Genomic DNA, 53,239 nt, shown 5'->3' with positions numbered 1-53,239 from the left:
AGTTTCATCTCATTCACCTCCTAGTATTATTTTACCAAAAGGCGAATAGGTTTACAATATTTAATTATATTTACATAGATTTATCCGTTCGTGGTATGAGAGGGACATTGGAATTGAAACCATTTAATACGATTCCTCATTCGTTCCCAGCGTGAAGGATATTCTATCGATAAATTTATCCAGATATTTATTGATTTATATAAAATTTGGTAACAGTTTAATTTCCCATTGAATACAAACGAGGTCAATCGAAGCAGATTGATGCGGACCGTCTGCAACTTTGCTGTCAGGCCATGTGTCTAAGTGAAATGTTGAGTGTCCCTATAGAAGAAGGGGCATTGTATTACCATGAAACACATCGGCGTGAACGCGTTTTATTGACAGAAAATTTGCGTAAGGAAGTCAAAGAAATGCTGGATCAAATGCACCATTATCTTCAAACTGGTTATGTCCCTAAAGTACGTCCCAGGAAAGGTTGTTCGAGTTGTTCATTAAAGGAACTTTGTTTGCCTGTAATTTGCAAAAAGAAGTCAGTTGATTCATACTATAATGCTGTATTCGAGGATGATTTGCTATGAGAAAGTTATTCAACACATTATATGTGATGACTCCGGAAACATATTTGGCTTTAGAAAATGAAAATGTTTTGGTACTGCTGGATGATCAGGTAAAAGGCAGGATTCCGCTTCATACGTTGGAACAAATCATATACTTTGGTTATAAAGGAGCATCACCAGCCTTGCTTGGAGAATGCGCCAAAAGGAATATAGGCTTATGCTTTTACCGTCAAAGCGGCAGATTTCTGGCCAGAGTGGTGGGAGTAACTCAGGGAAATGTTTTGCTGCGGAAAGAACAATACCGGTGTTCAGACAGCGAGGATAGGAGCTGTGAAATTGCCAGATACTTTATTGTTGGCAAGATATTTAATGCACGAAGCGTGCTGGAACGGGCAAAGCGCGATCATCCATTGAGCGTGGATACGCAGTCGTTGCAGGAAGTAAGTGCTGCCTTATGGCAGCTGGCCAAGAAGGCCAGGGAATGTCAGGATTTGAAGCACCTCCGTGGTTATGAGGGGGAAGCTGCAAGCTTGTATTTTTCGGTATTTGATCATCTTATCTTGCAGAATAAAAAGGTTTTTTCCTTCGAACAGCGGATAAAACGTCCTCCCAGAGATCCGGTCAATGCATTGCTTTCTTTCGGATATACCCTCTTAGCGAATGATTGTGCGTCAGCTTTGGAGTCGGTAGGATTGGATGCTTATGTCGGCTTCCTGCATCGCGATTGCCCGGGACGAATGTCTCTGGCTTTAGACTTGATGGAAGAGTTGCGCAGCATTTATGCTGACCGGTTTGTTCTGACCTTGATCAATAATCGCAAAATCAATGTGAATGCGTTTGATCAACAGGAAAATGGTGCTGTATTGTTGAATGAACAAGGACGTAAAGTTTTTCTTACCGATTGGCAGAACAGGAAAAAAGATGCGATACGTCACCCGTTTTTAGACGAAAAGATACCGTGGGGGCTGGTTCCTTTCGTTCAAGCGCAATTGCTGGCCAAGGTATTACGTGGCGATCTGGATATGTATCCGGCATTTTTGTGGAAATGAGATGAGAACATGCTGGTTTTAGTGACATATGATGTGAGTACGCAGGATAATGCGGGGAAACGAAGACTTCATCAGGTAGCGAAACGATGTGAGCAGTACGGGCAGCGCGTCCAGAATTCTGTATTTGAGTGCCTGTTGCAGCCGGATGAACTCGTTTTGCTGAAGCATCAATTATTGAAAATCATGGATCCGGAACAAGACAGCATTCGCTTCTATAATTTGGGTGCAAAATATCAATCGAAGATTGACCATTATGGTGCAAAGCATACTTATGATCCGGAGGAGGTCCTGATGTTGTAGGCAGGTGTCCTGAGAAAATACTGGAAAGCGGCGGGGATGCTGTAGGTTTCGGCGAGTTCCTGCGGGGAGGCCCAGACGAGCGGCGTGTTGTCTTCGGCTACGATGCCAGAGTCCGGGTTTTTGAGCAGGACCTCAAAGCCGCGCATCTGCCATTCGACATGGGAGAAGATGTGGCGGGCGTCTGGCAGGCGGTGGATTTCCTGTACGGAGAGGCCGTGTGCGTCTAAATGCGCCTGGACTTCTTCTGCCGTGAGATGTCCTTTTAGATGCGGGAGTTCCCATAGTCCGGCCAGCAGGCCCTTGGCCGGGCGTTTCTGCAGGGCAATCGCTTTTCCGGTGCGCAGCAGCAGCACCGTCAGGTTTTCCTGGCGGCGCTGCTTTTTGTTTTGCTTGACCGGCAGTTCCTGCTCACAGCCTTCGTCGTGTGCGAGGCAGAGCGGGGCGAGCGGGCAGCGGGCGCAGTGCGGAGCTCCATGGGGCAGGCAGATGGTGGCGCCAAGGTCCATGAAGGCCTGATTGAGGTCGCCGGCATCTTTTCCCGTGGGATAATGGGGAGCGAGGGCATCTTCTACGGCGCGTTTCACGGCGGGCTTTGCAATGTCCTCACGGCAGCCGAGCACGCGCATGACGACGCGCAGGATGTTGCCGTCGACTGCGGGCAGGGGCAGGCCGAAGGCGATGGAGCCGATGGCGCTGGCCGTGTAGCGGCCGATGCCGGGGAGATCCAGTAAATCATTGAAATCCCCTGGCATCTCGCCGTGGAAGGTATCCGTGAGGACGATGGCGGCCTTCTTGAGATTGCGGGCTCTGCTGTAGTAGCCGAGTCCCTGCCAGAGCTTCATGAGCGTCTCGTCGTCACAGGCGGCGAGAGATGCGATATCCGGGAGGGCCGCAAGGAAGCGCTGGTAGTAGGGGATGACCGCAGAGGCTCTCGTCTGCTGGAGCATGATTTCGGACAGCCAGGTGTGATAGGGCGTCGGCTCTTCGCGCCAGGGGAGCTCGCGTGCTGCCGACTGTCCCTGGTACCAGGTGAGCAGGGGGCGTGGCAGCTGGCTGAGAATATCCGGATGAGGGAGTTTTATGGTTGCTTTCATGGTCTGTATCGTTTCCTTTTTATTATGGTTTCATGCAGTCGCCTGTGGATTCTTTTCCATCGTTGACTGATACTATCCATTGTAGCATGGAAGTGTCTTTGTGAAAAAGACGATAATACCGATACAAATAAATGTAAACAGGAATCTTGTTTTATCCTGTATAGAAAGACAATGGTATAGAAAATAATGGTATGCCGGGGGATTATGTCTACTATGTAAAGATGAAGCGGTTTTATTCAAATCAAAAAACAGAATAAAATTTACAAAAACATGTTGACAAAATCGTCCCGTAGAGTAATAATGTATACATATTTACAGCGTTACACATTGAAAGGCAAGTGAGTTGCATCGGAAATGCGATGATGTGACAGCAACGCTTTCTTAGAAGGGGATGAATCTATGAAACATGTCTTGTCGGTCTTTGTCGAGAACCAGACGGGTGTGCTGGTGCGTGTTGTAAGTATGTTTTCCAGACGCGAATTCAACATCGACAGTTTGTCTGTTGGTGTGACGGAAGCGCCGGAGTTTTCCCGCATCACGATGGTGGTGCACGGAGATGAGAATCTGATTGAGCAGATGATCAAGCAGCTCGAGAAGATGCCGGTTGTGCGTGCCGTACAGCGGCTGGATGAGAAAAATGCTGTGTGCCGCGGGATGACGCTCATCAAGGTCAAGGCGGATGATCAGAGCCGTCTCGATGTCTTGAAGATGGCGGAACTCTTCCGGGCTCATGTGGTGGATGTCGAGTCCAACACACTGGTCTTTGAGATTACGGGCAGCGATGACAAAGTGACGGCTTTCCTGAGACTCGTGAAGCCTTACGGGATTGCCGAAGTCATACGCACCGGCCTCATAGCGCTGGAACGCGGGGAACATACAATCTATGAACATTGTGAGGAGAGAGAGTATTATGGCAAAAACTTACTATGATCAGGATGCAAATTGGGAACTCATGAATGGCAAGACGATCGCAATCCTCGGCTATGGCAGCCAGGGTCATGCACATGCTCTGAACCTGAAGGACAGCGGTGCAAACGTCATTGTCGGCCTCTATGAAGGCTCCAAGTCCAAGAAGGTCGCAGAAGAGCACGGCCTGAAGGTTTACACGGTCGCTGAAGCAGTCAAGCAGGCTGATATCACGACGGTCCTGATCCCGGATGAGAAGCAGGCTGATGTTTACAAGACGGAAATCGGACCGAACCTCAAGCCGGGCAGCGCTCTCGTCTTCGCACATGGCTTCAACATCCATTATCAGCAGATCATCCCGCCGGCTGATGTCGATGTCTTCATGGTTGCTCCGAAAGGCCCGGGCCATCTCGTTCGCCGTACGTTCACGGAAGGTTCCGGTGTTCCGGCTGTCTTCGCTGTTTACCAGGATGCTTCGGGCAAGTGCTTCGACCTCGCTCTTGCTTATGCAAAGGGCCTTGGCGCTCTGCGTTCCGGTGCTCTTGAGACGACGTTCCGTGATGAGACGGAAGAAGACCTCTTCGGTGAACAGGCTGTCCTCTGCGGCGGCGTTTGCCAGCTGATGCAGACGGGCTTCGATGTCCTCGTTGAGGCAGGTTATCCGCCAGAGATGGCATACTTCGAGTGCTTCCATGAGATGAAGCTCATCGTTGACCTCTGCTATGAGGGCGGCTTCACGAAGATGCGCAAATCCATCTCCGATACGGCTGAATATGGCGATTACATGGTTGGCCCGCGCATCATCACGGAAGACACGAAGAAAGAGATGAAGAAAGTCCTCAAAGAGATCCAGGACGGCACGTTCGCTCGCAACTGGCTGCTTGAGAACAAGTCGGCTGGCCGTGCAAACTTCCTCATGGAGCGCCGCCTCCATGCTGAGCATCCGATCGAGAAGGTCGGTAAAGAACTGCGTGCTATGATGCCGTGGCTCAAAGATGGCGCAGATCTTTCCAAAGACTGATTCGCCGTCAGGCAACTGAACAGGAAATGAACGCTTCCCCGGCGAATACTGCGTCGGGGAAGTTTTTTCCAATCACTGGACATCATTGGATCATATAGATTAGGAGGGCATACTATGGGTATGACTATGAGCGAGAAGATCCTCGCGAAACACGCCGGCCTTGATTCCGTGAAAGCCGGTCAGCTCGTCACGTGTGAGCTCGATATGGTACTCGCGAACGATATCACGGCGCCGCCATCCATTGCGAAATTCGAGGAGATTGGCCGCCCTGTCTTTGACAATACGAAAATCGCACTCGTGCCGGATCATTTCCAGCCGGCCAAGGACATCAAGTCGGCAGAGCTTGCCAAGACAGTCCGCGATTTTGCTCATAAACACAAGATTGTCAATTACTTTGAACAGGGCCGCGTGGGCATTGAGCACGTCATCCTGCCGGAAAAAGGCATTGTGGCTCCGGGCATGCTGACGATTGGCGCGGATTCCCATACCTGCACGTACGGTGCCGTCAACGGTTTTGCGACGGGCGTCGGCTCGACAGATCTCGGCGCTGCCATGGCGACGGGCAAGGCCTGGTTCAAGGTGCCGGAGGCCATCAAGGTTAATCTGACGGGTGAGAAACCGGCGAATATCAACGGCAAGGACGTCATTCTGACGCTCATCGGCATGATCGGCGTGGATGGTGCACTTTATAAATCCCTGGAGTTTGCCGGCCCGGGCGTCAAGGCCCTGACGATGACGGACCGCCTGACGATTTCCAACATGGCCATTGAAGCCGGCGGCAAGGCCGGTATCTTCCCGTTTGATGAAATCACGAAAGCGTATGTCGATGGCCGCGTCAAGAAACCATATGAGCCGGTGGCCGCTGACGACGATGCCGAGTACTGCCGCGAGGTCGACATCAATCTGTCCGAGCTCAAGCCAGTTGTCGCGTTCCCGCATCTGCCGGGCAACACGAAACGCGTCGAGGACATCAAGGAGCCCATCGAGATCGATCAGGTCATCATCGGTTCCTGCACAAACGGCCGTCTTGAGGATATGGAAATCGCTGCATCCATCCTCAAGGGTCATAAGATTGCGGACCGCGTGCGCTGCATCGTCATCCCGGGCAGCCCCGCCGTTTACAAGGAATCCATGAAACGCGGCTACATCGATGCCTTCATCGATGCCGGCTGTGCCGTTTCGACGCCGACCTGCGGCCCGTGCCTCGGCGGCTACATGGGCATCATGGCTGCGGGGGAGCGTTGCGTTTCGACGACGAACCGCAATTTCCGCGGCCGCATGGGTCATGTCGACAGTGAAGTTTACCTCGCCGGCCCGCATGTTGCAGCCGCGAGTGCAATCTTAGGACGCATCGCAACACCGGAGGAGGTACAGTAACATGAAATTAGAAGGAAAAGTATGGCGCTACGGCGATAATGTCGATACGGATGTCATCATCCCGGCTCGTTACCTCAATACGTTTGACCCGAAAGAGCTTGCCAAGCACTGCATGGTCGACATCGATGAAAGCTTTGCACCCAATGTCAAGGAAGGCGACATCATGGTCGGCGGCCGCAATTTCGGCTGCGGCTCTTCGCGTGAGCATGCGCCGGTTGCCATCAAGGCTTCAGGCATCCCAGTCGTCATCGCTGCAAGCTTTGCGCGTATCTTCTACCGCAACGGTATCAATATCGGTCTGCCGCTGCTCGAAATCGGCGATCAGGTGGAGAAGATCAAGGCTGGCGATCAGCTGCGCGTGGATACGGCTACAGGCACGATCGAAGATCTGACGACGGGCGATGTGTTCCATGCACATCCGCTGCCGGGATTCGTGCAGGATATTGCCAAAGCCGGCGGCCTGATCAATTACATCAAGGGCCAGAAGGACTGAGCATGCATCAGCCTGTCTGACGTGCCTGGAAATCGCAGGCATGTCGGATGGGCTGTGTTTGGCGTTTTGTCAGAGTAGAGAGGGAATCAGCTATGTCATATAAAATCACGGTGATACCGGGCGATGGTATCGGCAAGGAAATCACGGATTCTGCTGTGGAAGTCCTCAAGAAAGTGGATGAAAAATTTGGCCTGGGGCTTTCGTACACGTACAAGGATGCCGGCGGCACAGCTTACGATAAATTCGGCACGCCGCTGCCGGAAGATACGATCGAGGCCTGCAAGGCATCGGATGGCGTACTCTTCGGTGCGGTCGGCGGCGACAAGTGGGACAACGTCGATCCGGCACTGCGCCCGGAGAAAGCTATCCTCGGCCTGCGCAAGAACCTCGGCCTCTACGCCAATCTGCGCCCGGTCAAGGTAGCAGATGCTCTTGTGGAATATTCCCCGCTGAAGCCGGAACTCGTGCGCGGCGTTGACCTCGTCATCGTGCGCGAGCTCATTGGCGGTATTTATTTCGGTGACAAATGCGAGTCGGAGCAGCACAACGGCGCAGAACGCGCCTGGGATCTTGAGAATTATTCGGTTCCCGAAGTCGAGCGCATTTCGAAGCTCGCATTTGAGACGGCAAAGCTGCGCCGCGGCAAGGTCACGTCGGTCGACAAGGCCAACGTGCTCGCGACGTCGCGCCTCTGGCGTCGCACGGTAGCCAAGATGGCCGGGAACTATCCGGATGTCGAGCTCAACAACCTTTATGTGGACAATTGCTCCATGCAGCTGGCCATCCATCCGACGCAGTTCGATGTCATTGTCACGGGCAATTTGTTTGGTGATATTCTTTCGGATGAGGCGGCTGTCATCGGCGGCTCCATCGGCATGATGCCGTCGGCCTCCATCGGCACGAGCACGAGCCTTTATGAGCCAATCCATGGCAGCGCGCCGGACATCGCCGGCAAGGGCATTGCCAATCCGATGGGTACGATCCTCTCGGCTGCCATGCTGCTGCGCTATTCGCTGCATGAGGAAGAGGCGGCCAAGGCCATCGAGGTGGCCGTGGACAAGGCCCTGGCCGATGGCTACCGCACGCCGGATCTCTGGAAGGAAGGCTTCAAGAAGGCCAATACGGAAGAGATCACGAAGGTCATCTGCGCGCGCATCTGACCGCTCGGTAAGGTCAGAATGCCCAGGAGGATATGCGAAGAGAGTCAAGGGCCGCAAGAGCGGCGGAAGGGGGACGACCGATGAAGGGAGCACAGGCTGTGGCTCACTGTCTCAAGGAGCAGGGAGTCGATACGGTTTTTGGTTATCCGGGCGGCATGATCCTGCCCCTTTACGATGTATTTTACAAGAATCCCGAGTTCCGGGAGATCCTTGTCACCCATGAACAGAATGCGGCACATGCTGCTGATGGCTATGCGCGGGCTTCGGGTAAGGTCGGTGTCTGCATCGCGACTTCAGGTCCCGGTGCGACGAACCTCGTCACGGGGCTGGCGACGGCGTTCATGGATTCCATTCCTGTCGTGGCCATCACGGGGCAGGTCGATACCACGCTTCTGGGGCGTGATGCATTCCAGGAGACGGATATTCTCGATGTTACCATGCCCATCACGAAGCATAATTTCAAGGTCAAGGATCCGAAACTCCTCGTGCCGACTGTGCGCAAGGCGTTTGCTCTGGCACGCCATGGCCGCCCGGGGCCGGTCCTCGTCGATGTGCCGCGCGATCTGTTCTTTGCCGAGGTGGCGTATGAGCCGCAGCAGCCGGAACCGGAGCATCACGGTCAGCCGAATGCGGATTTCCGCATCTGTGCGGCTGAGGCGGCGGCGGAGATTGTCAAGGCCAGACAGCCCGTGGCCATCGTTGGCGGCGGCGTCATATCGGCCGGTGCGACGAAGGAAGTCATTGCCTTCATCGAGAAGTATCATCTGCCCGTTGCCCATACGCTGATGGGCCTTGGCGCCATCCCGCATTCTCATCCGCAGTCGCTGGGCTTTGCCGGCATGCACGGCGAGAAGGCGGCCAATCATGCGATCGCGGCGGCTGATCTCGTCATTGCCATCGGCAGCCGCTTCGGCGACCGCCAGACGGGCAATCTCGACAAGTACACACAGAATACGAAATTCATTCACATCGACATCGATCCTGCTGAGATTGATAAGAATATCGGCAATTCACTGGGACTTGCCGGTGACATGAAGACCATTCTCGGCCTTTTGATGGAGCATGAGCCGAATTCGGCCCTGACGGACTGGTGGACGCAGATCCACAAGTGGCAGGAAGCGTACGAGTACGATTACCAGCAGAGCCGTCTGACCGTTCCCTGGGCCATGCATCAGGTTGCGATGCGCACGAAGGGGAAACCTTATGCCTTTGCGACGGATGTCGGCCAGCATCAGATGTGGGCGGCCCTGCATCTGCGCATCGAGGAGCCGCGTACCTGGCTGACTTCCGGCGGACTCGGCACGATGGGCTTCGGCCTGCCGGCGGCCATGGGCGCACAGCTCTATTATGGCGGGGACCGGCGGGTCATCCATGTGGCCGGCGACGGCGGCATCAAGATGACGGGCAATGAGTTCTACACCATCGCGCGCCTGAACCTGCCTGTCATTTCCCTGATCGTCAACAACCGGAGTCTCGGCATGATCCGCCAGCTCCAGAAGGTCATGTACAAGGAACGCTACATTGCCTGCGAGCTCGATTATCCGATGGATTACGTCAAGTATGCGGAATGCTTCGGCATCCATGCAGAGGCCGTATCGACGCAGGATGAATTTGCTGAGGCGCTCAAAGATGCCCTGGCCGATACGAAACATCCGCGCGTCATCGTTCTCAACGTATGGCGCAGTTTCGTCGAACCCATGATTAAGGGCGGCGCCCGCATCGATGAGTTCGTCGAATTTAAGTAAAGAAAGCCTCATCCCTTACAAATCAAGGGGTGAGGCTCCTTTTTGTCTGCAATTTGTCTGCATCAGCGTTTTGTCTGCATAGTTTCGAGGGTTTTCTCGAAGGCTTTCTCGGTGTCACGCTGGATTTTTTCCGTGTTGTGGGTGTAGATTTCATCTGTCATCTCGACGCGCTTGTGGCCGAGGCGTCCGGCTACACCTTTAAGGGATGCGCCAGCCTCGATGAGCATGGTGGCGTGGGTATGACGGAAGGAATGGGCGTTGAGGTCGTACTTCTTGAGAGTCTGCATGAGCGTGGCACGGCTGAGGGGCTTTCCTGTGCGGCCGGTGCAGACCATGTAGCGGCGACGGGCGTCGAGGCGGGCGGCTCGCTTGGACGGGTAGCGCAGTGTATGGTCATTCTGTTCATCGACAATACGGTAAGTATCGCCTGCTTCAAGCTCCCAGGATGATTGCATGGCTTTCCATTGCTTGAGCTCGGCGAGCAGGCTCTTATCGACGATGATGTCCCTGACGCTCGTAGATGTCTTCGGCGGGACAAGCAGATTGCCCAATCCACTGATGTAGGTATACTGCCTGCGGATGTGGATGACCCGCCTGTCAAAATCGACATCTTCCCAGCACAGGCCTAGCACCTCGCCGATGCGCGCGCCGGTGTGGTAAAGCAGCATGATGGGGATATGGCACAGCTTCCCGAGCGGTTGATCGTGCAGGAGCTGCTCGTATACGTCCGGCGAGATAATGGTCCGCTTGACGAGGTTGCGCGGTGCCGACTTCGGAATCTTGATATAGTTGACGGGATTGCTCTGGATGAGCTCAGCAGGATAGACGGCATAGTCGAGTGCCTGGTGCAGGATACGGCGCATCTGGAGCAGATAGGAGTGGGAGAGGCCGAGAGCCGCCTGCTGACGGATGAAGCCGTCAAGAAGGGCAGGCGTAAGATCCTGCAAATCCGTCATGCCGATGACAGACAGGATGTGCTGCTCGAGAATCCTGCTGTAAACGTCGTAAGTGCTTTCACGAACATTGCTGCGCACGACATTTTCCATCCACTTCTGGCAAAACGCGCGGAGCGTGATACGGTCACTCGTGATGCCGATGTTGCCGTGACGATAATCCGTATATGCAGCCACGCCGGCAGCATAGGCATCGTCCTTCAAGGCAAAGCCGCCCTTCTCGATGACGCGGCGCTTTCCTTCTGCGGTCTTGCCTGCCTCGAAGATGTAGCTGTAGGTTTTTCCGCGCTTGCGGACACGGACGGTAGCCATAGCAAAAACCTCCTTCTTGTGGTATAATAAAGCTACAAAGTTATCCAAGGCGTACCTGCCCACGCCATGCACGCATCCATCGTGTAGATGAAGAGCAGGAGCGGCCACGGCTGATGTGGTGCGATGAAAGAGAGCAGGAGTCATGAGAAGGTGCCCTGCTCTTTTTTTGTTTGCCGTTTTGGCGGCGCGACAGTATATACTCATGCCGCGCTCAACTTCTTTAGGTTCTTTGGATCATTGCGCTGCGAGAAGAGGATGTACTGCGTATCTTTGGATGCCAGCGCTTCCAGATACTTTTGGTCGACCCCTTTCTCATCGTTGATGATGGCCAGGCCAGATACCTTCTTCTTGGCGCGCTTCTGGCGTGCTTCCTTGATATCCAGCCAGTCGAACAGGAATGAGGATAGGTTTCCGCGATTCATGGTGTTGAACGAGTTGATCAGTATCTCAGACTTCCGTCCTGCAATCTGGAAGTGGAAGTTGAATTCAAGCCCTGTACTGCCCTTGGCGATGAAGCTCGGCGTGTAGATAATCTGCTGCTCGTCAAGGAAAGCCGCCACATCATCAAGGAAGATGGTCTTCACGGTGCTGTCGCTCAGCATAAACATATCGTTCACTGCAAGCATGGCCTGGATGAACATGTGCATGCTGACCGGATACTCAGAGACCGTAGTGTGCATGATCATCTCATTGTTCACGTTCTGCACGCCGTAGGACATCAGGAAACTGTCCAACAGTTCCTTGCGCTTCTTGCGGTTCAGTGATATGCCATCCGCAAGAAGGTCGTTGATAATATAGCCATCATCGGACAGCGTGATGTTGTCGCCCTCCAGCTTCGCGTACACAGTCAGGCCATCATTGTGCCGGTCCATGAAAGGCGTGGCAATCTCGGTCCACCCGTTCTGCAGGGGGCGGGCAGATGCCGCTCCACGCAGCCATTTATAGTACTCTTCAATCCATTCAAATTTCGCTGTCATTCCACAGCACCCCCTGTATGTCTACTTTCACCTCGTTACTATTTATTATACGAGAATAGGATAGGAAGTCCATAAACAAGTCTGAGATGTCCTCAGTGTTTCGAAAATCATCTGGGAGCGGGTAGGCGAACTTATCTCCATATCCCTCTCGATAGATGTGGATATGGGGCTGATACGGCTGGATGATAGTTTTCTTGTCTGGATTAGTGTGCGGCGTAGCATCTTGGGTATCAACACGCACTAGCATCACATTGCCGTTGTAAAGCAGTCGGCAGGATATCTTCCGGGCATTGATTCGCGCATGGTAGGTGGAGATCTTCATATTGTCCATGCGACGGCCCTCATGATTATAATGGACTGGATGCAGGGTTGTGCCGATCGGCGGAGGCAGCTTCACAAGCTCCGGGCTGGTCAGGTATTTCTCAATCATGCGCAGCGTATCGGCTTCTTCTTGTGACAGTTGCATAGTATCCTTCCTTTCATGGCCGCGCGGACGGCCTTTTTTGCGTGCTCAGAACTTGCTGATGCTCTGGATTACTCTGCCGATGATGCGGACGGGGAGCTTTGCTACTTCATCACGGCTATAGAAGTGCGGGGCGTAGACGGCGACGTTGTGGCCGATGAGGGTCAGGCCGTCCTCGGTCTCCTTGACTTCCTTGACGGTGGCATCCTCGCCGTCGACGAGCACGACGGCAATCTGGCCGTTCTCGACGCTCTCCTGCACGCGCACGATGATGGTGTCGCCGTCGTGGATGGTCGGCTCCATGGACGAGCCCTTGACGACGAGGCCGAAGTACTGGTCGCCGCCTCGGTGCAGGCGCTCGTCGATGTACTCATAGTCGATGATTTCCTCTTGCGCTAGGATGGGCTGGCCGGCTGCGACACGGCCGACAACGGGGATGCGGTAGGTGTAGTGGGTGATTTTCTGCGCGGGCGGCTGAGCGGGGGCGGGGTTGGTAGGAGTATTGCCGCCGAGGAGGGATTCTACTGGGACGTCTGTAGCTTTTGCAATGGCTTGCAGTGTTGCTACACTGGGGTTGTATCGGTCTTTTTCGATATCCCCTATGTACGATCGCGATAAACTGGTTTTTTGTGCAAGCTCGGTCTGAGTCATGCCGGCATCCTTCCGGGCGTTACGAATCTTCTCTCCAATACTAGCCATGGGACAGTCCTCCTTTGTTTTGTATGGTAATTCCGTCGTTATCTACATTATATAATATTCTGACGGAAAAACTATACAGAAATGACGGAAATACTATTGACACAATGACGGAAATACTGTATATTATAGGAGTAGACGGAAATACCAGTGAAAGCCTACTGAAACTAAAGAAGGAAGGTGATGTGATGGATCAAATCGCAGAGACTCTGCGTGATGCTAGAAAGAGCAAGCGTTTGACGCAGACTGAGGTTGCTAAAAGCGTTGGCGTGTCGCGTGCGTACTACGCCGATGTAGAGCGTGGGCGCTACAATCCGAGCCTGAAACTTATGTCGAGGCTCGCCAAGCTTCTCGGCATCAACCTCAATTTTTTAAAGAAAAATGACGGAAATACAAGTGAAACGTAAGGAGGAATAGCAATGAACGAACTGGTTCACATCGACAACCAGCAGGTTGTCACGGACAGTCGCAGCGTGGCAGAGCATTTCGAGAAGCTGCACAAGCATGTACTTGAAGCTATTGATAATCTGAAAGCCGAAAATTCGGCTCTCAGAAAAATGTTCTATGAAACCACCTATAAGGTTAAAGGGAACAACAAGAGTTACAAGATGTACCTGATGAACCGCGATGGTTTCAGCCTGCTCGTCATGGGATTCACCGGAGCAAAGGCCCTTGAGTGGAAGCTCAAATATATCAACGCCTTCAACGCGATGGAGAAGGCCATCAAGACGCCGCAGCTCACGCCAAACCCGCACTACCGCACGCGCATGATCGGCACGGCAGTGCGAGACATCGGCAAGACGGCAGAAGCTCTCGAGAAGGTCTTTGGTTGCCGTCACGGCATGGCGCTGGCGACGGCATCGGAGATGGTCGGCGAGGCATACGGCATCGATACCAAGGCCATCGCGCCACTCATTCCCGCCGAGGATTCGCCAAGCACGATAAAAGTTGCGAAGATTGCTGAGGCACTTGGCTTCTTCTGTAAGAGCGGCAATCCCGACAGCCAGAAGGTCAACCGCCTGCTCCAGTCCTGCGGCCTCCAGGACAAGCCGCGTGACGCGAAGGGAGCCAATCTCAAGAACACGGACTGGGTGTTGACGAAAGAGGGCAAGGCTTACGGTGAGTCAATCGCCTTCACAGACCCTAAGACCAAACACAAAGGTTACCGGATTGTCTGGAACGCCGACGTCCTGGACGTCTTGAGAAAGAGCATGAACTGAGGTGAACGAGATGGAAGCAATGGTAGATGTGAGGCTTGGCCGGAGCTTAGAGTTTGAGAAAATCGCAGAACGGCTCGGGGATGCCTTGGACTCAATTGATATAGATATGGATGCAGGCAAAGAGCTGGTAGATCTCATAGACCTGCAAATCCGCACAGCCGAGCGAGATGCCTTCAAGTTCGGCTTCGACATGGCAACCAAGCTCATGCATGACTACTACAACGACGAAGAGGAGTGAACTGAGGTGAGTGACATGATGTATAAAGACAAGCGCGGCTGGCGCTACAAGGTCATGCAGGGGATTGGCACGCCGCCAACCTTCAAGGGCCGCTACAACAAGCTGCACGGCAACACATGGAAATGCGTCAGGACGCTGCCATGGCGGGATACCAGGGAAGAAGCAGAAAAAGACCTGGCCGGATACGCGGCTAGACACAATATGCAGGTTGTTGAGGGGTGAGCGGGATGGAGACCGATATGCAGATGCTCCGGGCCTGCATGAAGTACCACAACCGGACGCAGGAAGACGTGAGCCGGGCTCTCGGCATGGTTCGCTCTACGTTCTACCTTCACATGAAGGATGGGGACTTCACCATCTCGCAGATCCACAAGATGATGGATTACATCCCTTTGACGATGGATGACGTCAACCGCATCTTTTTCGCAACAAAAAAATAGGATGCTGCGAACATCCTATTTAAGGGGTAACTGTGTAAGAACTACTTGCGGCCCTTGCGGGAAGGACGCTGAGAAAGGGCACTGGCGGCCGCCGTTTTCGCGGCCTTACTGCTACGGCCGCTGCGCAAGGTTTTCGAGGCTGCGCTTGCGGCACGAGCAGAAGTCACTTTGCTAGCATTGGACTTCGGCATGAAATCACCTTCTTTCTGTACAAGATGATTTCATTATACTATATCTTGTTTTATAAATCAAACAAAGCACTATATATAGGGGGTGTATGGCATGGAGCTTTCTGAGCTCAATGATTTTGTCGCCAAGGGGAGGATGCTCCAGCGAATCCTCAAAGAGACACCGGAAATCATCGAGTACCTGAAGCTGGCGAAGGAACCGTCGGTGCTGCCAATCCGCACGGACTGCCTCGTGCTCGTGGCGCAGGCGGCGAAAGTCCTGGCGGTCAGCCGGGGGACGATTTACCAGTATGTCAAGGATGGGCTCCTCAAGGCGTACTACACGCCGGGGAGCGAGCGCATGAAGTTCTGGCTCAGCGACCTGCAGAGGCTGGCGTCGACGGAGCCAGAGAAGAAAGGAGAATCCGCATGAAGGAACTGACATTGGTATTTGACAGCGTACTCTTCGAGTGGCCGCGACGTGAAGATACCCGTAAGAGAATCGCAGCCATGGAAAGCAAAATCAACGACTTCCTTCGTGGCGTCGAGGCGATTGGCGTAGCGTATGGCGTATATATCCACCTGGACTGGCGTTATGATCACTTCAAGGCGGGATTAAAAGTCAAGTATATTAACTGGTTTTCTCTCAAAGTTATCCATGCTGACGACGATTTACGGCCGCACGAGGCGTTCAGTGTCATTATCCACGCCAGAGACACGCTGAAGTTTAAGAAGAATAAAACGGGTGACCTTGTGAGTATCGAGCTGATTAAGGCCACGGAGGAGTGAAGGAATATGCAGTGGACGAAAATAGAGAACGGCCGGCGGCTGCGCAGGTCGCTCAATCCGAACATCAAACTGTTCATCGAGAGTATGGGCGTGGGCCTTGGCCTGTACGCGCTCCTGTGGCTGCTGGCGGCTATCTGAGGAGGTGATAAGCATGACAGTAAAGAACGAAATCCAGCTGCTGCTCACGGGCAGGCTGCTGAGCATGGAGGCATACGCCATCATCTTCGGATTAGGCGTGATCATTGGCGTGGCAATTGCCTGGGCGGTGTGGTCATGACAGATCGGAAGTACAAGCGCCCCTTACCGCTCTGCAAGCCGGGATATTTCTGCTTGGCATGTCCTTACGATGACTGCATCCGGCCGAGCTGGTCGGAAAGTAGGACGAAGGAAGAAGGGGACATGCTTGCCCGGTCTAGCATGATGGAGATCTGGCTCTCCATTACCATGCGAAACGCGTATGAGCGTAAAAAAAAGAGCCAAGCGCTGCAACACTCGGCTCACAAAAAGAATCTATAGGTGTGGTTATTATACCACAAAAGGAGGAGATTTGCATGATTCCGATTGATGTAATCATCGAAGCGTTCGAGCAGGATGGCGACTAATGCATTGGCATTTTCGACGGCGTTCCGTACTTCATCGACGTTTCCGGCTGCCCGTTTGCGCATGATATCGTTGATCATTACGACCCGCTGTCGGATTACGGTCGGTCCTGCGAGTCCGTCAGTATGGTCCAGGACAGCCGAATCCGCGCAGCGGCAGAACGTGCGATGCATAAGCGCGATACCGAGAACCGCGAATACATTGAGACGATTCGTTCAATGAAGAGAGGAGAATCAGCATGAACTTATACGAAATCGATAGAGAAATCGAATCTTGCGTTGATATGGAGACTGGCGAAACCATCGATACCGAGAGGCTTGCTTCTCTCCAGATGGAGAAGAGCAAGAAGATTGAGAACATCGGATGCTGGATTAAAAACCTGACAGCTGAGGCAGCGGCACTCAAGAACGAGAAGGATGCGCTTGCCCAGCGTGAAAAGGTCGCAAAGAACAAAGCTGATGGCTTGAAACAGTACTTGGCAGGTTACCTCGCCGGGCAGAAGTTCAAGACGGCGAAAGTCGCCATCTCGTATCGTAAGAGCGAGGCAGTCGAGATTGCCGATGAAGCGGCGGTGCCGGACGAGTACCGCATCCCGCAGCCGGACAAGATTGATAAGACAGGAATCAAGAAGGCGTTAAAGGACGGCGCTGTCATTGTGGGGGCGCAGATCGTGGAGCGTCAGAACATCCAGATTAAGTAAAGGAGAGGGCGACATGAGCGAAGCAAAGACTATCTATGCCGCCCTGCTCGCCATCCAGCAGGGAATCAAGGCACCGAAGGATAAGGACGGCTACGGCTACAAGTACCGTACGGCTGACGGCATCATGCAAGCGGCAAAACCTCTCCTTCAGGAGAATGGCGTCATCTGCATCCTGTCCGACCAAGCTATTTCAATCGGAAACCGCTATTACGTCGAATCAACGGCACGTCTCATAGACATTGCAACCGGAGATGTCATCGAGGCGAAGGGCACGGCAGTAGAGCCGGACAAGCTGGCATCAATGGCGCCGCCGCAGATCACTGGCACGGCATCAACTTACGCGCGAAAGCGTGCACTCGAAGGTCTCTTCCTTCTCGACAACGAGAAAGATGTTGACTCGCGAGAGGTGCAGGACGAGATTGCCCGCCAGACTTCGCAGAACGCCGCAGGAGCGCGTTCAACGCGAAACGCAGGTAACCATAAGGGGACGGCACATGGAGGCGGCTCAGACGAGATTCTCCGCAAGGCGATGCATGGGCTCAGCGAGGAGATGAAACGCCTCGGTGCTACGGGCGAGGAAGTATCCGCAATTTGTGGCTTGAAGTTCGGCAAGACGAGCTGCCGTGACCTCTCGACATGTGAGCTTAGCTCTCTGGTGGCAAACCTTGAGTCGTGGATTGCTGAGCAGATGGGCGGCGGGCGATGATACAAGAACATATCTTGGGCGAGATACAGGACGTGCGGGAGGACGGAACTGTAGTCATTATGGCTGGCCTTCCCGACCTCGACCGTGCTTTGCTGCGCCAATACAAGAAAGTAGAGGTCATTCTACCGGACGGGCGGCGCATATCGCCGGAACAACGGCGGAAATGTTACGCCTTGCTGGGGGAGATTGCCGAGTATGTGGACGGCGTCCGTAATGCCAATACCGTCGAAAGCCAAAAAAGCTTGTTTAAGATGGAGTTCATGCTTCATCGGATGGAAGCAGCTGAGCGGCGGATGTTCTCACTTTCCGACTGTGATATGTCAACGGCGCGCGAGTTCATTACGTACTTGGTCGACTTCATTATCGCCAACGACATCCCGACAATGACGCGGCTCATTGACAACTGTGACGACATCGCGGCATACATGTACGCTTGCACGATGCATCGCAAGTGCGCGGTATGCGGCAGGCCGGCCGATATCCATCACTGCGAGGGAAGCCGCATCGGCGCCGGCGTTGACCGTGAGAAGGCCCATCAGCTGGGCCGTGAGGTCATACCGCTCTGCCGGGTGCATCATACTGAGTGCCATAGCGACGAAGCAGGATTTATCAAAAAGTACCACTTGCAGAAGATTAAGCTGGACGAAAATCTATGTAAGCGGTTGAGATTCAAGAAATAAGCCACGGAGGCGCCCTATGAATTATGTCAAACAATTGAACGCATTTGGTGTGAGGCGGGCGGGCGTTCTGAATGCAAGAGAACAGGCCATGTATTTATGCTTGTTCCTCGTTGCGAATCAACTCAAATGGCCGGAATGGTTCGATGTGGCGAACTCCCGGATTATGCGTGAAGCCGGCATCAAGAGCAAGGTGACTATCATCAGTACAAGGCGGTCGCTAGAGGAGAAAGGATTCATCCAATCCATCGATCCAGGGCACAAAAAGAAAACAAGGTATCATCTTCCGAAACTTTATGAAGATGATGCCAAGGGTTCGAAAAACGAACCCATAGAAGCGTCCAATGGTACAAAAATTGTACCCATAAAGACTACTAAGGGTACAAAAAATGAACCCATAGAGGGCGCAAGGGTACAAAATTTGAACCCTAAGGGTACAAAAAATGAACCCATAGAGGGCCCCAAGGGTACAAAATTTGAACCCTATATAAACAATATAAACAGTAAACATATCTCTTCTACTACAGCACCACCCCAAGACGATAACTTCCGCCAGGTGGTCGAAGTCTACGAGAAGAGTATCCGGCCTGTACCGAGTCCGGCAGATCTGGAACGTCTTTCTGACTGCCTGGAGCACTACGGCAAGGAGGCCCTGTTCAAGGCCATCGACCGGGCGGACTACCGAGGCCGCCGCAGCATGGGGTACATCGAGGGAATTTTGAGAAGCTGGGAGCAGAACGGGTACGACGACCCGGAGGAGGATACAAATGGACACAGAACTGCAAAACATTCTGGACGAGGTCGGAAGAAAGCGCTCCGCTTTGATCCAGACGCAGAGCGGCGCAAATGGGAAAATGAGAAATCCGGCTGGGACTGACGAGTACAAGCAGAAACAAAAGCATATCGAGACGCTGGAGTGCGCCGGCATTCATCGCCGGTACCAGGGCGTGACTTTCGAGAGCATTGAGCGCCGGGGATTGCCGGACGATTTCAACATCCGGCGGAATTACAGGGACGTGAAGGCTTACGCTGAGGACATCAAGCAGAACGTCAAGCGCGGATATGGCCTTATCCTAGCCGGCAACTATGGCACACTCAAGACAACGATGGCCGTAGCCGTCCTACGGCACTGGCTCAGCGTTCAGCAAGGGGGAGGCATGCTGGTGCCGATGTGTTCGCTCGTCGATAATCTTTTCACCATGCGGGCACTCAACCGCGAGGAATGGGCGAAGTACGAGCGCCGGATCCGCTCGACGCCACTGCTGGTACTTGATGATCTGGGGAGTGAAGACACCGACCAGGGATGGGTACTCAGCAAGGTCGACAGCATCATCACCGAGCGATACAACAAGATGCTGCCGATCATCGTGACGACGAACCTGTCTAAGGAAGAATTGGCCGGCACCTACTCCGGCCGCATCATGGACCGGCTGCGGAATACGTCGCAGTGCTTGGTATTTACTGGATCTAGCCAGAGGAAGGTGAGAGCATGAGAAAAAAGGAGGAGGCGACGATGTGGGGCATTATCTATGATGAACGAATCATGGGTATGGATAAGGAGTTCGGAGATCATTGGGAAGTCGTAGACGTAGAGAATGAGTATGATCCTGTCGGGCGGCCAGACGATATACAGAGTGTGATCAATGTACTTCTGGAAGAAGATGTCATAGATCGAGACGATATTAATTCATTTGATTATTATTCAGATATTGATGATTTTGTCGATCTCTTAAATAACTTTGTTAACGGCGAATATGGGGTCATATCATACCAGGTAGTTTATTTCTGCTGCAAGGAAAGAATAGATAAAAATTTCTTTGGATCAAGAGACGAATGCGAGGAGTATATTGCTCGCAACAGATACAATTATCCGGGTGAAAATGTGCGGCCATTCAAAGTGATTGCGAGAGATGCATAAAAGACGTTGAACTGTCGAGATATCCTCGGCAGTTAGTTGCGGATAATAAAAAAGGAGTGAGAGCATGACATACAGTAAGGCAAAGGGTAAGGACGGGGAGCTGGAGTTTGCCCGCTTTTGCCGATCAGTTGGTTATGATGTCAGACGGACGGCACAGTACTGCGGCAAGACAGGTGACGCGGCGGACTGTGTCGGCTTGCCTGGTATCCACATCGAGGTCAAGCGTGTCGAGCATCTTCGTCTCGACGATGCACTGGATCAGGCGCGACGCGATGCCGAGGCGAAGCATGACGGCAGCCTGCCCATCGTGGCCCACCGGCGCAACAATACGCGCTGGAAGATCACGATGGACGCCGCCGACTGGTTCGAGATTTACAGAGAGTGGGAAGCAGGAAGGAGTAAGGAATCATGAATCAAGCAGTATTTAAAGGCACGGTGTTCAAGCCAGAACTTCGCGTGGCAAAAAGCGGTATGGCGGTGCTGAAATTCCGGCTGTCGTACTACCAGGGGAAGGGAAAAGATGGCAAGGCAGCGTATGGCAGCATCGACGTGACGGCATTTGACAAGCTCGCCCAGGCGTGGGATGGCAAGTTGCAGGACAGGGATAAGGTCATTGTAATCGGCCGGCTCATGATGGACAAGTGGGAGAAGGATGGCCAGAAGCATTACAAACACGGCATGATTGCGGACACCATCGGCAAGGAAATGAACCTTTTCGCAAGTTCTGCAAACTCGGCTCCGGGTGGGCAGTATATCACAGACGAGGAAGTGCCGTTCTGACGGCCTAGGATGGCCTGTAACGGCCTTTTACGACAAAATGCATATAAGAGTATAGGTGAGGAGAAAAAATGGACAGGAAAGAACTCCATGAAGCAATCAACGAAAGTTTGAAGCAAGAGTATGATCTCGGAAAGCGTATTGGCTACGAACAAGGCCGCATTGAAGGATATAAGGCGATGGTATTGCCGCATCCTTGTGATGGCCCTCTCTACGATGGCTGGACGCCTGAAGACCACATGGCGAAAATCACGGAGGAATACGGTGAAGTGTTGAAGGCTTTTGCTGTGTGGCGGAAAAGTGAAAGTCGGCACCGTGTACAGCAGACAGTCAGTTCGGAGATGGCTGTGAATGATAGTCTGAATCATTTATTTAACGAGTGTACGGATCTGCAGGTGTCTACGGTGAGCATGATGGATCGTCTCGGATGCCATGAAGCCACTCGTCAGCGCCTGATAAAGCAAGTCAACGAGAGCAACGCCAAACGCGATGATGGCCAGCGTTTCAGGAAGGAGTGATTGTCATGAACCCTTATCTGAATCATGCCGAGAAGGTCAATATGACACGCTTGATGGTTTACTCTTACGAGCTCGAAGAAACGATTGCAGAGTACCAGAAGGCGAAGAATGTGGACAAGGATTTCCTGAAGTGGCTGAGGAGCGCGTCGACGTATCTCAACAAGGCAATGGAGCGACGGTACAACCTCATGGAGTACGACCAGGCGATGGAGTTCTCGCGCAATGCTCGCACGCTTCGCCCGATGATCGTGCCGTCGGACAGGGAACGCGCCGAGCTCAAGAGGCTCAAGAACCTGCAGGATACGCTGGTCATCTCGATGGACGACTTTGAGACCTGGTACAAGTGCGTGATCCCGCAGACTTGTGGCAAGTGCCAGAAAAAGAAATATAAGGAGTGTGCCCAGCGTAAGTTCTTGATGCGATATTCTTGCGATCCGGTGAATCCTGGTGCCGTTGGCTGCTGTCAGTACAGCTATCCGGCCGCAGGCATTGAATTCAGGCCGATGGGATGGGAGGACGATGCAGAATGAAAGATGTGCACTTACCGAAGAAACATTGCAAAGGCTGCGGTAGATTCTTCACCCCGCATTGTACGCAGGAGCTCTACTGTTCCGATGCCTGCCGGACTGCATACCATCACAGGAAATACCAGAAACGGCACGGAGTCACCCTGTGGCGCGAGAAGAGCGAGGCGGAGCGTACGCGGGTATGCCCGCAATGCGGGATTAGCTTTGTGGCCAAAAATGCGATGCAACTATATTGCAGTCTGCAATGCAGGCTTGATGCCAACCGGAAGTCCGCACGCCAGCGAGAACGGCAGCAGACGCAGAATATGCGAGAGGTGCGTGAGGCCAGGAAGAAGCGGGAGAGTTTGCATGTATCACACATCGACGAAGCCGCAGCCAAGGCCAGGGAGATGGGCATGAGTTATGGCAAGTACAAGGCGATAGTACGCATTGAGGCCATGCACGCAGATTTCAGGAGGGATTGATTATGCTGAAGAATGCAGAAGGATACCAGGATCCGACGGGGGAAAAGGTTTTCGCCAGTGTACTTAAGAAGCAGCCGCTGAGCGAGCAGGATGCCAAGTCGCTGTCGCGCATTAAGCACCTGATGCACCTCCTACGCTTCGCGGCCAACGAGTTCGGCTTCGACATCGAGGAGCGCGTGATCCTGCGCGATAAGCAGACGGGGAAGGTTTGGAGATAAGGAGAATAAGATGCCAAAATACAAAGTTCATTTTGAAATTAATATACATGGCGATGCCTTTGTCCGTGCTGAAAGTCTGGAAGAAGCAAGAGAGCTGGCAAAGAACTTGAATGCTCGCGACCTTGCAGAACGTTCGTTTTATGAAGATGCAGCATATGTGGATAGAATCTACAAAGAGATCGGCACCGAAGTCATTGAAAGCCGAATCGGAACGAGAAGAATGTGAGGAGGTGAAGAAGTGAAATGGACATTGTGAGTTTGCTGGTTGTCTGGCTTTCGTGTGGGAGGGAATGTCGTGAAGGAACTCAAGGAACACAATGATTATGTCATGCTTACGAAGTGGTATCTGCGGCGATATGAGCAGCTGAAGTACACGGCCGAGAGCATGCGCAGACAGGCCGAGGAAATACGAGAGGAACTGGCTATGGAAGACGCGGCGGCACTCAAGGAAGAGAGGGAAGCCAAGGCATGATGCTATTGATTTTTGTGGCGGGACTCGTTGCGGGAGGCTCGGCGGCGTTCTTGATTTTCAGCTTGTGTGTGATATCGGGGCGCAGTGAAGACAGGATGATAGAAGGGCTTAGAGATATGAAACAGCAGGAGATGATTGCCAAGGTCGACAAGGTGCTGCGCCATTGGCCGGAGATTGATAAGGGCGTGTTGGACTACCATGCGCAGGAAGGGATGAGTGCTAAGGAGATGGACAGCCTGACCTGCAGGGATGGCTTCACGGTCTTGCGCCCTGAGAAATGGCTGCAGGCTATCTGGGCATCCTACTCGTCGAGTGATGAGCTGCGCCGGATGCTGGTGGATCGCCGGTACAAGAATTGCGAGAGGTATATCAAGACGTCGATGGCGCTCAATATCAGTGAGCGCAGCTACTACGCACTTCTCGATGACTTCCGGATGTCGACGGCTCTGGCGGCGGTGCAGCTGGGGCTTTTGCGCATCTTGTAAAATTTGCAGCAAATTTTTCGCGTCCTTTTTCGTTATACTGAGTATAGCGAGACAACATCGCACTTCTTACTGCCGAAGACCTCGCCGTATGGCGGGGCCTTTTTTGTAGGAAGGTTCCCCCAAGTCCACTCTCTTTTTTGTCTGGTTTTTCGGAGAGTGCGGCTCATTTAGACCGGTCCGGGGCTTCCTCCTCTCTGGGCCGGGTGAAAGAAAGGTAGGTGATACCATGCCAAAGTATGAATGGGGCAAGATTGCCCGGGAGTATATCGAGGGTGTCGTCACGGAGAAGGGCGATATCGAGTATCCGTCTCTCAATGATCTTGTAGCAAAGTACGGCTTCTCCTTGTCGACGGTCGGCCGCCAGTGCAGCCGGGGACAGTGGCCGGTAAAGCGCGAAAGGTTCGCCAACAAGGTGGGCAAGAAACGCGAAAGCAAGAAGGCCGAGACGTTGTCGGACGAGTCGGCACGGTATGACCTTGAATGCTTCAATATTTCGCGTGAGGGTATCGAGAAGGCGAAGGCGATGCTTGCGCAGGCGTCGCGTCCGTCGGATCTTGCGACGCTGGCGAGGGCGCTCAAGGACCTGCAGGCGGTCGCCAAGACGGCCATTGGGGAAACGGGCGCGGGCGGCGATGGGCTGACGATCGAGGTGAAGCTCGATGAAGATTAATGTCACTGTCAGTCCGAAGTGCTTCAATCCGGTCTACCTGCCGTACCTCGATGATACGACGTACATGCAGATCTTCTACGGCGGTTCGTCTTCGGGCAAGAGTTACTTCCTCGCGCAGCGGTGTATCTGGGATATGCTCCACGGCGGGCATAATTATCTGATTGTCCGCAAGGTAGCGAGGACAGTCCGCAAGTCAGTCTATAACGAGATCACGAAGGCCATAAGTTTCTTCAAGGTGGGGAAGCTCTTTGTCGAGAACAAGAGCGAGATGGTCATCACGGGGCCGCAGGGCTTCCAGATCATGTTTGCCGGCCTTGATGACGTTGAGAAGGTCAAGTCCATCACACCGGCCAAGGGCGTCATCACGGACATCTGGATTGAGGAAGCGACGGAGGCCGACTACGGGGATATCAAGCAGCTGCGCAAACGTTTGCGCGGCATCTCGCCGGTCGAGAAGCGCATCATCCTCTCGTTCAACCCGGTCTATCAGACGCACTGGATTTACAAGGAATACTTCGAGGGGCGCTGGGACGGGAGCAAGGCAAGCTACAAGAGTGACATGCTCTCCATCCTCAAGACGACGTACCGCGACAATGTCTTCCTGACAGCGGGCGACCGTCGTGAGCTGGAGAGCGAGAAGGACCCGTACTTCCGTGATGTCTACACGAACGGCAACTGGGGTGTGCTCGGCAAGGTCATCTTCAAGAATTGGCATGTGGAGCGAATTGACTCGAGTAAATTCGACACGTTCCAGAATGGCCTGGACTTCGGCTTTGCGGATGATCCTGCCGCTCTCATCCGCAGCCACTACGATGAGCGCGCAAATACGCTCTACATCATCGATGCGCGGTATCTGCGCGGGCTGACGAATGACTTGCTGGCGGCGGAGGTCGTGAACCTCTGTGGACAGGAAGTCGTGGTCTGTGACTCGGCGGAACCGAAGAGCATTGCAGAGCTTAGGCAGTACGGTGTGACGGCCATCCCTGCGGAGAAGGGAAAGGACAGCGTGAACTTCGGCATCCAGTGGCTGCAGAAGCTCCGCATCGTCGTCAACGAGAATCTGCCGGAGCTTGTCAATGAGCTGACGGTCTACAAGTGGGATGAAGACAAGGATGGCAATGTGCTGCCGCGGCCGGTCGACCGTGACAACCATCTGCTCGATGCCCTGCGCTACTCGCTTTTCCGCGAGATGGGCTGGCATGCATCGGCGGGCGGCAACGTAAGGATGCCCCTGGCGGGCGCAATGTGAGGTGAGAGGGATTGAAGATAACGGATGCAAAGCGGGACAGCATCATCGGCAAACTCAAGCAGGATATCGATGCGGCTAACGCCTACTATGAGGATACGGTCGAGCCCGCGGTGATGGAGCGCTATGCCATCTTCCAGGCGGACAAGGGCTACTATCGCAAGATGTTCCCGCGGCTCTCTAAGCGCTGTGAGATTGTCAGCACGGATGTGCAGGACACGATCGAGAGCACGATGCCGGTGTTAATGAAGACGTTCTTCGGCAGCACGGACGTCGTGACCATCCAAGGTGCGGATGGTACGGATGCAGACTCGGACCGTGCGGAGAAGATGCAGGAGCTCATCAACTACGAGCTGCAGCAGAACAAGTTCTTCATGAAGTTCTATCGCTGGGCGAAGGATGCGCTAATCACGAATCTGGGCATCATCAAGGTGGACTGGGACCGCGAGTACAAGGAAGTTGAGAGGACCATCACGATGGACGCCGAGGCTTATGCGGCCTACCGCCCGCAGGCGGAACAGATGGGCATCCAGGTGGAGAAGGTCGAGGCGAGTCCGACGGGCGGCATCAATGTGACGTACCGGAGCATGGAGCTTGTCAAGAATCAGCCACGCGTCATGAATGTCATGGCCAGCGAATTCCGCTTCTCGCCGGATGCGACGCGGCTGGAGGATGCGGATTTTGTGGCACATCGCAAGATTGTCTCTCTGGATTATCTGCGCATGCAGCAGGAGGCCGGTCTCTATGATCATGTGGAGGAGGTGGCCGAGAAGGCCGTCGCTCCGCACTACACGAATCTTGATATCCAGAACAATGACGATATCGACGAGCAGCCGAACAAGACGGACAGCGGGCGGCAGAAGGTTGAGCTCTATGAGTGCTATGTCAAACTCAATATGAGCGATGACCCGGACGGCCGGCTGGTGCCGATGATTGTGACGGTGTCGAACGGCATCATCCTGCGACTCGAAGAAAATACTTACGAGCGCAATCCGTTCTTCACGCTCTCGCCGCGCGTTGACCCGCATCACATCTGGCCGGAGTCTGGCTTCACGGATCTCATCGCGCAGGTGCAGCACAGCAAGACGGCCATCATCCGGCAGATGATCTACAACATCGCGCAAGGCAATGATAGCAAGATGGCCATTGACCCGGCTGCGCTCGTCGATATCAATGATGTGCTGCAGAATGCGCAGTTCATCCGCGTCAAGGGCAATGTCAATGAGGCCATTCAGCCATTGCCTGCTTCTCAGCTGCAGGGCTGGACCTTCAATATGCTCGAGTACCTTGATACGGTCAAAGAGAACCGCACGGGCATCACGAAGTACAATCAGGGCCTCGACAGCAATAGCCTCAATAAGACCGCGACGGGCATCAGCATCATCACGCAGCAGAGCAACCAGCGCCTCGAGCTCATCGCCCGCATCTTCGCGGAGACGGGGATGACGGAGCTCTTCCGCTTCCTGATCAAGCTGAATCAACTCTTCGTCAATCAGGCGCTCGTCATCCGCTTGACGAATGGGCCGATGCAAATCGACCCAAGCGACCTGGACGGTTCTTTCGATTTGCTCGTTAATGCGGGCATGGGTGCGGGAGCCAAGCAGACGAACCTGCAGAACCTGCAGCTTGTCCGCGAGCTCTCGACGCAGCTGGCAGAGGTCGGTCTCTCGGGGCCACAGCAGTGGTACAACCTCGCCAAGCGCATCATCGAGGAGGTCGGCTTCAAGAATGTCGATGACTTCATCGTGGACCCGTCGCAGATGGCGGCACAGATGCAGCAGGCGGGCGGCCAGGACAGTGGTGCCGAGGACAACAAGACGACGATCCGCTCGGCCATCACGGATGCACCGTGGCAGGTTCAGATGCAGTTCTGGCAGAAGCTTGGCTTCGAGGTCACGCCGGACATGTTCACGGAGCAGACGGCTCAGAAGGTCCTGAGCGGTGCCGCCGATGCACAGGCCAAGGCCGATGCAAGCAGAGGAGGACAGTGGAATGGAGCAGGAATTGGAGCGCAGCCGCCTGATCGCGGCGGGCAGGGAAGCCGAAACTTCGCTGGAGTATCTTCGGCCAATGCTCAGCCGCAAGCGGGCGCAGGCTTTGGAGCGGCTCAGCAAGCCCAGCAATATGGAGCTGGAGCGCAGGCTGGTGGCGGAGCTCCAGGCGTATCAAGCTATTGAGGATGAGTTCGTCCGCGACGTCCAGGCCGGGCGCATTGCGGATCGGCAGCAGGCAGAAGAAGGAGAATGATTATGGGACTTTGGAAAGGATTCAAGCTCTGCGAGGTGCTGGAAGGCAACAAGCGCACGCTCATCACGGTGCTGAGTGAGCAGCTGGCGCTCACGAATCAGGCCCTCGAGGGCATGAGCGAAGAGATGAAAGTCGTCCAGAAGGACCGCAGGAAGCTAGAGGACAGAGTTGGGAAGCTCGAGGCGAGAATCCAGCAGCTCGAGAAACTCGCTGGTGTGCAGGAAGCTGCCGTAGCTGGCCCCGAAGACACAGACGATAAAGGAGAATGAAGATGGAGAACATGGACCAAGTCAATGAACAGTCCACACCCATGATGGACGAGACACAGCAGGCACCGGAGACGGCGGCTGAAGAGAAGGCGAATGAGCAGACGGAGCAGGAGACGCCGGAAAGTACAGAGGACGCTGCAGCCAACGAGGACAGCGAGCCGAATTTCCAGGAGCTCGGCAATATGACTGCTGGCGACCAGCTGGCGTACCTGCGCCAGCACGGCTACCTTGATCATGACACGGATGAGAAGAAGCCTGAGCCAGAGCAGAAAGGGGAGCAGGCAGGACAGACCGAAGAGGCCCCTGCTGAGGATGACCCGGAGTATGAGATCACGGTGGACGGCAAGCCGGTCAAGGTCAAGCTGTCGGAGCTCAAGAACGGCTACCAGCGGCAGGCGGACTATACGCGTAAGACGCAGGCCCTGGCCGATGAGCGCCGACAGGTCGATGCCATGATGGCCGCTCTCAAGGTCAAGCAGGGGACGCAGGAGCCGGAAGCCGACAAGGCCAATCCGGAGACGGGCGTCTCGAGTGACTATAAGGCCGCCGTTGCACAGGCAGAGAAGGATCTCGGTATCGCGCCGGGCGAGTTCAACCAGTTCGACCCGGAGCACAACTTCGCCCTGCAGCGTGTCATCGTCCGCAACTCCCAGCAGCAGGCCTCTCAGCAGGCCAATCAGAGTGCCGTCATCGAGGAGGTGCGCAGCTTCGTAGCGGAGGCGCAGAAAGACCCGATGACGCCGGAAATCGACAACAACTATGATGTTTATCTGTTCAAGCTCGGACAGTCCTCTCCGGAGGGCGCGCAGAAGGCGATGGCCATCGCTCAGGCGAAGCAGCGGTTCTTCAACAATCAGGCTACGACGGCGGATACGAAGATCCTGAAGGAGCACTGGGCGTATGTGCGTTCCGAGTTGATGAAGGCAAAGGCACCGGCGCAGGGGACGCCAACCACTCCCGCGCCGAAGCCGGAGCCGCCCAAGACGGAGACGCCAGGGCAGGCCGCTGGCAAGACGCGCGAGCCATTCAACGCGCGCAAGCTCCGGGGCCTTGATACGAAGCAGCAGATTGCCGCCCTCAGACGGGCGGGTTTCATGTAAGAAGGAGAACGACTATGGCTAGATATACGTATGATGAGCCGACGAACCGTGAAGACCTCACGGACGTCATCACCAATATTTCGCCGACGGATACGCCAATCACGACGATGATCGGCAAGACGAAGGCAAAGGCAACCTATCACGAATTCCCTGAGGATGAGCTGGCGGCGGCTGCCGTGAACGCTCATATCGAGGGCGAGAAGGATGTGGCGGCAGATGCTCCGGCGCGCACGCGCAAGGGCAACCACACGCAGATCATGAAGCGCGGCTACTCGGTCACGGCGACGCAGCAGGCGGTCGATAAGGCCGGCGTTTCGGATGAGCTGGCCTATCAGATGCTCAAGGCAATGAAGGAGCTCGGCAAGGACCTGGAACTCGCCATCACGACGCAGAAGACGGATGCGGCAGGCTCCAAGACGGTAGCGCGCACGTTCGCTGGCATCCCGGGCCTCGTTACGACGAACGCCAAGACGGATACCAAGGTGACGATGAACGTCATCACGGACGCCCTGCAGGCGGCCTGGGAGCACGGCGGCACGCCGTCGAAGCTCATTGTGTCCGGCACGAATAAGCGCGCGGTCTCGGCGCTCACGACGTCGAACACGAAGAACATCGACGCGGCGAAGAAGAAGGTCGTCGAGGCCATCGATGTCGTCGACACGGACTTCGGCCGCATCGAGATTGTCGCCTCGCGCTTCCTCGATGACAAGACGATGTTCGTTCTGGACCCGTCTTATCTTGCGGTTGCATGGCTGCGCCCCTTCACGAAGAAGATGCTGCCGGATGACAGCGACGGCAAGGCTGGCGTAATCACGGGCGAGATGACGCTGGAGCTGCGCGGCGAGTCCGGTCAGGCCATCATCACGATTGGCGCATAAGGATAGTCCAAGAGGGCGGTCTCCCGCCCTCTTTTTAGGAGGTGGGTACAGTGGATGAGAAGGTATATGACCTTACAGATGCCGGCGATACGGAGAAGACGTACTTCGTTCGACATGACGGGCGGGATCATATCGTCAAGGCGGGATGCGATGACGACGTCCTGCAGCAGAATTATGAGGATCGCAAGACGGATGGCTTTGATCCTACGCGCTGCTTCCGCCGCGTGGCGCATATCGACATGGGCACGGTGCGCATCCTGGCTGACGTCCAGCACGATGCAGATGCCAGGGCATATCTCGAGGTCCATGATACCGCCGCCCGCGACCGCATGATAAGGCGCTACCCGGAACTCTTCAAGGCCTGCTCGGGAGGTGTTTGAGATGACGCCGAACGATATCATCCTGGCGGTCCGCATGGCGCCGGAAATCAAGGACATGGATGCGGCGCACTACAGCGACTACGATATCCTGCAGGCGCTCAACGAGGTGGCGGCTTACCTCTACAATACTTTGGCCGAGCAGACGAGCAGCCTGCTGGATAAGCGAGCGGAGCTCCAGAAGGTGGAAGACGATGGTGAGGGCTTCGCCTTGCCGGAGGACTTCCTGCAGATCGTGAGCGCCTACGACGGGGATGCACGCACTATGGAGCCGCAGACGAAGGACGGGGAGCTCACGGAGCACAGCTACCGCATCGTCGGGGCGAAACTCTGCACCAAGAGCAAGGCCGTCACGCTAGTCTACAAGCCATTCTTCGTTGACCTCACTATGGATGACCTCGAGCAGGATATGGACCTGCCGCCTTTCTTCAAGACGCTGATCAAGAAGGCGACAATCCTCATCCTGCAAGGAAGTGGTCAGCAGGATACGGCTGTCATGCAGCTCATCGCGGATGGCGTGGCGAAGGTTGTCGGCAACATGGCGTTCTCACGGATTCCAGATGTGCACAGCTGGGCGGAGGTGGTATAGATGCAGGTGACGGAAGCAATCAATCGCATGAGAGCATCTATGCATGACATATCCAACGAGTATGATGACGCCGCGTGTATTTTTGCTCTCAATACGGCGGTACATGACCTGACAGCGCTTCTTGCTGCGGCGCACTATCCTGATTTGATTGAGGAGAAAGATCTTGCGGAGGGAGATATGGTTCCGGACGGATTCTTCCGGACGTGTGGCTTGTATCCAATCCGTATTACGGGCGGTACGGTACATCTCTTGACAGATGCAGAAAAGGCACATATCCGCTATTATAAGATGCCCGCGGATATGGCACGTACAAGCTCGCTGCCGTTCCGGCTCAGTATCTTGAATAGCCTGGCTATTAAGATTGCCATCAAGATATTGCTCAATGAAAACGAGTTTGATATCTCTCAGGATAGTAGCATCCAGAGCGAGATCGCACAAGCGCTGCAAGCAGGAGTGGGGTGATGCCATGCGTTTGGCAAGCAAGCACGCAAATGTTCAGAATATCCGATATGCCGATTTTTCGGGTGGCCTGAACACGACGGATGCCGTAGAGAATATTGCTGACAACGAATTATCTCAGGCTGTAAATGTCGAGATCTACAAAGGCCAGCTCAAAACGGTTGCCGGTGATAAAGCCGTATACAAGGACACATCGGTAGTATTTGACGGTATTATCTATGACAGTATCGAGGATAAGCTCTTGCTGGTCGATAGCGACCGTAAAGTATATCTGCTTGATGACGGCAAACTCACGAGCAAGGGTATATTGACTGGCGCAGCAGAAGTGCAGTATGCAGCTTGGGAGGATGGTGTTATCATCGCTTCGGGCGGCAAGCTGCAGTATTATCATGGCGGCACGCTTGAAACCATTGCAGACTCGCCTGATGTTTCGCGTGGGTGCTTTATCAAGAATGGCCGCATCTGTACTTTTTATGACGATGTCCTCAAATTTTCGGGTGTCGGAGATGAAACGAATTGGACACAGAAATCCGATGATGCCAGCTCCAGTCAATGGCTACAGGTCGGGTATAAAGATGGCGGTGATATAGTCGGGGTAACGTCACTATCCAGCGATATGCTGATCTTCAAAAACAATCGTCATGCATACCATCTATCCGGATCTTATCCCGATTGGTCCCTATCTGAGATTGGTCGGCAGATTGACTGTAAGACATATCATGCTTGCATCGCGCTTGCCGGCAGCGCCTGCGTACTTGGCGAGACCCGAGTGCAGGCTGTTCTGACGACGAATCGCTACGGCGATATGATGGCGACTGATATCGGGCAAAAGGTCTTTCAGGATATAGAAACCTTACCCGCCAATGTGAGACTGCGGTATATTCCGAGCCTGAATCAAGTATGGATTATCTCAGGCATGGCGTCTTTCCTCTTTTATGATGCAAGCACAGGCGGTTGGTTTAGGCGGAAGTACAATGCCGGAATTGTTGATGCTGTAGAAGCAAATGGGAAAGTCTATATCTTAAAGCTGCACGGCTTATATGTATTGGACGATACGATTCAGGACGATGATGGCAGTGATATGCTTTGGAAATTTCAGCTTAAAACGCTGACATCGAACCATGATATTCTTGTCAAGCATGTATGTGCCGATACGACGCCTTTGCATACCACTTATGCGGATGAATACATACGTGTGGGAAATGTTGTTATAGGCATCAAGCAGCCACAAAGTGCGGACTGGATATATAAAAATAGTGAAACTGTTTATTCAAGCCGGCGGTCTATCGCGGCTACACCGGGCAGGGCCTTCTTTACCAATTCCGAAGATGTGTGCTTTAACTTTGAGAAGATTTATGCAAGCAGTATGCCGCTTGTAGCGCAGGAAGCGCTCAGGAGTGAAACGCGGTGTGTGGATCACGAGAGGAGCGTGAGTACGATGCTCTGGGGTCGTGGTGGCGTGACTATCTTTAATTCAATATCTTATGATGTGGTGGAGGTGTGAGAATGGCAAAGCTAGCGGAGAAGAATATATTGGATTATCGCATTGGCGGTGATACACTCAATGAATTTGCTTTGAAATACATGTCCGAGATGCCGAGAATCTATCAATTTCTCAATAATATCCGGACGCATAATTCTGACGGCAGTGAGCAGGTCGAACCTGAGCCCTATCAGATCAAGGTAGAAGATGATAAATTCTACGTGCGTAATAAGGCGAATGACAACTGGCTGTACCTTTTTGATGTTGCAAAGAATGGTGGCATGCGCTCTGATTCTTTTGGTAAGCAGTCGGCAGGCAGTCTTGCGAGCCGCCCGCAGACAGGCAATACTTCCGGCGATGTGTACTGGGACACAGATAACGGTCGCATATATATGTGGCAGTCTGATGCGTGGCATCTCATTCTAAGCCTGCACGTTGAGGACCTTGTCGGCTACGAGAATGTGCTCACGAAATCTGATCTTGCAGAACCCGCATCCGGCACATTGGCGACTACACCGAACAAGCTGGTACGGCTTAATGCGAATGGCGTCATGCCTGTCAATGTAGCTGGCAATGCAGGACAGCTCGCGGGCGTGAATGTGGAAATCGATAATCTTCAAGATGGCCAGGCGCTCACCTATCGTAGGGCCTCGAATGTGTGGCATAACGAGAATAAGGGTGTTGTCGGTGCTGGCAAAGCCTTGGCGATCAAAGATGGCGATAAGCTTATCGCTGAGTTCTCTGGCGATGAACCCGTCGAATTTGATACACAACGTACGGCGCATAATAATAACGAGGACGCCCACGCTAAAGCCTTTGCGAAGCACAATACGTCCTTAGACGCCCATGCCAATATCTTTCAGAAGGTACAAAGCATTGCGGCGGCGCATATGTATAATTTCTATTATCGTAGCGGCCAGTTCCAGGCTGATTCGACGACGCGCACGGCGCTTGTGTCTCCTACGTATATCCTCGTCAATGTTGGCGGCAATGGCTATGAGTCAAAGGCGGCTATCACATTGGATATTTCCAAAGATGCAGCTTGGGATACGGACGCACAAGAGTGGCAGGCATCGCACGCTTATGCCGTCGGCGATGTAGTCTATCCGACATCCGGGCATACGACATACTACTATCGATGCACAACCGCAGGTACGAGCTCTACTCTTACACCGTCCTTCCCGACGACAATAGGCAGTACGTACAATGACGGCAACGTCGTCTGGGAGTGCCAGCTTGACTACACACAGGCCGTTAACCGTAAGGGGAAAGACTTCTACGTCTATGCCTGCGCCGACGGCGATGCGCTGAAGCTGGTCGTATCGCCGAACAGTACCGTGCCGACAAAGTATACGGCGGATAGTTCGCGCAAACTGGGCGGCTTCCATTGCTTGTGTGCGGACGTCGGTACTATTTCCGGCCACACGCTCTCCGGCTACGTCGCTGGCGATATTCTACCGGCGTCGGTGTGGGACCTCAAGTTCCGCGCGACGGCCGAGAATGAGGGCATGGTATGGGACGGCAGTCAGTGGGTCGATATCTATCTCGACTCTTGGGATGGCTCCAGTCTCGTATCGTCCTACGGCGGCGTTGCTGCTGATGGCGAGAGCACGAAGAAATTCCACGGCGAACTTTTTGTCGAGGAGTTTGCGAAGGTCAAGAAGCACCTGATATCACGTGATCAGTACGTCGCTTTCGCGAAGGGGTCCAATGAGAAAACAAACATCAAAGGCTCAGCTGACGCAAATACGACGGGCGGCCATGTAGACACGGCAGGCAGGCGCATGATCTCGAACATCGGCTGCGAGGACTGCTGCGGCTGGATGTGGCAGTGGACGTCGGATATCAGTGGCCACCCGAACTACTACTCGAACGACAGTAGTGGCGGCCATATGTCGGATATGCAGGGGAGTACCTCGCAGACCACCAGCACAGAAGGTAGCCATTGGCTGATTGGCTACGGATGGCAAGAGGATGGACGCAGTGTTGCCAATATCAACGTTGACGGCTCTACGAACATCTACGGCCATTCTTATGGTGTGCTGACCCGTGCTCTTGTCGGCGGTGACTGGGGCGCCGGGTCGTCGTGCGGCTCGCGCTCGGTCTCTCTGAATCTCTTGTCGTCTCTCCGGTATGACGGCCGCGCGGGGCGGGGCGCGTCTGAGCCGAGGGCCGCTATTCTCTAGTCGCGTGGCCCGGCGGGACGCCGGGTCGCAGGTCGAGCGGCTTGATTTTTTTTTGATTTTATCCACATGTCTGTAATAGTCCATCTGGACTTTTTATAGAGGGCTTATGTACCGCCCGTGCTCTTGTCGGCGGTTCTTGGGGCGACGGGTCGTCGTGCGGCTCACGCTCGGTCAATCTGAATAACTTGTCGTCTAACCGGAATGACGACAACGCGGGGCAGGGCACGTCTGATACGGGAGATAAAAAGCGTCTAGCCAAAATCCCTCGGCTGGGTGCATGAGCCTTGGCATAGCCAAAATACACAACGGGAGACGGGGTGGGCTAGTGTAGCCTATGGCGAACGTCCGCCCCATTAAAGTGAAACTATGAAACGATATGGTAATTTCTTTACAAAAATAGTCGATATAGAGAATCTACAGGAAGCCTACTACAAGGCGTCCAAAGGGAAGCACTGGCAACGGAATGTCCGGATGTATGACGCTGACCCGATGCCGTGGCTGATGAAGCTGAAAGAATCGCTGGAGCAGGGAACCTTTCATACGGCGTCGTACACGACGAAGCAGATTTATGAGCCGAAAGAGCGGACCATCTACATCCTGCCGTTCTATCCCGACCGCATCGTGCATCACGCGGTCATGAACGTGCTGGAGCCGGTCTTTGACAAGCTCATGATCTACGACAGTTATTCATGCCGAAAAGGGAAAGGACAGCACGCGGGGAGCAAGCGATGCATGGATATGGTGCGGCACAACCGTTACTGCCTCAAGTGCGATATCAGCAAATTCTATCCATCCGTGAATCATGAAATCCTAAAGAAGATACTACGCCACAAGCTCAAGGATGAAAGACTTCTGGCTTTGCTGGATGACGTGATTGACAGCACGCATACGGAGACGAACGTGCCAATCGGAAACTACTTGTCGCAATGGTTTGGCAATCTCTACATGAATGAGCTGGACACATACGTCAAACAGCACTGGCATGTCCGTGACTACATACGGTATTGTGACGACTTCTGCTTCTTCTCGAATGACAAGGACGAGCTGCGGAGAATCCGAAATGAGCTGCCAGGCTATCTTGCAGGCACGCTGAAACTGATGCTCAGCAAGTGCCAGCTTTTTCCGACCGCGCAGGGCGTGGACTTTCTCGGCTATAGGCATTTCCCTCGGTACATTCTCGTGCGCAAGAAGACAGCCGCCCGCATCCGCAGGCATCTCCGCGAGACGATGCACCTCTTGAAGCAGGGGCGCATCTCACCGGAGACGGCAAAGGCTAAAGTAGCCAGCGCGAAGGGATGGATACAGCACGCCAACGCCCATCATTATGCGATTGCCAATCATATCGACGAGCTTTGGGACGAGGTAAGCAGCTATGCATAAATTCAGCGATTTCGCCAAAGAGGAAAAGGCGATGGATGGCGACAAAGTGAGCATTAGTGAGCTTTTCAACAAGACCATCGTCGTGCTGGCTTATCGGAAATTCGAGTCGCGGGCGGTCAAAGGAAAGAACTGTATCGAGATTCAATTCAAGCTGGACGACAAGATTGGCGTCACCTTCACGAACAGCGCTGTGCTCGAACGACAGCTGGACACGTTCAAGGACATGATGCCTTTTGAGGCGTCCATCAAGAAAATCCATAACTACTACACGTTCACGTGAGGAGGCATAAGCATGGTAGGATATCCGCATACACTGAATACAAGAGAAGATTATCTGTTTGTGAAAGCAAATTTCCCGAAAGAGAAATGGCAGGGCGATTTTCAGGCCCTGCTTGACAGCATGTACCAGTGGTACAACGTCGGTACGATTGCTGATGAGTCTGCAGGTACAGTAGACGATACACATAAGATTGTCATCGATGAAGACCGCAATACCAGCGCGAAGACCTACTACCAGTACGAGAAAAAGATTGACGAGAACTGCAAGCTCTTGCGGCTGGGGTTCACGGAATCGGAAGTGAAGGCGGCGCTGGCATGATGCGGACTTTTAAAGAATGGAAAGCCTGGTATGAATCCCATGCGGAACCGGCTGATCCTATCGAAGGGGCTTCGCTCTACTTCGAGCCCGCACACGGCTTCTTCTATTACAAGGTTTTCCCGGGCGGGGTGCTGTACATCGACCATTTTGCCACGGATGACTACCAGTATCTGTTCCGAAAAGCAAGGGAGAGGGCGCGGTGCCTAGGGTGCCGCGAGGTGACGACGCAGACGTTCCATCCGGCGAAGGCTTATGCGCGGCTCTCGAAGGCGCATCTGGATTTGAAGTACAGCACGCGCGGGGCCAACGGGAAGTGGTACTGGGCGTTTACGGAGGTTTTGAATGATGTGGAAGGGAATCGAACTTGACTGCTTTGGCATGCCAATCAATCCTATCTTGAAGAGAGGAAGGCCGCGCATGAAGAAGGGTGGCGGCAGTAAGAGCACGACAACGACAAGCAGGGTGATTCCGGGGCAGACTTGGAATGAGGCTTACCTCGAGAATGGGCTCATGGACTATGCGAAGAGCGGCCTAAATGGTGCGGGCGGCATCATGAGCAAGGCGCTGCAGTCTATCGACCGCCAGTACAATCCGGATTGGACGAGGCTGGCGGGGGACTACAACGGCACGATGGGCCGCGTGTCGAGTGGCTACAATGATTTGCTCGCGGGCAATCTGCCAAGCCAGTTTGCGGATGCACGACGCAAGGCACTCAACGATGACCTGCAGGCGACGGTCGGCAGCTCGGTCAACAATCTGGCCGGGCGCGGCGTGATCAACAGCTCGGTCATGAGCAAGGCGCTCGATGATATCTCGGAAGACGCGGCGAGCCAGCTGGCAAAGTCGTACGCGTCGGACCTCGGTACGTACTCGGGCCTGCTTGGCAGTACGGCATCCAACGCAAATCAGGTTCTCGCGGGCAATCAGCTAGCACAGCAGGCGTCAGAGACGCCGACGAACAGTCTGTTTGACTATGCGGCGGCGCTGGCAAATCCGGCGAGCAATATGTACAACACGATGTACTCGGGCCGCATGGGCACGGGCAGTACGTCTACGACGACGAGCGGTGGTAACGGCAACGGCATCTGGTCGACGATCGGCACGCTTGGCACAGCGTTCATCCTCTGCTTCGCGGGGGATACGCTCGTCACGACGCCGGACGGCTATGCAAAGATCCGCGATATCAGGCCGGGGGACATGGTACTCTCGCTGGACGAGGATAATGAAGTCACGCCGAAGCGCGTCGCCTCAATCACGGGCGGCCATCTGCGCGACATTGTGGATGTCTACTTTGGTGACGGCACAACGTGGCACACGACGGCGAGACAGCGCTACTTCGATGGCAAGCACTTCGCCAGCATCGACAGCGCGCATCATCCGCGGGCCGTCGTCTTCCAGGGCAATCCGGTCGAGGTGCTTGGCGTAGAGAGGGACACGGGGCGCAAGGAGCTCGTGTATGATCTGACGCTCGAGGGCCCGGCAGAGCGCAATATCTTCTTTGCCAATGATGTTGCAGCGGAAGGGATGGGTGATTAAATGGTTTCGATGTTCAATCAGCAGGCACCGCTCTCGCTGCTGCAGGCGGCGCAGAATATGGTGCAGGGCCCCGCTGCTACGACTCCACAGGCGCAGCCCGGCTACTTCCGGGCACTGCCGTACCTCATGGCGGAGCAGGGGCTTACGCAGAACAACGGCACGCCGCTCGGCGCGCTGGCGCAGGTCCTTGGCTCGTACTGGATGAAGGGAGCGATGAAGTGATGGCGGGGACAGGAAACAGCTACTGGACGGGCGGCTGGGCCGACGGGAGTCCGAACTTCATGCGGGGCATGCCGGGCACGATTGGCGCGCAGATGAATGGCGGCAACTACGGCCCTGTACAGGCACTCGCGGATATCCTCGGAGCGTACTGGCAGAAGCAGGCGTATGAGGGGGCCATCGGCTATGCCTCGTCGCCGGAGATGAAGCAGGGCCTCGACAAGATGACGGAGCCGGTCTATGAGAAAGTCGATATGCCGCCCGAGCAGTACGGCGACAAGGAGATGCAAGGCGCGGTCCAGTCGATGCAGGTCGGCGGCCAGCTGCCAAACCCGGACTGGCTCCACAAGAACACGCCCGCTTTCGAGCTGACGCCCATCCAGAAGATGGCATCGGGGAGCCAGTCGCTCATCCAGGCCGCGACGGATCTGGCGAACACGGCACAGCAGCCATCCGCGGCGACGAAGGCGAAGCTCCAGTCGCAGTATGATGAATTCGCCAAGAACCAGAAGGAGCATCCAGAGTGGTTCGCGGGCAACACCTACACGGGTGGCGACGAGAAGGCGCGCGTCAAGGCCAACCTCGACTATGCGCAGGGCCGCGCGGAGGCGGACAATGCTTACAGCGCGCGCACGGGCCGCTTCAAGACGGGGCTCGAGCAGTACGGCTACACGGGCAAGGCAAGGGCGGCGTCCTTTCAGGAAGTCAAAGAGCGGGCGGCAGACCTCAAGGCAAAGGCCATGCAGGCGGCGCTGCGCCGCTATGGCGTCCGCGGGGCGCAGATGGCGGAAGGGCTCATCGACTCGGCCATCCAGGACCGCCTCAATGCGTTCGGCGGTGCGACGATGGCACAGGCCCGCGTACCCATCGACAAATTCCTCGCGCAGAATGCGGATAACCTCAACGACCCGAAGGTCTTTATGCAAGCCGGCCGCATGATGACGGACTACAATATCGCCGCCAAGCAGATGGGCCAGCCGGAGTTCGACACGTCGCTTTTGACGCAGCTGCAGAAGATGGGCGAGGTATCTGTCACGAAGTCGAACCAGGGCGGTTACACGAGCTGGGTGGCCGTCAAGAAGAACGGCGGCAGCTTCGGCGTCGACAAGGATGGCAAGCCCGTCTATGCCGTGCCAATCATGAAAGAGGCCAAGACACCAACTTGGAAGGAACAGCAGGATGTTGACCTCAAGAAGGCAGGACTCATCGAAAATATTCGTACACATAAAGCCAATGAAGGCCTGAAAGCAAGAGATCTTGATGAGAAGCACAGGCATAATGTTGTGACGGAGAATAAGCCGACGCGGAGCGGTGGAGGCTCTTCCAAGTCTGGTGGCGGAAGTGGTGGAGCAAATTTCAACTCGAAGAAGGTTGAATCGAAGGTAACAGATATGCTGGCGCAGGGGCAGACGCCGTCGCAGGTCAAAGAGCAGCTTCTGAATGCGGGTATGAGCGAAGAGCAGGCAGATGCCTATCTGCCACCTTCGGCTATTGAATACTACCACAATGTTTGGGGCGATGATGCGCCGGAATGATAGGAGATTGAATCATGGCAGATGAAGCAGTCAATAATTTTCTTGGAACAGACAGCGACCCGTCTGTCCGTGGCTTTTTGGAAGCGACAAAGGACGTGCCGGATTCTGCCGACATGGACCTCAGCGACTCGGATGATGCGGGCGATTCGGGCAGCACGGCGGATGCAGTGGCCAGCGTCATGGCGGGCCTCGGGCAGGACCTGCATGATATCCTGACGCTTGTCGGCGGTGTGCAGCAGGACCAGAGCAAGATGCAGATGGACTATGCAAAGGGCGAGTCACAGACGGTCGGGGATATCGGCGACGCCATTGCGGACCACTACAACAACACGACGTACCACGAAATCCTCAACAATGCGACGGACGACAATGGCAGCATCACGCCGGAGTCAGCGGCGCAGGCGGAGAATGGCGACAACAGCGGAGCAGACCCGTTGCAGACGGAGGAGGAGAATATCCTCGCGCATGTCGGCGACCCATCATATAATCTGAACAATCAGCCGCAGGATACGCTACAGGCGAATCTGCGCCGAGATGTCAATGACTGGGGCAATGACCTCTATCAGGATGCATCGAAGCTGGCAGGTACAGTCTATGATGAGCTCACGGCCACAAGCCTGCAACAGCTCCAACAGCTCGATGACAAGGCGGGGCAGAATCTCTGGGATGTTTACAGCGACGTCGCGCGTCCGGCCGGTATGGTGGCCATGACGCCGCTCGTGCCGGCACAAATCCGAGCCATTGCCGGTGCAGTCTTTGCACCGAAGATGATCTCGGACACGGCAGACCTCTACCTCGGCCACGGCACAGGCGAGGACGGCGGTCAGGGTGAGGGCGGCCTCGGTGCGGTCGTGCAGGGTATGGTCGTGCAGCCGCTTAACCAACTCATTACGGATATCAGTAATCCGGAGCAGCTCGCCGAGGACATCAAGTCACATCCGGCCAATATCTGGGATCGCGTGCTCATGCCGGCCACGTTGGCTGAAGGCGGCTATCACGGTGCGCGTGCCTTGGGCCGCGGGGCGGTTGGCCTGAAGAACCGCGTGCAGAATGTCTGGGAGAAGGCGGACGAGGATGTCGATACGACGCCGCCACCCGTCGAGTCGGCGGAGGATATTGTCCAGGAAGCGGACAATGCGGCTGCGGAGTCGGGCGGCTATGAAACCGGTGACGACGGCACGGTCCACATCGATACGGGCCACGGCGATATCGATGCCTGGATTGATGATGCGGCGGCGCAGTATGATCTTGACCCAGTCATCCTGCACAAGATGGCACAGCAGGAGAGCCGTCACGGTGAGCGCGATTCCAACGTCATGCAGGTGCTCGACAGCACGGGGAGGGCGATGGGTTACGACGATGTAAGCGACCCACGCCAGTCCATCTATGCCGGTGCCAAGTATCTGCGCACGATGCTGGATCAGGACGGCGGCGACTACAACGCGGCTATTCGCGACTACAATGGCGGTGGCGACCCGCAGTACTTAGAGCATGTCATGGGCCAGCCGGACTATCAGCCAACGTCTGGCGGTGAGGGCGGCGGCTACGTCGTGCCTGAGACGGCAGAGTATACGCTCGAACCCGGCGTCAACCACGAAGGCTTCGATGAAGGCACAGAGGCAAAGCTGCGCCTGCTCGACAAATGGTATGCCGAGGAAACGGGCGGCGAGCATCTCGACATCTCGTCGATGCGTGACGGCACGCACAGCGACCCGAATCATGCGGCAGGCAAGGCTGCAGATATTGTCAACGACCGCCTGACAGACCCAGACTTTCGTGCGAAGTTCACGGAGAAATGCCATGAGCTCGGCTTCAAGACCTATGACGAATTCGACCGCTCGAACTGGACGGAGAACACGACGGGCTACAACTTCCACATCTCGGATGATGGCACGCCGCTCTCCAATCTTCGCCGCGGTCGCAGCAGTGACGCAGAGGATTCGTCCTGGCTCGATGACGACAGCTCCAGCAGCTCTGCCGCTGAGCCGGACGAAGAAGGGCCTCTCCGCGATGTTGAGGGCAATCCCATCTATACGGATGACGAGGGCGTGCAGGAGCGCACAGACGAAACTGAGGCCGCCCGCGCGAAGGCTGAGACCGAAGACCTGCAGGAGGCCAATGCACCGGCAAAAATCAAGTGGGGCGAGGGCAAGACGGCGCAGGACGCGCTCGACCTCGACAACTATATCGAATCGCTGGAGCAGGAGCGCCAACGCATGATTGACGAAGAGGTCCGGCTGATGCAGGAGAACCCGGGCGGCAAGGGGGTAGACATCGGCTACACGACGGATGACCGCGGCAACATCAACGGCCGCTGGGCGCAGAGCAACAATCCGCAGTGGTATCAGGATGCCTATAAGCGGCTGGGCCGCAAGCCGACGAAAGCCGACCTTCCCTTCCTCGCCGAAGACCGCCTGCATGACGTCGAGGAATTCGATACGCTCGACCGAGAGCTCAGTCATATGCGCGTCCTGCGCGACTACATGCGCGAACATCCGGAGGAGAGCTTTGACCGCGCTATGGATCAGACGGATGCCGGCACGCTGGTGCAGGGTGAGAAGCAGATAAAGAAAGGTCGGACACGCGAGGAAGAGCTGACTCAGCAGCAAGATGATGCTCGTGTTATCCGCGGCGATGAGGCGCAGCGCAACCTGGCACCGGGGCACATCTATAAACAGGCGAACAAGCTGCGCAAGGTCATGATTCGGGATATAGCGAATCATGATTTTACCAATAAATCGACGGGGATCGTAGCGCGGCTCAGCAAAACCGGGATAAAGAAAATGCTCTCCGCAAGAGCCATTGCGAAATCTATCCGCAATGGGTTCTCTGGCGAAGAGCATATCCAAGCCGTGTCGGAAATCCGACGTCTATTTGAAGATGCAATCCTATCGGAAAGCCATCCCGATATTCATGAAGCAAGAGATATCAAGGCAGTCCAGCGTTTTCGGGTTCGACGTGCCAATGGAAGCATCGCGAAAATCACGGTGAAGCAGTACCACGATGAGAAAATCGGACGCCGCATTTATACCTTAGAACTCGAGGCATTAGAAAAGCCCGAAGGGTTAACGAATGTTCCCGGACAACATTCCCCTTCGAGCTCTGGGCCTCACGTCACAGAACACCTGAGAGCCGGCACCGCAGGCGACCGTGAGGTCCTTACTTCAAGTGTATCGCAGCCTCGGACAAATGTCAACGAGAATCCGCTCGTCCAGGGCGAGTCCAATGCTCCGGTCAAGCTTAAGCCCGGCGAGCGCCCTGCGCCGGTACCGGACCGTGAAGGCCGGCTGCCTACAGCTACACTCGGCCCGAAGAAACCGAAAGGCCATTTCAAGGGCAACCGTGTCACGCGCGAAGAAATCTTCGAGCGCGCGCGGGAGCTCTTCGGCACGGTCCGTACGGGCCGCACGGGGAGAGGGCTCAACGGCCAGTACGACCGTGGCGCGGATGTGGCCCGCACGGCGCAGTATGGTCAGTTCGATACGATGTGGCATGAGATTGGCCACAAGATTGACCTGCTGCTCGGCCTCACGGACAAGGCCGGCCATACGTATGATGCAGAATTCAAGCATGTGCTGGACCGCAAGTATCCGGATGGCTTTCTTAATCACTATCGTTTGGATGAGCTGCAGCCGGAGGGCATCGCGGAATTCCTCAAGGAATACATGCACGACCGCACGGAGGCAAAGGCGGACTTCCCGACGTTCTACGACTTCTGGGAGAAGGAAGTCGGCAAGGACAAGGACCTCGCCGCCCGCGTCAGCGAGATGCGCGAGATGATGGATGTCTACTACAAGCAACCGCTCGGCGCGCAGATTCTCAGCACCATCCACAGCGACAAGCCGCCTACAATCCGCGAGAAGATCCAGAAGGTCCTCGACAATATTATGATCAACTGGGTCGATGATAAGTGGGGCATCAAGAAAGCGGAGCAGATGGTCGAGCAGATTATCGGGCGCAAGCTCAGGCCCGAAGAGTCAGCCTACACCTATGCCCGCATCGCCAAGGATAGAGGCGCCAGCGCGGCCATGCAGCTCCTGACGGGCGAAGATGCTGAGGCCGTGACGAAGGCTCTCAACAAGATTTACGGCGGTGTGCTCAAGAAAGAAGTCACATTCCCGATGGTACTGGAGAAAATCCAGAAGCTCGAAAAATCGAACAAGGATTTCTTGAAAAAGAACAATTTCAAGGATTATCAGGAAGCACTCAGCGCTTATCTGATTGCCCGCCGCTTCATCGAAGTGCATGACCTGAAAGCCAAGGGGCACAGGAACTACCAGATGCCGCGCAGCTATGACGAGTACAAGCGATTCGTCGACAGCGCCCCACAGGGTCTCAAGGATGCGGCGCAGGATATCTACGACCTGAACCGCAATATCTTGGCCATCATGCACCACGAGGGGATGCTCTCGGATAAGCTCTATGCGAAACTGTTGGCGGATCACAAACATTATGTCAGCCTGGCTCGAACCTTTGAGGATGATGCCGGAGCGTCGCAAGGCTTCGGGGCCTCGGACAGCTTTATCAATGTCTCGAACAACATCAAGAAGCTGACAGAAGAGGGTTCGGTGCGCGACGTGAAGGACCCGCTGCAGACCATCCCGCAGAATATCGCGCGGTCGCTCATCGCGGTCGAGCGCAACAAGGTAGCGCAGAAATTCGTGGCGCACTCAGAGCTCTACGGCACGGGCGGCGTCATCGAGAAGGTCAGCGGAAACGCAAAGCCAAAGGACTCGTCTTTTAACGTCTGGCAGCATGGCAAGCAGGTCACGTATGACACGACGCCGGAAATCTATCAAGCGATGCAGAGCTTGAAGCCGGACGGTATGGATAATCTGACGCATCTACTTTTGAAGATGCCATCCAATGTGATGCGCGCGGGCGCAGTCGTCTACAACCCTGCTTTCCTCGCGAAGAACCTCGGGCGCGATCAGCTTACGGCGTATCTGAATTCAAAGTATGGCTACAAGCCTTTCCTTGATATGGCGAAGGGTATGCTGCATCTCCTGCGCAAGGATGATATGTACCATGAATTCGTGACGTCCGGCGCTCTGATGTCGGCCATCACGCAGGACGCGAAGACAATGGTGCCGGAGCTCGCCAAGGCGTATGCCAAGAAGGGCATGCGGAGCAAGATCTTCAAGGCCATCAATCCGGCGGTATCTCTGCCGGCTCTCTCGGAATTCATCGAGCAGAGCACGCGCATGGGCCTTTATGGCCGGGCACGCAAGCACGGCGCGACAATCACAGAGGCGACGATGGAGGCGCGCGAGTCGACGCTCGACTTCGGGCGCGCGGGCCGCATGGGGCGCAAGTGGAACCGCTACATTCCATTCTTCAACGCCGTCATCCAGGACCCCGTCATTTTTATGGAACGCATCCGGGAGAATCCGGCACGCATGATGAAGCGCTCAGCGCCCATGATTATGGGGAGTCTGGCACTCTACGCTATCATCCAGTCGAATGAGCAGACGGCCGCCGAGTATGATGAGATGATGCCCTATGAGAAGAACATGTTCTGGAATGTCCCGGTCCCCAAGTGGGTGTCCAAGACGGGATGGGTCCGCTACCCGAAGCCCTTCGGCCCAGGCTTTCTCTTCGGCTCTCTGCCGGAGCGCATTGCCGACATGGTCAAGGGCAAGGACAAGACTGGCAAAGGCATGAAGGAATGGGCCAAGGGATTCCTTGAAGGATTCAACCCGGTATCCCTGCCGCCTCTCATCCAGGCGGTCTATGAGTGGCAGGCCAACTACAGCTTTTTCCGCGAGCGGTCCATCGTGCCACAGCGTGAGGCGAAGCTACCGGAAGAGCAACAGTATGGCCCGACGACGTCGGAAGTGGCGAAGTTCATCGGCGAGCATTTTGGCCTGTCGCCGCGCAAGGTCGACAACCTCGGCCAGAATCTCGCGGCCGGTGCCTGGACACAAGGCAACAATCTCATCGACACGCTGGCCGGTCGCAAGGGACGCAACCTCAATCCACTCAAGTCATTGACGGTCGACCCGTACAGTGCACCGCAGTCCATCCAAGATTTTTATGATCACATGGATAAGGCCGAGTCCAGCTACTACGGTGAGATGAACACGAAGGGGCATCCTACGGCCAAGACCGAGTACAATCACAAGCTCATGTATCATGCGCAGAAGCAGATGAGCGACCTCAACAAGAAGGAGCGGGTGGCTCTACAGAAGGGCGACCAGGATGCCGTCGATAAGATCAACAAGCAGCAGCTCAAGGTTGCCCGCGATGCGCTGAAGATGTATAAGGAGTAATCACATGGACCATAGCGGTAGACCTCCGCCGATGCCGGGGAAAATGCAGATGGAAGGAACATGGAGATTGGATATGAATCTTTTAGAACGACTGACCAAAATCGAGACGCAGGTGGATGCCCTTGTCACGTCCGTGCAGGAGCTCAAAGAGAAGATTGACGTCTTGACGCCTGACGTCGTCTCGGCAATCGACTCAACGAAGTCCGCGCATCATCGTATCGATGAGTTTAAGCGGGACGTCTGCTGGACAATCGGCATGAGCACAACGCTCGTCGGCATCTTTGCGAGCGTTCTGACATGGGCGCTTGGGAGGTGATGCGTATGCATGTGACAACAGACATGATCGTAGGCACTGGCCTCATCATAGCCCTGCTCGCCGCCATCCTCTTCGGCGGCAGTACAGAGCTCCAGACTACTTTGGGGAGTGGCCTCATCGGCTACCTTGGGCGAACAGCGATCGAGAATAGAAAGGATGATTTGAAATGAAGGTATTTATCAATCCTGGCCACGACCTCGACTACGACAGCGGCGCTGTCAGCCCGAGAACGGGCCTGCGCGAGTGCGATGTAGCGGCTCACGTCGGCGCGCTCGTCAAGCATTATCTCGAGGCCGCTGGCTGTACGTGCGAGCTGATGCAGAGCGACAATCTCGCGCCGACGGGCGAAGGCCGCAGTAGATATGCGGATCGGCAGGGCCTCACGGTCACAGAGACCGCAAATGAATGGGATGCAGACATTTTCGTCAGCATCCATTGCAATAGCGCGGAGGCAGAAGAGGCCTGTGGTACCGAGACCTTCGCCTATGACTTGGACGGTGGCGAGGGCGAGAAGCTCGCGACGTGCATCCAGGACCAGATTGTGGATGCGCTCAACACGGTAGACCGCGGCGTAAAAGCAAACCCAAAGCTTTTTGTCCTCAGATATACGGCGATGCCGGCCGTGCTCGTCGAGCTGGGCTTTATCAGTAACGTTGGCGACGAAGAGCTCCTGACAAACCGGCAGGACGACTTTGCCCGTGCGATTGCCCGTGGCGTAACAGACTACGAGCAGACGCTCGCATGAGTCGCGTCAGATGGGCTCCGCGAAAAGAGCGCGAGAAAATGGAACGCTCAGCGGCTCGCGAGGAATGGCGCGGCCTCATCAAGATCGAGGACGTGCCTGCCTTTGGCCGCTGGCTGACCGATGAGCGCCATGAGTGGATGGGGCAGTCGCCCGACGCCGGGGAAGTCCTGCGCGTACACAAGTATGGCATGACGCGAGTCGTGCGCTGGGACGGGCACCAGACGAGATGTGGGCGGCACATGATGGCGCTCTGGTATACTTTTTGTTGTTTCCGAGATGAAGGAAAGGATGATTGAAATGTCGAAATGGACTGATGTAAGAGATAATGTAGTCGATGCACTGCATGTAGACGATGTGACCGAAGATGTCAAGCAGCGTGTCACGAATACAATCCTGAGCGGGGTCATGCCCGTGATTGAGAATGCGGTGGATAGCTTCTGTGCAACGACCAAGGAACAGTCGAAAACCGAATCCGGCTGGTGCAAGATCCGCGATGGTATCGTCCTGCCGCTTGTCATGCAGGGCTGTGTCTACGTCGTCAAGCTCGTGCTCAGCAAGACCGTAGCGCAGACAGCGACAGCCTGACCTTGTCTGCATTTTGTCTGCATCTCTTGCAGACAAGTCCCCGATGCAGTATGATACAGTATAGACTCAGTGCTACAGAATCCCTTGCGGCACAAAGCTTACAGGGTATGCCGTGGTCTAGTCTGATGCGTGGCTTACAATTCGTCGAGTTTAAGTGATTTTCCGAGCCATTTCAGGTGAGCAATTGCTGTTTGCCTGGGATGGCTCTCTTTTGTTTTATGGGATATGATATAATGAGGGTCCGGACCAGATTCAGGGGTCATGGAGAAGGGAGGGATTCTTGTGACGTTGTTCCTGGAACAGCTCATGGCGCTCATCGCGATTTTATTCATCGTGGGAGGCGCCTGCTATGCTTATCGGAATTACCGGCGGCAGAAGAAAAACGGGCGGGATTGATTGCTAGGGCCCGCGCGGAAATGATATAATAAACTGTGTAAAATTTTTTACCCCAGGTATACAGGAGGCGTAGATACAGAATGGGAAAAGCTTTAATCATTGGCTGCGGCGGTGTGGCAAGTGTGGCCATCCACAAGTGCTGCCAGAATTCGGATGCATTTGAGGAGATCCTGATTGCTTCGCGTACGAAGTCGAAATGCGATGCCCTCAAGGAGAAGCTGGAAGGTACGACGAAGACGAAAATCCAGACGGCTCAGGTGGACGCGGATGACGTCGATGCACTCGTGGCTCTCATTGAATCGTTCCAGCCCGATGTCGTGTTGAACCTTGCCCTGCCGTATCAGGACCTCCACATCATGGATGCCTGCTTGAAGACGAAGACGAATTACGTCGATACAGCCAACTATGAGCCGGAGGATACGGCGAAGTTCGAGTACAAGTGGCAGTGGGCTTACCGTGAGCGCTACGAGCAGGCCGGCATCACGGCGCTTTTGGGCTCGGGCTTTGACCCGGGCGTCACGGGCGTGTTTGCCGCCTATGCGCTCAAGCATCATTTCGATGAAATCAACTACATCGATATCCTCGACTGCAATGCCGGCGACCACGGCTATCCGTTCGCGACGAACTTCAATCCGGAGATCAACATCCGCGAGGTTTCGGCTAACGGCAGCTACTGGGAGGACGGTCACTGGGTCGAGACGAAGCCGATGGAGATCAAGCGCGTCTACAATTTCCCGGAGATCGGCCCGAAGGACATGTACCTTCTGCATCACGAGGAGCTCGAGAGCCTCGGCCTCAACATCCCGGGCATCAAGCGCATCCGCTTTTTCATGACGTTCGGCGAGAGTTATCTCAACCATCTCAGATGCCTGGAGGATGTCGGCATGACCTCCATCGAACCCATCGAGTTCGAAGGGAAAAAGATTATCCCGCTGCAGTTCCTCAAGGCCGTCCTGCCGGATCCGGCCAGCCTCGGCCCGCGCACGAAGGGCAAGACGAATATCGGCTGCATCTTCCGCGGCAAGAAGGATGGCAGGGACAAGACGTATTACCTCTACAATGTCTGTGACCATCAGGAATGCTACAGGGAAGTCGGTTCGCAGGCCGTTTCCTACACGACGGGCGTGCCGGCCATGATCGGTGCGATGCTCGTCATGAACGGCACCTGGAAGGGCCCCGGCGTCAAGAACATCGAGGAGTTCGATCCGGATCCCTTCATGGAGGCACTCAATAAGTGGGGCCTCCCCTGGAAGGAAAGCTTTGATCCGGAGCTCGTCGATTGATGGCGGCCCCGGTAATGAAGCGCGAGTGGCTTGAGGTGCCGACTCCTTCGTATGTCGTGGAGGAGGAGCTGCTGCGCCGTAATCTTGAGATTCTGCACGAGATTGAGCAGGATACGGGCGCACATGTTCTGCTCGCGCAGAAATGCTTCTCGATGTATCATTTCTACCCGCTGATCGGCCGGTATCTCTCGGGGACGACGGCCAGCGGCCTTTTTGAGGCTCGCCTCGGGCATGAGGAAATGGGAAAAGAGAACCACGTGTTTTCGCCTGCCTATAAGGAGGAGGATTTTCCGGAGCTCGTGAAGATCTGTGATCACATCGTGTTCAATTCCTTTGCCCAGTGGCGAAAGTTCGGTCCGCAGGCACTGCGGGCAGGAGTCTCGTGCGGCCTGCGCATCAATCCGGAATGCTCGACACAGGATCATGCCATTTACGATCCCTGTGCGGAGGGCTCGCGCCTTGGCGTACGGCTGCGCGACTTTGATGAAACGCAGCTTTCGGGGCTCGATGGCCTGCACTTCCATACGCTCTGCGAGCAGGGAGCCGAGGCGCTCGCCGTGACGCTTGAGGCCGTGGAGGAAAAGTTTGGCAGGTATCTGCCGCAGATGAAGTGGCTCAACTTCGGCGGCGGCCATCACATCACGAAGCCGGGCTACGACATCGCGCTCCTGAAGCAATGCATCCGCAGGATGCAGCAGAAGTACGGCCTGACCATTTATGTGGAGCCCGGTGAGGCCGTGGCCCTGAATGCCGGTTTCCTCGTCGCTTCCGTGCTCGACATCCAGGAGCAGAATGGCATCGCCATCCTCGATACGTCGGCGGCCTGCCATATGCCCGATGTCATCGAGATGCCGTACCGGCCGCCTGTCGTGGGCGCCGGTGAGCCGGGGGAGTTTGCGCATACGTATACCCTGGCCGGGCCGACGTGCCTGGCCGGCGATACAATCGGCACGTATTCCTTCCGGGAGCCTCTGGCCATCGGCAGCCGCGTCATCTTCGGCGACATGGCCATCTACACGATGGTCAAGAACAATACGTTCAATGGCATGCCGCTTCCTGATATCATCGCCGTGCATGAGAACGGGGCGTGGGAGGTCGTGCGCCGCTTCGGCTACGACGATTTCAAGAAACGGTTGTAACATTGTAAACCGAGTTTTCAAGGAACGATTGACAGTCGTTCTCCTTTATAGTAAACTAGCAACAATATATTTGAGGCAAGGCCTCGCAGTATTCAAGAAAGAAGGGGTTACGTTGGCATTCTATTTCAAAGAACCATCACACACTTTTGGGGAGTATCTTCTCGTTCCGGGTTATTCATCGGACAAATGCATCCCGAACAATGTGTCGCTCAAGACGCCACTCGTGAAGTTCAAGAAGGGTGAGGAGCCGAAGATCTCCATGAACATCCCGATGACTTCCGCTATCATGCAGGCTGTCTCCAACGACAAGATGGCGATTGCGCTGGCAAAGGAAGGCGGCGTATCCTTCATCTATGGTTCGCAGAGCATTGAAGAAGAAGCTGCCATGGTCGCCCGCGTCAAGAATTACAAGTCCGGTTTCGTCAGCAGCGATTCCAACATCAAGCCGACGACGACGCTCGGTGAGATTCTGGACCTTTTGCAGAAGACGAGCCATTCGACGATGGCTGTCACGGAAGACGGCACGCCGACGGGCAAACTGCTCGGCATCGTCACGAGCCGTGATTACCGCGTCTCGCGCATGAGCCTCGATACGCCGGCTGAGTCCTTCATGACGCCGTTCGAGAAGCTCGTCTATGCCGATGCGGATACGACGACGCTGACGAAGGCCAACGACCTCATCTGGGAGCATAAGCTCAACATGCTGCCGCTCGTTGACCACAACCAGCGCCTGCGCTACATGGTCTTCCGCAAGGACTACACGGACAACAAGGAAAATGCCCTGGAGCTCATCGATGCCAACAAGCGCTATATCGTCGGCGCCGGCATCAATACGCGTGACTACGCAGAGCGCGTACCGGCCCTCTTAAAGGCCGGCGCTGATGTCCTCTGCATTGACTCCTCTGAGGGCTTCTCGGAGTGGCAGCGCATCACGCTCAAGTACATCCACGAGAATTTCGGCGAGGATGTCAAGGTCGGTGCCGGCAATGTCGTCGACGCTGAGGGCTTCCGCTTCCTCGCAGAAGCTGGTGCGGACTTCATCAAGGTCGGTATCGGTGGCGGCTCCATCTGCATCACGCGCGAGACGAAGGGCATCGGCCGCGGCCAGGCTACGGCGCTCATCGATGTCTGCGCAGAGCGTGACCGCTACTACGAGGAGACGGGCGTCTACATCCCGGTCTGCTCCGATGGCGGCATTGTCCACGATTACCACATGACGCTGGCTCTGGCGATGGGTGCAGATTTCCTGATGCTCGGCCGCTATTTCTCCCGCTTCGATGAAAGCCCGACGGACAAGGTCAAGGTCAACGGCACGTACTACAAGGAGTATTGGGGCGAGGGGTCCAACCGTGCCCGCAACTGGCAGCGCTACGATCTCGGCGGCGCGCGCAAGCTCTCCTTCGAGGAAGGCGTTGATTCCTATGTGCCGTATGCTGGCCCGCTCAAGGACAACGTGCATACGACGCTCGCCAAGGTCCGTTCGACGATGTGCAACTGCGGTGCGCTGACGCTGCCGGAGCTGCGCGAGAAGGCCAAGATCACGCTGGTTTCCGCGACGAGTATCGTCGAGGGCGGCTCGCATGATGTCATTCTCAAGGATAAGTTCGGCCGCGAATAATCTTTAAAGATATCCATGATGATAAGATACTGTTCAGATTTTCTGAGCAGTATTTTTTCTTGTGCGCCGATTAGGCATGACAAAACCCCCAGTT

66 protein-coding genes are annotated in these 53,239 nt (G+C 55.0%); 60 read left to right on the top strand and 6 right to left on the bottom strand.

The window, feature by feature from the left end; translation table 11 throughout:
- The first annotated feature begins 227 nt into the window (after positions 1–227).
- Genes cas4 through cas2 form a run of 3 tightly spaced genes read left to right on the top strand, consistent with a single transcriptional unit; the run spans position 228 to position 1,906 of the window.
- Entirely contained in the window at positions 228–578 is a 351-nt protein-coding gene (gene cas4, locus DWX75_RS12350; RefSeq protein WP_369974341.1) for a CRISPR-associated protein Cas4, read from the top strand.
- The gene (gene cas1c, locus DWX75_RS07600; RefSeq protein WP_118015738.1) at positions 575–1,606 is read left to right on the top strand and encodes a type I-C CRISPR-associated endonuclease Cas1c; all 1,032 of its coding nucleotides are present in this window, start codon (positions 575–577) and stop codon (positions 1,604–1,606) included. The genes cas4 and cas1c overlap by 4 nt, the downstream gene beginning before the upstream one ends.
- A 9-nt stretch (positions 1,607–1,615) precedes the next feature.
- On the top strand, positions 1,616–1,906 hold the full coding sequence (gene cas2, locus DWX75_RS07595) for a CRISPR-associated endonuclease Cas2 (RefSeq protein ID WP_118015737.1): 291 nt from the start codon (positions 1,616–1,618) through the stop codon (positions 1,904–1,906).
- Here cas2 and mutY read toward each other — a convergent pair.
- Positions 1,876–3,000: an A/G-specific adenine glycosylase gene (gene mutY, locus DWX75_RS07590; protein ID WP_118015736.1), complete on the bottom strand. Its 1,125-nt coding sequence runs from the start codon at positions 2,998–3,000 to the stop codon at positions 1,876–1,878. The two genes, cas2 and mutY, sit on opposite strands and share 31 nt — an antisense overlap.
- 399 nt (positions 3,001–3,399) lie before the next feature.
- Between mutY and ilvN the strand changes: the two genes are divergently transcribed.
- The 6 genes from ilvN to ilvB all read left to right on the top strand — a co-directional run bounded on the left by ilvN (position 3,400) and on the right by ilvB (position 9,702).
- Complete coding sequence (ilvN, locus tag DWX75_RS07585) at positions 3,400–3,930, top strand: acetolactate synthase small subunit (RefSeq protein WP_118015735.1); 531 nt, start codon at positions 3,400–3,402, stop codon at positions 3,928–3,930.
- The gene (ilvC, locus tag DWX75_RS07580) at positions 3,911–4,927 is read left to right on the top strand and encodes a ketol-acid reductoisomerase (protein WP_118015734.1); all 1,017 of its coding nucleotides are present in this window, start codon (positions 3,911–3,913) and stop codon (positions 4,925–4,927) included. The genes ilvN and ilvC overlap by 20 nt, the downstream gene beginning before the upstream one ends.
- A 114-nt stretch (positions 4,928–5,041) precedes the next feature.
- Entirely contained in the window at positions 5,042–6,304 is a 1,263-nt protein-coding gene (gene leuC / locus DWX75_RS07575; protein WP_118015733.1) for a 3-isopropylmalate dehydratase large subunit, read from the top strand.
- Between the two features lies 1 nt (position 6,305).
- On the top strand, positions 6,306–6,797 hold the full coding sequence (locus tag DWX75_RS07570) for a 3-isopropylmalate dehydratase small subunit (RefSeq protein WP_118015732.1): 492 nt from the start codon (positions 6,306–6,308) through the stop codon (positions 6,795–6,797).
- A gap of 92 nt (positions 6,798–6,889) precedes the next feature.
- Positions 6,890–7,957: a 3-isopropylmalate dehydrogenase gene (leuB, locus tag DWX75_RS07565; protein WP_118015731.1), complete on the top strand. Its 1,068-nt coding sequence runs from the start codon at positions 6,890–6,892 to the stop codon at positions 7,955–7,957.
- A gap of 80 nt (positions 7,958–8,037) precedes the next feature.
- On the top strand, positions 8,038–9,702 hold the full coding sequence (ilvB, locus tag DWX75_RS07560; RefSeq protein WP_118015730.1) for a biosynthetic-type acetolactate synthase large subunit: 1,665 nt from the start codon (positions 8,038–8,040) through the stop codon (positions 9,700–9,702).
- 62 nt (positions 9,703–9,764) lie between these two features.
- Here the strand turns inward: ilvB and DWX75_RS07555 are convergent, their stop codons facing one another.
- The 4 genes from DWX75_RS07555 to DWX75_RS07540 form a co-directional block, all read right to left on the bottom strand.
- A complete protein-coding gene (locus tag DWX75_RS07555) occupies positions 9,765–10,967 on the bottom strand; it encodes a tyrosine-type recombinase/integrase (protein ID WP_158558777.1) in 1,203 nt (400 codons plus the stop codon).
- Positions 10,968–11,167: 200 nt separating this feature from the next.
- On the bottom strand, positions 11,168–11,944 hold the full coding sequence (locus DWX75_RS07550) for a DUF1828 domain-containing protein (protein WP_118015728.1): 777 nt from the start codon (positions 11,942–11,944) through the stop codon (positions 11,168–11,170).
- Positions 11,928–12,410, bottom strand: coding sequence for a hypothetical protein (locus tag DWX75_RS07545; protein ID WP_118015727.1), 483 nt, complete (start codon positions 12,408–12,410; stop codon positions 11,928–11,930). The genes DWX75_RS07550 and DWX75_RS07545 overlap by 17 nt, the downstream gene beginning before the upstream one ends.
- Before the next feature lie 45 nt (positions 12,411–12,455).
- A complete protein-coding gene (locus DWX75_RS07540; RefSeq protein WP_118015726.1) occupies positions 12,456–13,106 on the bottom strand; it encodes a LexA family transcriptional regulator in 651 nt (216 codons plus the stop codon).
- Between the two features lie 185 nt (positions 13,107–13,291).
- Here DWX75_RS07540 and DWX75_RS12055 point away from each other — a divergent pair, with 185 nt between their 5' ends.
- The 9 genes from DWX75_RS12055 (at position 13,292) to DWX75_RS12295 (ending at position 16,234) form a co-directional block, all read left to right on the top strand.
- Entirely contained in the window at positions 13,292–13,510 is a 219-nt protein-coding gene (locus DWX75_RS12055) for a helix-turn-helix transcriptional regulator (protein WP_158558776.1), read from the top strand.
- Between the two features lie 12 nt (positions 13,511–13,522).
- The gene (locus DWX75_RS07530) at positions 13,523–14,323 is read left to right on the top strand and encodes a Rha family transcriptional regulator (protein WP_118015724.1); all 801 of its coding nucleotides are present in this window, start codon (positions 13,523–13,525) and stop codon (positions 14,321–14,323) included.
- Positions 14,324–14,333: 10 nt separating this feature from the next.
- Positions 14,334–14,561, top strand: coding sequence for a hypothetical protein (locus tag DWX75_RS07525; RefSeq protein WP_147671554.1), 228 nt, complete (start codon positions 14,334–14,336; stop codon positions 14,559–14,561).
- Between the two features lie 15 nt (positions 14,562–14,576).
- Positions 14,577–14,783, top strand: a complete 207-nt coding sequence (locus DWX75_RS07520; RefSeq protein ID WP_118015741.1) for a hypothetical protein — start codon at positions 14,577–14,579, stop codon at positions 14,781–14,783.
- Between the two features lie 5 nt (positions 14,784–14,788).
- Entirely contained in the window at positions 14,789–15,001 is a 213-nt protein-coding gene (locus DWX75_RS07515; RefSeq protein ID WP_199497550.1) for a hypothetical protein, read from the top strand.
- A 282-nt stretch (positions 15,002–15,283) separates the two neighbouring features.
- Entirely contained in the window at positions 15,284–15,601 is a 318-nt protein-coding gene (locus DWX75_RS07510; protein WP_118015722.1) for a helix-turn-helix domain-containing protein, read from the top strand.
- Positions 15,598–15,957, top strand: a complete 360-nt coding sequence (locus DWX75_RS07505; protein WP_118015721.1) for a hypothetical protein — start codon at positions 15,598–15,600, stop codon at positions 15,955–15,957. Before DWX75_RS07510 ends, DWX75_RS07505 begins: the two co-directional genes overlap by 4 nt.
- Positions 15,958–15,963: 6 nt before the next feature.
- A complete protein-coding gene (locus DWX75_RS12300) occupies positions 15,964–16,095 on the top strand; it encodes a hypothetical protein (protein ID WP_255424265.1) in 132 nt (43 codons plus the stop codon).
- A gap of 13 nt (positions 16,096–16,108) precedes the next feature.
- Entirely contained in the window at positions 16,109–16,234 is a 126-nt protein-coding gene (locus tag DWX75_RS12295) for a hypothetical protein (RefSeq protein WP_255424264.1), read from the top strand.
- 220 nt (positions 16,235–16,454) lie between these two features.
- On the opposite strand, the gene DWX75_RS11995 is transcribed toward DWX75_RS12295, so the two are convergent.
- Complete coding sequence (locus tag DWX75_RS11995) at positions 16,455–16,637, bottom strand: hypothetical protein (RefSeq protein WP_147671552.1); 183 nt, start codon at positions 16,635–16,637, stop codon at positions 16,455–16,457.
- A 158-nt stretch (positions 16,638–16,795) separates the two neighbouring features.
- Between DWX75_RS11995 and DWX75_RS07500 the strand changes: the two genes are divergently transcribed.
- The 42 genes from DWX75_RS07500 to DWX75_RS07305 all read left to right on the top strand — a co-directional run bounded on the left by DWX75_RS07500 (position 16,796) and on the right by DWX75_RS07305 (position 53,145).
- Positions 16,796–17,257: a siphovirus Gp157 family protein gene (locus DWX75_RS07500; protein WP_118015720.1), complete on the top strand. Its 462-nt coding sequence runs from the start codon at positions 16,796–16,798 to the stop codon at positions 17,255–17,257.
- Between the two features lie 13 nt (positions 17,258–17,270).
- Complete coding sequence (locus DWX75_RS07495) at positions 17,271–17,963, top strand: ERF family protein (protein ID WP_118015719.1); 693 nt, start codon at positions 17,271–17,273, stop codon at positions 17,961–17,963.
- Positions 17,960–18,643 (top strand): putative HNHc nuclease, encoded by a 684-nt coding sequence (locus tag DWX75_RS07490; RefSeq protein ID WP_118015718.1) that lies wholly within the window; start codon positions 17,960–17,962, stop codon positions 18,641–18,643. The genes DWX75_RS07495 and DWX75_RS07490 overlap by 4 nt, the downstream gene beginning before the upstream one ends.
- A gap of 16 nt (positions 18,644–18,659) precedes the next feature.
- Positions 18,660–19,517 carry a DnaD domain protein gene (locus DWX75_RS07485; protein ID WP_118015717.1) on the top strand — a complete coding sequence of 286 codons (858 nt, stop codon included), beginning with the start codon at positions 18,660–18,662 and terminating at the stop codon, positions 19,515–19,517.
- A complete protein-coding gene (locus DWX75_RS07480; RefSeq protein ID WP_158558775.1) occupies positions 19,462–20,133 on the top strand; it encodes an ATP-binding protein in 672 nt (223 codons plus the stop codon). The genes DWX75_RS07485 and DWX75_RS07480 overlap by 56 nt, the downstream gene beginning before the upstream one ends.
- Positions 20,130–20,558: a hypothetical protein gene (locus DWX75_RS07475; protein ID WP_118015715.1), complete on the top strand. Its 429-nt coding sequence runs from the start codon at positions 20,130–20,132 to the stop codon at positions 20,556–20,558. The genes DWX75_RS07480 and DWX75_RS07475 overlap by 4 nt, the downstream gene beginning before the upstream one ends.
- A 64-nt stretch (positions 20,559–20,622) precedes the next feature.
- Positions 20,623–20,970, top strand: coding sequence for a hypothetical protein (locus DWX75_RS07470; RefSeq protein ID WP_118015714.1), 348 nt, complete (start codon positions 20,623–20,625; stop codon positions 20,968–20,970).
- A complete protein-coding gene (locus DWX75_RS07465) occupies positions 20,967–21,338 on the top strand; it encodes a single-stranded DNA-binding protein (RefSeq protein ID WP_118015713.1) in 372 nt (123 codons plus the stop codon). The genes DWX75_RS07470 and DWX75_RS07465 overlap by 4 nt, the downstream gene beginning before the upstream one ends.
- A gap of 68 nt (positions 21,339–21,406) precedes the next feature.
- Positions 21,407–21,853 (top strand): hypothetical protein, encoded by a 447-nt coding sequence (locus DWX75_RS07460; RefSeq protein ID WP_118015712.1) that lies wholly within the window; start codon positions 21,407–21,409, stop codon positions 21,851–21,853.
- Positions 21,854–21,858: 5 nt separating this feature from the next.
- Positions 21,859–22,383, top strand: a complete 525-nt coding sequence (locus DWX75_RS07455) for a DUF5651 domain-containing protein (RefSeq protein WP_118015711.1) — start codon at positions 21,859–21,861, stop codon at positions 22,381–22,383.
- Positions 22,380–22,844, top strand: a complete 465-nt coding sequence (locus DWX75_RS07450) for a hypothetical protein (RefSeq protein WP_118015710.1) — start codon at positions 22,380–22,382, stop codon at positions 22,842–22,844. The genes DWX75_RS07455 and DWX75_RS07450 overlap by 4 nt, the downstream gene beginning before the upstream one ends.
- A 2-nt stretch (positions 22,845–22,846) precedes the next feature.
- On the top strand, positions 22,847–23,062 hold the full coding sequence (locus tag DWX75_RS07445) for a hypothetical protein (RefSeq protein ID WP_118015709.1): 216 nt from the start codon (positions 22,847–22,849) through the stop codon (positions 23,060–23,062).
- Positions 23,063–23,072: 10 nt separating this feature from the next.
- Positions 23,073–23,288, top strand: a complete 216-nt coding sequence (locus tag DWX75_RS07440) for a hypothetical protein (protein WP_118015708.1) — start codon at positions 23,073–23,075, stop codon at positions 23,286–23,288.
- A gap of 69 nt (positions 23,289–23,357) precedes the next feature.
- Positions 23,358–23,534 (top strand): hypothetical protein, encoded by a 177-nt coding sequence (locus DWX75_RS12050; protein ID WP_158558774.1) that lies wholly within the window; start codon positions 23,358–23,360, stop codon positions 23,532–23,534.
- Between the two features lie 116 nt (positions 23,535–23,650).
- Positions 23,651–24,019 (top strand): hypothetical protein, encoded by a 369-nt coding sequence (locus DWX75_RS07435; RefSeq protein WP_147671550.1) that lies wholly within the window; start codon positions 23,651–23,653, stop codon positions 24,017–24,019.
- Between the two features lie 226 nt (positions 24,020–24,245).
- On the top strand, positions 24,246–24,689 hold the full coding sequence (locus DWX75_RS07430; RefSeq protein ID WP_118015706.1) for a hypothetical protein: 444 nt from the start codon (positions 24,246–24,248) through the stop codon (positions 24,687–24,689).
- Positions 24,679–25,938: a PBSX family phage terminase large subunit gene (locus DWX75_RS07425; protein WP_118015705.1), complete on the top strand. Its 1,260-nt coding sequence runs from the start codon at positions 24,679–24,681 to the stop codon at positions 25,936–25,938. Before DWX75_RS07430 ends, DWX75_RS07425 begins: the two co-directional genes overlap by 11 nt.
- Positions 25,939–25,949: 11 nt before the next feature.
- Entirely contained in the window at positions 25,950–28,112 is a 2,163-nt protein-coding gene (locus DWX75_RS07420) for a poly(3-hydroxybutyrate) depolymerase (RefSeq protein WP_118015704.1), read from the top strand.
- 72 nt (positions 28,113–28,184) lie between these two features.
- Positions 28,185–28,451: a hypothetical protein gene (locus DWX75_RS07415; RefSeq protein WP_118015703.1), complete on the top strand. Its 267-nt coding sequence runs from the start codon at positions 28,185–28,187 to the stop codon at positions 28,449–28,451.
- A gap of 2 nt (positions 28,452–28,453) precedes the next feature.
- Positions 28,454–29,551 (top strand): hypothetical protein, encoded by a 1,098-nt coding sequence (locus tag DWX75_RS07410; protein ID WP_118015702.1) that lies wholly within the window; start codon positions 28,454–28,456, stop codon positions 29,549–29,551.
- Positions 29,552–29,565: 14 nt separating this feature from the next.
- A complete protein-coding gene (locus tag DWX75_RS07405; protein WP_118015701.1) occupies positions 29,566–30,429 on the top strand; it encodes a DUF5309 family protein in 864 nt (287 codons plus the stop codon).
- Between the two features lie 50 nt (positions 30,430–30,479).
- The gene (locus DWX75_RS07400) at positions 30,480–30,809 is read left to right on the top strand and encodes a hypothetical protein (RefSeq protein WP_118015700.1); all 330 of its coding nucleotides are present in this window, start codon (positions 30,480–30,482) and stop codon (positions 30,807–30,809) included.
- A 1-nt stretch (position 30,810) separates the two neighbouring features.
- Positions 30,811–31,395, top strand: coding sequence for a hypothetical protein (locus DWX75_RS07395; RefSeq protein WP_118015699.1), 585 nt, complete (start codon positions 30,811–30,813; stop codon positions 31,393–31,395).
- A complete protein-coding gene (locus DWX75_RS07390; RefSeq protein ID WP_118015698.1) occupies positions 31,396–31,857 on the top strand; it encodes a hypothetical protein in 462 nt (153 codons plus the stop codon).
- 4 nt (positions 31,858–31,861) lie between these two features.
- On the top strand, positions 31,862–33,358 hold the full coding sequence (locus tag DWX75_RS07385; protein WP_118015697.1) for a hypothetical protein: 1,497 nt from the start codon (positions 31,862–31,864) through the stop codon (positions 33,356–33,358).
- A 371-nt stretch (positions 33,359–33,729) separates the two neighbouring features.
- Positions 33,730–35,523: a hypothetical protein gene (locus DWX75_RS07380; protein ID WP_147671548.1), complete on the top strand. Its 1,794-nt coding sequence runs from the start codon at positions 33,730–33,732 to the stop codon at positions 35,521–35,523.
- Between the two features lie 501 nt (positions 35,524–36,024).
- Entirely contained in the window at positions 36,025–36,903 is an 879-nt protein-coding gene (locus DWX75_RS07375) for a reverse transcriptase/maturase family protein (RefSeq protein ID WP_199497549.1), read from the top strand.
- The gene (locus DWX75_RS07370) at positions 36,896–37,183 is read left to right on the top strand and encodes a hypothetical protein (RefSeq protein WP_118015694.1); all 288 of its coding nucleotides are present in this window, start codon (positions 36,896–36,898) and stop codon (positions 37,181–37,183) included. The genes DWX75_RS07375 and DWX75_RS07370 overlap by 8 nt, the downstream gene beginning before the upstream one ends.
- Positions 37,184–37,195: 12 nt before the next feature.
- Positions 37,196–37,501 carry a hypothetical protein gene (locus DWX75_RS07365; protein WP_118015693.1) on the top strand — a complete coding sequence of 102 codons (306 nt, stop codon included), beginning with the start codon at positions 37,196–37,198 and terminating at the stop codon, positions 37,499–37,501.
- A complete protein-coding gene (locus DWX75_RS07360; protein WP_118015692.1) occupies positions 37,498–37,869 on the top strand; it encodes a hypothetical protein in 372 nt (123 codons plus the stop codon). Before DWX75_RS07365 ends, DWX75_RS07360 begins: the two co-directional genes overlap by 4 nt.
- A gap of 49 nt (positions 37,870–37,918) precedes the next feature.
- Positions 37,919–39,037 (top strand): Hint domain-containing protein, encoded by a 1,119-nt coding sequence (locus tag DWX75_RS07355; protein WP_118015691.1) that lies wholly within the window; start codon positions 37,919–37,921, stop codon positions 39,035–39,037.
- Positions 39,038–39,259 (top strand): hypothetical protein, encoded by a 222-nt coding sequence (locus tag DWX75_RS07350; protein WP_118015690.1) that lies wholly within the window; start codon positions 39,038–39,040, stop codon positions 39,257–39,259.
- Positions 39,259–40,791, top strand: a complete 1,533-nt coding sequence (locus DWX75_RS07345) for a hypothetical protein (protein WP_118015689.1) — start codon at positions 39,259–39,261, stop codon at positions 40,789–40,791. Before DWX75_RS07350 ends, DWX75_RS07345 begins: the two co-directional genes overlap by 1 nt.
- Before the next feature lie 14 nt (positions 40,792–40,805).
- Positions 40,806–47,063: an LPD38 domain-containing protein gene (locus tag DWX75_RS07340; protein ID WP_118015688.1), complete on the top strand. Its 6,258-nt coding sequence runs from the start codon at positions 40,806–40,808 to the stop codon at positions 47,061–47,063.
- A 73-nt stretch (positions 47,064–47,136) separates the two neighbouring features.
- On the top strand, positions 47,137–47,379 hold the full coding sequence (locus DWX75_RS07335) for a hypothetical protein (RefSeq protein ID WP_118015739.1): 243 nt from the start codon (positions 47,137–47,139) through the stop codon (positions 47,377–47,379).
- Positions 47,380–47,384: 5 nt separating this feature from the next.
- Positions 47,385–47,549 carry a hypothetical protein gene (locus DWX75_RS12125; RefSeq protein WP_199497547.1) on the top strand — a complete coding sequence of 55 codons (165 nt, stop codon included), beginning with the start codon at positions 47,385–47,387 and terminating at the stop codon, positions 47,547–47,549.
- The gene (locus DWX75_RS07330) at positions 47,546–48,124 is read left to right on the top strand and encodes an N-acetylmuramoyl-L-alanine amidase (protein ID WP_118015687.1); all 579 of its coding nucleotides are present in this window, start codon (positions 47,546–47,548) and stop codon (positions 48,122–48,124) included. The genes DWX75_RS12125 and DWX75_RS07330 overlap by 4 nt, the downstream gene beginning before the upstream one ends.
- 38 nt (positions 48,125–48,162) lie before the next feature.
- The gene (locus tag DWX75_RS07325) at positions 48,163–48,420 is read left to right on the top strand and encodes a hypothetical protein (RefSeq protein ID WP_147671546.1); all 258 of its coding nucleotides are present in this window, start codon (positions 48,163–48,165) and stop codon (positions 48,418–48,420) included.
- A 1-nt stretch (position 48,421) separates the two neighbouring features.
- Entirely contained in the window at positions 48,422–48,709 is a 288-nt protein-coding gene (locus DWX75_RS07320; RefSeq protein WP_118015685.1) for a hypothetical protein, read from the top strand.
- Positions 48,710–49,185: 476 nt separating this feature from the next.
- Positions 49,186–50,388 (top strand): saccharopine dehydrogenase family protein, encoded by a 1,203-nt coding sequence (locus tag DWX75_RS07315; RefSeq protein ID WP_118015684.1) that lies wholly within the window; start codon positions 49,186–49,188, stop codon positions 50,386–50,388.
- Between the two features lie 14 nt (positions 50,389–50,402).
- A complete protein-coding gene (gene nspC, locus DWX75_RS07310; protein WP_369974340.1) occupies positions 50,403–51,527 on the top strand; it encodes a carboxynorspermidine decarboxylase in 1,125 nt (374 codons plus the stop codon).
- Positions 51,528–51,639: 112 nt separating this feature from the next.
- The gene (locus tag DWX75_RS07305) at positions 51,640–53,145 is read left to right on the top strand and encodes an IMP dehydrogenase (protein ID WP_118015682.1); all 1,506 of its coding nucleotides are present in this window, start codon (positions 51,640–51,642) and stop codon (positions 53,143–53,145) included.
- Positions 53,146–53,239: the final 94 nt, after the last annotated feature.

Source organism: Mitsuokella sp. AF21-1AC, from assembly GCF_003458855.1.
Classification (GTDB): Bacteria; Bacillota; Negativicutes; order Selenomonadales; family Selenomonadaceae; genus Mitsuokella.
This window is presented reverse-complemented; position numbering and strand designations above follow the sequence as displayed.

Bases quoted from the DNA above. Each gene is read 5' to 3' on its own strand.
- DWX75_RS07510 (WP_118015722.1), top strand. From the start codon at position 15,284: ATGGAGCTTTCTGAGCTCAATGATTTTGTCGCCAAGGGGAGGATGCTC.
- DWX75_RS07530 (WP_118015724.1), top strand. From the start codon at position 13,523: ATGAACGAACTGGTTCACATCGACAACCAGCAGGTTGTCACGGACAGT.
- DWX75_RS07545 (WP_118015727.1), bottom strand. From the start codon at position 12,410: ATGCAACTGTCACAAGAAGAAGCCGATACGCTGCGCATGATTGAGAAA.
- leuB (WP_118015731.1), top strand. From the start codon at position 6,890: ATGTCATATAAAATCACGGTGATACCGGGCGATGGTATCGGCAAGGAA.
- DWX75_RS07395 (WP_118015699.1), top strand. From the start codon at position 30,811: ATGACGCCGAACGATATCATCCTGGCGGTCCGCATGGCGCCGGAAATC.
- DWX75_RS07540 (WP_118015726.1), bottom strand. From the start codon at position 13,106: ATGGCTAGTATTGGAGAGAAGATTCGTAACGCCCGGAAGGATGCCGGC.
- DWX75_RS07355 (WP_118015691.1), top strand. From the start codon at position 37,919: ATGAAGAAGGGTGGCGGCAGTAAGAGCACGACAACGACAAGCAGGGTG.
- DWX75_RS07455 (WP_118015711.1), top strand. From the start codon at position 21,859: ATGAACCCTTATCTGAATCATGCCGAGAAGGTCAATATGACACGCTTG.
- cas1c (WP_118015738.1), top strand. From the start codon at position 575: ATGAGAAAGTTATTCAACACATTATATGTGATGACTCCGGAAACATAT.
- DWX75_RS07525 (WP_147671554.1), top strand. From the start codon at position 14,334: ATGGAAGCAATGGTAGATGTGAGGCTTGGCCGGAGCTTAGAGTTTGAG.
- DWX75_RS07380 (WP_147671548.1), top strand. From the start codon at position 33,730: ATGTGGCAGTCTGATGCGTGGCATCTCATTCTAAGCCTGCACGTTGAG.
- DWX75_RS12295 (WP_255424264.1), top strand. From the start codon at position 16,109: ATGACAGTAAAGAACGAAATCCAGCTGCTGCTCACGGGCAGGCTGCTG.
- DWX75_RS07335 (WP_118015739.1), top strand. From the start codon at position 47,137: ATGAATCTTTTAGAACGACTGACCAAAATCGAGACGCAGGTGGATGCC.
- cas2 (WP_118015737.1), top strand. From the start codon at position 1,616: ATGCTGGTTTTAGTGACATATGATGTGAGTACGCAGGATAATGCGGGG.
- DWX75_RS07370 (WP_118015694.1), top strand. From the start codon at position 36,896: ATGCATAAATTCAGCGATTTCGCCAAAGAGGAAAAGGCGATGGATGGC.
- DWX75_RS07325 (WP_147671546.1), top strand. From the start codon at position 48,163: ATGGAACGCTCAGCGGCTCGCGAGGAATGGCGCGGCCTCATCAAGATC.
- DWX75_RS12300 (WP_255424265.1), top strand. From the start codon at position 15,964: ATGCAGTGGACGAAAATAGAGAACGGCCGGCGGCTGCGCAGGTCGCTC.
- DWX75_RS07440 (WP_118015708.1), top strand. From the start codon at position 23,073: ATGCCAAAATACAAAGTTCATTTTGAAATTAATATACATGGCGATGCC.
- DWX75_RS07340 (WP_118015688.1), top strand. From the start codon at position 40,806: ATGGCAGATGAAGCAGTCAATAATTTTCTTGGAACAGACAGCGACCCG.
- DWX75_RS07415 (WP_118015703.1), top strand. From the start codon at position 28,185: ATGGGACTTTGGAAAGGATTCAAGCTCTGCGAGGTGCTGGAAGGCAAC.
- DWX75_RS07495 (WP_118015719.1), top strand. From the start codon at position 17,271: ATGAGCGAAGCAAAGACTATCTATGCCGCCCTGCTCGCCATCCAGCAG.
- ilvB (WP_118015730.1), top strand. From the start codon at position 8,038: ATGAAGGGAGCACAGGCTGTGGCTCACTGTCTCAAGGAGCAGGGAGTC.
- ilvC (WP_118015734.1), top strand. From the start codon at position 3,911: ATGGCAAAAACTTACTATGATCAGGATGCAAATTGGGAACTCATGAAT.
- leuC (WP_118015733.1), top strand. From the start codon at position 5,042: ATGGGTATGACTATGAGCGAGAAGATCCTCGCGAAACACGCCGGCCTT.
- ilvN (WP_118015735.1), top strand. From the start codon at position 3,400: ATGAAACATGTCTTGTCGGTCTTTGTCGAGAACCAGACGGGTGTGCTG.
- DWX75_RS07430 (WP_118015706.1), top strand. From the start codon at position 24,246: ATGCCAAAGTATGAATGGGGCAAGATTGCCCGGGAGTATATCGAGGGT.
- DWX75_RS12055 (WP_158558776.1), top strand. From the start codon at position 13,292: ATGGATCAAATCGCAGAGACTCTGCGTGATGCTAGAAAGAGCAAGCGT.
- DWX75_RS07465 (WP_118015713.1), top strand. From the start codon at position 20,967: ATGAATCAAGCAGTATTTAAAGGCACGGTGTTCAAGCCAGAACTTCGC.
- DWX75_RS07475 (WP_118015715.1), top strand. From the start codon at position 20,130: ATGAGAAAAAAGGAGGAGGCGACGATGTGGGGCATTATCTATGATGAA.
- DWX75_RS07350 (WP_118015690.1), top strand. From the start codon at position 39,038: ATGGTTTCGATGTTCAATCAGCAGGCACCGCTCTCGCTGCTGCAGGCG.
- DWX75_RS07330 (WP_118015687.1), top strand. From the start codon at position 47,546: ATGAAGGTATTTATCAATCCTGGCCACGACCTCGACTACGACAGCGGC.
- DWX75_RS07570 (WP_118015732.1), top strand. From the start codon at position 6,306: ATGAAATTAGAAGGAAAAGTATGGCGCTACGGCGATAATGTCGATACG.
- DWX75_RS07490 (WP_118015718.1), top strand. From the start codon at position 17,960: ATGATACAAGAACATATCTTGGGCGAGATACAGGACGTGCGGGAGGAC.
- DWX75_RS07445 (WP_118015709.1), top strand. From the start codon at position 22,847: ATGCTGAAGAATGCAGAAGGATACCAGGATCCGACGGGGGAAAAGGTT.
- DWX75_RS07315 (WP_118015684.1), top strand. From the start codon at position 49,186: ATGGGAAAAGCTTTAATCATTGGCTGCGGCGGTGTGGCAAGTGTGGCC.
- DWX75_RS07520 (WP_118015741.1), top strand. From the start codon at position 14,577: ATGATGTATAAAGACAAGCGCGGCTGGCGCTACAAGGTCATGCAGGGG.
- DWX75_RS07410 (WP_118015702.1), top strand. From the start codon at position 28,454: ATGGAGAACATGGACCAAGTCAATGAACAGTCCACACCCATGATGGAC.
- DWX75_RS07485 (WP_118015717.1), top strand. From the start codon at position 18,660: ATGAATTATGTCAAACAATTGAACGCATTTGGTGTGAGGCGGGCGGGC.
- DWX75_RS07550 (WP_118015728.1), bottom strand. From the start codon at position 11,944: ATGACAGCGAAATTTGAATGGATTGAAGAGTACTATAAATGGCTGCGT.
- DWX75_RS07505 (WP_118015721.1), top strand. From the start codon at position 15,598: ATGAAGGAACTGACATTGGTATTTGACAGCGTACTCTTCGAGTGGCCG.
- DWX75_RS07365 (WP_118015693.1), top strand. From the start codon at position 37,196: ATGGTAGGATATCCGCATACACTGAATACAAGAGAAGATTATCTGTTT.
- DWX75_RS07450 (WP_118015710.1), top strand. From the start codon at position 22,380: ATGAAAGATGTGCACTTACCGAAGAAACATTGCAAAGGCTGCGGTAGA.
- DWX75_RS07425 (WP_118015705.1), top strand. From the start codon at position 24,679: ATGAAGATTAATGTCACTGTCAGTCCGAAGTGCTTCAATCCGGTCTAC.
- DWX75_RS07470 (WP_118015714.1), top strand. From the start codon at position 20,623: ATGACATACAGTAAGGCAAAGGGTAAGGACGGGGAGCTGGAGTTTGCC.
- DWX75_RS11995 (WP_147671552.1), bottom strand. From the start codon at position 16,637: ATGATCAACGATATCATGCGCAAACGGGCAGCCGGAAACGTCGATGAA.
- DWX75_RS07405 (WP_118015701.1), top strand. From the start codon at position 29,566: ATGGCTAGATATACGTATGATGAGCCGACGAACCGTGAAGACCTCACG.
- DWX75_RS07555 (WP_158558777.1), bottom strand. From the start codon at position 10,967: ATGGCTACCGTCCGTGTCCGCAAGCGCGGAAAAACCTACAGCTACATC.
- mutY (WP_118015736.1), bottom strand. From the start codon at position 3,000: ATGAAAGCAACCATAAAACTCCCTCATCCGGATATTCTCAGCCAGCTG.
- DWX75_RS07345 (WP_118015689.1), top strand. From the start codon at position 39,259: ATGGCGGGGACAGGAAACAGCTACTGGACGGGCGGCTGGGCCGACGGG.
- DWX75_RS07460 (WP_118015712.1), top strand. From the start codon at position 21,407: ATGGACAGGAAAGAACTCCATGAAGCAATCAACGAAAGTTTGAAGCAA.
- DWX75_RS07360 (WP_118015692.1), top strand. From the start codon at position 37,498: ATGATGCGGACTTTTAAAGAATGGAAAGCCTGGTATGAATCCCATGCG.
- DWX75_RS07320 (WP_118015685.1), top strand. From the start codon at position 48,422: ATGTCGAAATGGACTGATGTAAGAGATAATGTAGTCGATGCACTGCAT.
- DWX75_RS07435 (WP_147671550.1), top strand. From the start codon at position 23,651: ATGAAACAGCAGGAGATGATTGCCAAGGTCGACAAGGTGCTGCGCCAT.
- DWX75_RS07385 (WP_118015697.1), top strand. From the start codon at position 31,862: ATGCGTTTGGCAAGCAAGCACGCAAATGTTCAGAATATCCGATATGCC.
- DWX75_RS12125 (WP_199497547.1), top strand. From the start codon at position 47,385: ATGCATGTGACAACAGACATGATCGTAGGCACTGGCCTCATCATAGCC.
- DWX75_RS07375 (WP_199497549.1), top strand. From the start codon at position 36,025: ATGAAGCTGAAAGAATCGCTGGAGCAGGGAACCTTTCATACGGCGTCG.
- DWX75_RS07515 (WP_199497550.1), top strand. From the start codon at position 14,789: ATGGAGACCGATATGCAGATGCTCCGGGCCTGCATGAAGTACCACAAC.
- nspC (WP_369974340.1), top strand. From the start codon at position 50,403: ATGAAGCGCGAGTGGCTTGAGGTGCCGACTCCTTCGTATGTCGTGGAG.
- DWX75_RS07390 (WP_118015698.1), top strand. From the start codon at position 31,396: ATGCAGGTGACGGAAGCAATCAATCGCATGAGAGCATCTATGCATGAC.
- DWX75_RS07500 (WP_118015720.1), top strand. From the start codon at position 16,796: ATGAACTTATACGAAATCGATAGAGAAATCGAATCTTGCGTTGATATG.